We start from the raw sequence: 57671 nt of genomic DNA on the forward strand, positions 1-57671 counted from the left end.
TCGGCGCGTCGGCGCTGCTGCTCACGATCGGGCTGATCATGGTGCTGAGCGCGTCGAGCGTCTACTCCTACGAGCACAACGACGGCAACTCCTACGCCATCGTGACCCGCCAGCTGGTGTGGGTGGTGATCGCGATCCCGTGCGCCTTCGTCGCCTCCCGGATGCCGATCGGCGTGGTGCGCGGGCTGGCCTGGCCCGCACTGGTGGTCTCGATCGTGCTGCTCGCGCTGGTGCGGGTCCCCGGGCTGGGCCGTACCGTCAACGGCAACACGAACTGGCTCGGCGTCGGGCCGTTCACGATCCAGCCCGCCGAGATCGCCAAGCTCGCGATCGTGCTGTGGGCCGCCCACATCTATGCGCGCAAGGACAAGCGGCTCACGAACCTCCACCACGTGCTGATGCCCGTGCTGCCGGGCATCGGGGTCGTGATCGTGCTGGTCATGCTCGGCCGCGACCTCGGCACCGCGCTCGTGCTCTTCGCGATCCTGCTCGCGGTGCTGTGGGTCGTCGGCGCGCCCGGCCGGCTCTTCGCGATGATGCTCTCGACGATCGGCGTGCTGGCCTTCTACCTCGCCACCACCAGCCAGCACCGGCTCGACCGCCTGATGACGTTCACCGACCCGTTCAAGGACTACCACTACGCCGGATGGCAGCCGGCCCACGGCCTCTACGCGCTCGCCTCCGGCGGGATCTTCGGCCAGGGCATCGGCGCAAGCCGCGAGAAGTGGGGCACCCTCCCCGAGGCGCACACCGACTTCATCTTCGCCGTCCTGGGCGAGGAGCTCGGGCTGGTGGGCACGCTGCTGGTGATCGCGCTCTTCCTCACGATCGCGTACGCCGCGGTGCGTGTCGCGACCCGCACGACCGAGCCGTTCGTGCGCTACCTGACCTTCGGCATCGTCGTCTGGCTGCTCGGTCAGATGATCATCAACGTCGGCATGGTGCTCGCGCTGCTCCCGGTCATCGGCATCCCGCTGCCCCTGGTCTCCTACGGTGGCTCGGCCCTCGTGCCCTCGCTCGTCGCGCTCGGCCTGCTGATCGGCTTCGCGCGCCGCGAGCCGGAGGCGGCGCGGGCGCTCGCGCAGCGCAGGAGGCTCCGCTCGGCCGGCCTCTCCGCGGGCCCCCGTCCCAACTAGGGTTGTCGACGATGCGCGTTCTCCTCGCCGGCGGCGGCACCGCCGGACACACCTCGCCCCTGCTCGCCACCGCAGACGCGATCCGGCGGCTGGCCCCCGACCTCGGCATCGAGCCCGAGATCACCTGCCTCGGCACGCCCCGCGGCCTCGAGAACCGGGTGGTCCCCGAGGCCGGCTACCCGCTCGAGCTGATCCCGCCGGTCCCGCTGCCGCGCCGGCCCAACGCCGATCTCGTCAAGGTCCCGGCACGCCTGCGCGCGGCGGTGAAGGAGACGCTGGCGGTCCTCGACCGGGTGCGGCCCGACGTCGTCGTCGGCTACGGCGGCTACGTGTCGATGCCGGCCTACCTCGCGGCGCGCCGCCGCAAGCTGCCGCTGGTGCTGCACGAGCAGAACGCCGTGCCCGGCCTGGCCAACAAGGCCGGCGCGCGGGTCGCCCAGCGCGTCGCCGTGAGCTTCCCCGACACGCCGCTGCCCCGGGCGGAGTACGTCGGCCTGCCGATCCGTCCCATGATCTCGGGCCTCGACCGCGCGCGGCTGCGCGCGGAGGCGCGCTCCTTCTTCGGCCTCGACGCCGACCGGCCGACCCTGCTCGTGACGGGTGGCTCGCAGGGGGCGCGCCGTCTCAACCAGTCGGTCTCCGGCGCCGCTGGAGCCCTCGCGTCGGCCGGGGTCCAGGTGCTCCACGTGGTCGGCCCGCAGGGCGAGGCGTCGCCCGACGCCGGCGCGGACAGCGACGTGCCGTACGTCGTGGTCAACTTCGTCAACCGCATGGACCTCGCCTACGCCGCCGCCGACCTGGTGGTCAGTCGCGCCGGGGCCAGCAGCGTCACCGAGGCCGCGGCCGTCGGGCTGCCGGCGGTGTTCGTGCCGCTGCCGATCGGCAACGGCGAGCAGGAGCACAACGCCCGGCCCGTCGTCGACGCGGGCGGCGGCCTCCTGGTCGCCGACGCCGACCTCACCACCGAGTGGGTGCTCGGCACGATCCCGCACCTGGCCAACGACGCCGACAAGCTCGCCTCCATGGGCGCCGCCGCTGCTGCGCTGATCCCGCGCGACGCCGACGAGCGGCTCGCGCGCATCGTCTTCGAGGCGGCCCGCAGGTGAGGATCCCCGTCCCCGCCGAGATGCTCCCGGTCGAGCGCCTCGGCCACGTCCACTTCGTCGGCATCGGCGGCGCCGGACTCTCCGGCATCGCGCGCCTCATGCTGGCGCGCGGCACCAGCGTCAGCGGTAGCGACGGCGTCGACTCCCCGACGCTCGCCGCGCTGCGCGGTCTGGGCGCGACCGTGCACCTCGGCCACGCGGCCGAGCAGGTGGCGGACGCCGACACCCTCGTCGTCTCGACCGCCGTGCGCGAGGACAACCCCGAGTACGTCGAGGCGGTGCGCCGGGGGCTGCGCCTGCTGCCGCGGTCGGCCGCCCTCGCCGCGGTGATGGCCGACCGCCGGGTGGTCGCCGTCGCCGGCACCCACGGCAAGACGACGACGACGTCGCTCCTGACGACCGCGCTCCAGGCCGCAGGGGCGGACCCGACGTACGCCATCGGCGGCGAGCTCACCGCGACGGGCGTCAACGCGGCCGAGGGCTCGGGCGACCTCTTCGTGGCCGAGGCCGACGAGAGCGACGGCGCGTTCCTCCACTACGCGCCGCACGCGGCGATCGTCACCAACGTCGAGGCCGACCACCTCGACAACTGGGGCACGGAGGCGGCGTACGTCGCGGCCTTCGACGAGTTCGCCGACACCGTCGACCCCGACGGGTTCCTGGTCTGCTGCGTCGACGACCCCGGTGCGGAACGGCTCGCCGAGCGGGCGCGCGGGGCCGGGCGTCGTGTCGTCACCGTGTCGACCCGGGGCGCGGCGGACTTCGGGCCGGACGCCCTCGCGGGCGTCGCGCTCTGGTCGCCGGGGGAGCACTACCTCGCCGACGCGCTGGCGGCGCTGGCGGCGGGCGTGACGCTCGGCTTCGACGCGACCCAACTGGCGCGCGGCATCGCGTCGTACACCGGCACCAAGCGGCGCATGGAGCGCAAGGGCGAGGCCGGCGGGGTGCGGGTCTACGACAGCTACGCCCACCATCCGACGGAGATCGCGGGCGATCTCGAGGCCGCGCGGGTGGTCGCGGGGGAGGGACGCGTGGTCGTGGCCTTCCAGCCGCACCTCGTCTCCCGGACCCGGATCTTCGGCGAGGCGATGGGCGCCGCGCTCGGCGCCGCCGACGAGGTCGTGGTGCTCGACGTCCACCTCGCCCGCGAGGACGCCGACCCCGCGGTCACGGGTGCGCTCGTGGCGGGCGCCGTGCCGCTGCCGGCCGAGCGGGTGAGCTTCGTGCCCGACTTCGACGCCGTCGCGGCCGCGCTCGTCGAGCGCGCCCGGCCGGGCGACCTGGTGCTGACGCTCGGCGCCGGCACGGTCACCGAGGTCGGTCCCCGCGTCCTCGACCTGCTCTCGCGCGGGCCCGTCGATGGCTAGGCGCCGCGACCCCGACGAGACCCAGGGCTTCGACGCGCTCCGGGCGGCCCACGAGGACGGTCCGGAGCCGGCCGCCGACCCGGCGGTCGTGCGGAGCCGGCGCCGGTTCGCCCGCCGCCAGTGGGCGCGACGCTGGCTGACCTGGAAGCCGCTGCTCGCCGTCGTGCTGCTGCTCGCGCTGGCCGCGGGCGGGTTGTGGCTCGTCTACTTCTCCTCGTACCTGTCGGTCCAGGGGGTGTCGGTCGTGGGGGAGGACCAGCTCACCGCCGCCGAGGTCGAGCGCGCCGCCGCCGTACCGACCGGCGAGCCGCTCGCCACCGCGGACCTCGACCGGATCCGGACCCGTGTCGAGGCGCTCGCGCCGGTGAGGTCGGCCGACGTGACCCGGAAGTGGCCCGACGAGGTGCTGATCACCCTCACCGAGCGCCAGGCGGTCGCCGTGGTCAGCATCGGCGGCAAGCTGCGCGGCCTCGACGAGGAGGGCGTGGACTTCCGCGACTTCGCCCAGGCGCCGCCCGACCTGCCCCGCATCGAGAGCGCCGCCGACACCGGCACGGAGGCGCTCCGCGAGGGCGCGCTCGTGGTGGCCGCGCTGCCCGGCGACCTGGCCGCGAAGGTCGATCACGTGGACGTCGAGACCGTCGACGAGATCGCGCTCGCGCTCCGCGACGGCCGCGAGGTGGTGTGGGGGAGCGCGGCGGAGTCCGACGTCAAGGCGGCGGTGCTCGCCGACCTGCTCGCCGTCGCGCCCGACGCCCAGCGCTACGACGTGAGCGTCCCCGGGCAGCCCACGACCCGCGCGCAGTAGCGGGTCGTCCGCCTCTCGAGGGTGCAGCGCACCGCGTCGGGCGGACGACCCGGCGTGTCGCCACGAAATGCCCCGGCCCGCTGCCTACTGTCTTCAGCACGGCGAGGTTGACATAACTATAACCCTCAGGTTGAGGGTCAGGGTTGATGACACGCCGACCGGACCACATCGGAGCAGACCCGCACAGACCCCGCACAGACCCCGCACAGACCCCGCACAGACCGCAACAGACCGGCACGATCCGAACGAGCAGCGAGAGGCGAGATCGCCGTGGCAGCAGCACAGAACTACCTGGCCATCATCAAGGTCGTGGGCATCGGTGGTGGTGGTGTCAACGCCGTCAACCGGATGATCGAGGTCGGCCTCAAGGGCGTCGAGTTCATCGCGATCAACACCGATGCGCAGGCCCTCCTGATGAGCGACGCCGACGTCAAGCTCGACATCGGCCGCGAGCTCACCCGCGGGCTCGGCGCGGGTGCCAACCCCGAGGTGGGCGCGAAGGCGGCCGACGACCACGCCGACGAGATCGAAGAGGTGCTCAAGGGCGCCGACATGGTGTTCGTCACCGCGGGCGAGGGCGGCGGCACCGGCACGGGCGGCGCGCCCGTCGTCGCGCGGATCGCGCGCTCGCTCGGCGCGCTCACGATCGGCGTCGTGACCCGCCCGTTCGCCTTCGAGGGGCGCCGCCGCGCCAACTCCGCCGAGGAGGGCATCGCGCAGCTGCGCGACGAGGTCGACACCCTCATCGTGATCCCCAACGACCGACTGCTGTCGATCAGCGACCGCAACGTGTCGGTGCTCGACGCGTTCAAGCAGGCCGACCAGGTGCTGCTGCAGGGCGTCTCGGGCATCACCGACCTGATCACCACCCCGGGCCTGATCAACCTCGACTTCGCCGACGTGAAGTCGGTGATGTCCAACGCCGGCTCGGCCCTGATGGGCATCGGCTCGGCGCGCGGCGACGACCGCTCGGTCGCAGCGGCGGAGATGGCGGTGTCCAGCCCGCTGCTCGAGGCGAGCATCGACGGCGCGCACGGCGTGCTGCTCTCGATCGCCGGTGGCTCCGACCTCGGGCTGTTCGAGATCAACGAGGCCGCAGCGCTCGTCGCCGAGGCCGTGCACCCCGAGGCGAACATCATCTTCGGCGCGACCATCGACGACGCGCTCGGCGACGAGGTGCGGGTGACCGTGATCGCCGCCGGCTTCGACGGCGGTCAGCCGAAGCGCCGCGACGAGGGCGCGGTCCTGCGCCGCGACCCCCGCCCGCAGCAGACGCAGGCCGAGACGCGGGCTGCCGCCCAGGCGGTCGCGACCCGCCAGTCCGAGGCCGAGAAGCCGCGGGAGAAGGTCGACGCCGCACCGGCCCGGCCGGCCCAGGAGTCCCGCCCGACCCAGCCCGCGCCGCGGCAGGCACCGCCCCAGGTCCAGTTCGACGACGACGACCTGGACGTGCCCGACTTCCTCAAGTGACGTTCCGCTTCCACGACACCGTGCCGGTCGACACCGGCACGGTGTCGGTCGCGTTCACCGACCGGAGCCTCGACCTCGGCGACCTGGCGCCCGACGGGTTCCGCGGGGCCGCCTTGGCGGCGCTCGCCGAGGCCACCGGCGCGACGCCGTACCTCATGCACCAGGTCCACGGCTCTGACATCCACGTCGTCGACGACCCGGCCGAGCCGCGCCCGGACGCCGACGGCCTCGTCACCTCGCGGGCGGGCATCGCCCTGCTGGCCCGCGCCGCCGACTGCGTGCCGGTGCTGCTGGTCGCCCGGACCGGCGAGATCGGCGCCGTCCACGCCGGCCGCGAAGGGGTACGCCGGGGCGTGGTGTCCGCGGCCGTCGAGCGGCTGGTCACGCTCGGCGCCACCGATCTCCGCGCCTGGGTGGGGCCGCACATCTGCGGGAGCTGCTACGAGGTGCCCGACCGGATGCGCACCGACGTCGCGACGGCCGCGCCGGCGACCCATGCCACGACGAGCTGGGGCACGCCCGGGCTCGACCTCGGTGCCGGCGTCGTGGCCGAGCTGGGCGCGGCCGGGATCCCGGTCGTCGAGGTCGGCGGCTGCACGCGCGAGGACGACACGCTGCACTCCCACCGGCGCGACGGCGCAGCCGCCGGGCGGCTGGCGGGCGTCGTCTGGAGGACACCATGACCCGGCGCTGCCGGTCCGGCGGTGACTCCTCCACAATCTCGCCGGCCCAGAAGGTGGACCTCCCACCGCCACCCGGTGCAGCGCCGGGTGGGCGGTGGCCCCTCCACGCTTCCGCCGGCCGAGACGGTGGATCTCCCACCGCCACCTTGGAGGGCGCCGCGTGAGCCGCCGGGCCGAGATCGCCGCCAACCTCGCCGCGGTGCGCGAGCGGATCGCGGCGGCCTGCGCCGACGCGGGGCGCTCGCCCGACGACGTACGCCTGGTCGTCGTCACCAAGTACTTCCCCGCCGCCGACGTGCGGCTGCTCGCGGACCTCGGCGTCACCGACGTCGGCGAGAACCGGCACCAGGAGGCCGAGGCCAAGGCGGCCGAGTGCGGCGACCTCGGGCTGTGCTGGCACTTCATCGGCGGCCTGCAGAGCAACAAGGCCGCGGCGGTCGCGTCGTACGCCGACGTCGTCGAGTCGGTCGACCGGGTCAAGCTGGTGGGTCCGCTCGACCGCGGCGCACACCCGCGCCCGCACCCGGTCGACGTGCTGCTCCAGGTCAGCCTCGACCCGCCGGACCGCGACGGTCGCGCGGGCGCCGACGCGGGCGACCTGCCGGCGCTGGCCGCCGCGGTCGCGGAGGCGGGGATGCTGCGGCTGCGCGGGCTGATGGCCGTCGCCCCGCTCGGGGAGGACCCCCGAGCGGCCTTCGAACGGCTGGCGCGAATCCGCGAGGACTTCGTCGCCGAGCACCCCGACGCGACCTGGCTCTCGGCCGGGATGAGCAGTGATCTCGAGCACGCCGTGCGCGCCGGCGCGACACACGTGCGCATCGGGTCCGCGGTGCTCGGTTCGAGGCCTCGGCTCAAGTAGGGTCCCAATCACCACTAGTGCGTCCCCGCCGGGGGCGCGGAGTTCCGGAGGACGACAGTCATGAGCGGCGCGATGCGCAGGATCGGCGAGTACCTCGGCCTGCTCGAGGACACCGGACGGTACGACGACGAGTACGACTCCTACGACGAGTACGAGACCCAGGAGACCGCCCCGGTGGCCGCGCGCAAGCGCGAGACCCGCCCCGCGCCGGTGTCCGACCTGGCGGAGCGGCGCCGCGCGACCGCGCCGGCGGGTGGCCCGACCGGCGTCGTCGCCGAGCTGTCGCGCATCACGACACTCCACCCGCGCACCTACAACGAGGCCCGCACCGTCGGCGAGAACTTCCGCGACGGCACGCCGGTGATCATGAACCTCTCCGAGATGGACGACGCCGACGCCAAGCGCCTCGTGGACTTCGCGGCCGGGCTGGTCTTTGCGACCCGTGGCACCATCGAGCGCGTCACCAGCAAGGTGTTCCTGCTCTCGCCACCGAACGTCACGGTGGCCGCCGAGGACAAGCAACGGATCGTCGAGGGCGGCTTCTTCAACCAGAGCTAGGACGCGGCGTACGTGCAAACCGTTGGTCTGATCATCCAGGTAGTGCTGTGGGTCTTCATCGCACTCCTGTGGGTGCGCTTCGTCGTCGACTGGGTGCAGATCTTCGCGCGGCAGTGGACGCCGCGCGGAGCACTGCTGGTCGGCCTCGAGGGCGTCTACTCCGCCACCGACCCGCCGATCAAGGCGCTGCGCCGGGTGATCCCGCCGCTGCGGCTCGGGAGCATCTCGCTCGACCTGAGCTTCCTGATCGTGATGATCGGGGCATACATCCTGCTCTCGCTCAACGGGCGGATCCTGCTGAGCTGAGAGTGGGCGCCGTGCTGGATGGACCCGCTGGATGCTCCGGGGACCCGCACAGGCGCTATTGTTCGACGGACAGCAACTCTGACGAGAATGAATGGGTGAGGTCATGCCGCTGACGCCTGAGGACGTGAGTAACAAGCGCTTTACTCCCGTCCGGCTCCGCGAGGGCTACGACATGGGCGAGGTCGACCAGTTCCTCGACGAGGTGGAGGCGGAGCTGGCGCGGCTCACGAAGGAGAACGACGACCTCAGGTCGAAGCTGTCGGCCGCGCAGTCCGGCGCTCCGGTCCCGGCGCCCGCCCCGGTCGTCGAGGAGAAGAAGCCGGAGCCGACCCCGGCCCCCGCGCCGATCCCGGAGCCCGTGGTGGCCGCGAGCCCGGTCGAGACGCTTCGCGTGGAGACCGTCCCCGACGCCTCGAACGCCGCCGCGCGCCTGCTGGAGATCGCCACCCGCAACGCCGACGAGCTGGTCGAGGACGCCAAGAACGAGGCCGACAAGATCATCGCCGAGGCTCGGACCAAGTCCGAGCGGCTCGACGTCGAGTCCCGCACCAAGGCCGACCGCCTCGAGGCGGACGCCCGCACCCGGGCGCAGATGCTGGACTCCGAGACCGCCGAGCGCCGCCGCCAGATGTTCGGCGAGCTCGAGACGGAGCGCGACAAGCTCAACTCCGAGGTCGAGCGCCTGCGCTCGTTCGAGCGTGAGTACCGGTCCCGGCTCAAGAGCTACTTCAGCCAGCAGCTCGAGGCGCTCAACACCGGCTCCGAGGCGCCCACCTCGTCCGGTGAGGAGACGCCCGCTCCCAAGCGACTGCGCTCGATCCTCGGCGAGGACGACGGCTGACCGCTGCCGAACAGTCGACACCGGCCGGTCCCCGCGGGGACCGGCCGGTGTCGTGTTCCACGGTGAGTCGGGTTTGAGGGGGTCCCGGCGCTCGGCTACCCTCCCTGCACCCACTGTGGCACGACGCACAGGCGCCCCAACGGCCGAGGAGGCCCGCTGATGGCTCGCAGCACCAGGAAGTCGATCGCCGGAAAGGCGACGGCGGCAGCCCGGAAGGTGGTCGCGCGCAAGACCCCGGCCGCCAAGGCGACCACGGGCTCGGGCTCCTCGTCGAAGAAGGCAGCGGCGAAGAAGGCTCCCGCGAAGAAGGCTCCCGCCAAGAAGGCTCCGGCGAAGAAGGCTCCGGTCAAGAAGGCTGCGGCGAAGAAGGCTCCGGCGAAGGTGGCGGCCAAGAAGGCGGCGCCCGCCAAGAAGGCGCCCGCCAAGAAGACTGCGGTCAAGAAGTCGACGGCGACGAAGGCCGCTCCGGTCAAGAAGGCCCCGGCCAAGGTCGCCGCCAAGAAGGCGCCCGCCAAGAAGGCGCCCGCCAAGAAGGCTCCGGTCAAGAAGGCTCCGGTCAAGAAGGCTCCGGTCAAGAAGTCGACGGCGACGAAGGCCGCTCCGGTCAAGAAGGCTCCGGGCAAGGTCGCCGCCAAGAAGGCGGCGCCCGCCGAGAAGGCTCCGGCGAGGAAGGCCCCGGCCACACAGACGGCACCGAAGACGGCGCCGAAGACGGCCAAGAAGACAGCCAAGAAGACAGCCAAGAAGACAGCCAAGAGGACGGTCAAGAGGACGGTCGCGAAGACGACGGCGCCCCGCAAGAAGGCGGCCGTCAGCTCGCTCGTCGTCCAGGAAGGCGAGTCGGCCTGGACCAAGGCCGAGCTCAAGGAGGTGCTCGACGAGCTCCACGAGCAGCGAGCCCACAGCCTCGAGATCGTCGAGGGGCTCGACTCCGAGCTCAACGGCCTGATGCGCGACTCGGGCGACGGTGCCGGCCAGGACCAGGCCGACGTCGGCGCGAGCACGTTCGAGCGCGACCACGAGCTCACCGTCCTCAACAGCGAGCGCGACAAGCTGGCGCAGATCGAACGGGCCCTGACCCGCATCGACGACGGCACGTACGGCGTCTGCGAGTCGTGCGGGAACCCGATCGGCAAGATGCGGCTCATGGCCTTCCCGCGTGCCACACTGTGCATGACATGCAAGCAGCGCGAGGAGCGTCGCTGACCGGCGACCAAGAGGTGGACCCACCGGCTCGACCCCGCGCATCGCGAGCGCGGCTGCTCACGGTCTTCGGGCTGGTCGCGGCCACGGCGTACGCCGTCGACGTCGTCTCGAAGGTCCTGGCGGTCGACCGGCTGACCGACAGCGCCGACGTCGAGGTCGTCGGCGACTTCCTCGTGCTCCACCTGGTGCGCAACTCCGGCGCGGCGTTCAGCACCGGCACCGGCTTCACCGAGGTCTTCAGCGTGCTGGCCACGGTCGCGGTGGTGGCGATCCTCTGGTTCGTCCGCAAGGTCGGCAGCGTGGTGTGGGCGGTGGCGCTGGGCTTCCTGCTCGCCGGCGTCGCGGGCAACCTGACCGACCGCCTGCTGCGCGAGCCCGGTCCGCTGCGGGGGCACGTCATCGACTTCTTCATGCTGCCCAACTGGCCGGTCTTCAACGTCGCCGACATCTGCATCAACATCGCCGCCGGGCTGATCCTCGTGCAGGTCTTCCGGGGCGTGCACCTCGACGGACGCCGCGAGACGAAGGACCCCGCCGCGGACCCGTCCGAGGAGCCGGCGGAGTGAACGCCGAGCACCGGATCCTCCCGGTCCCCGAGGGACTCGCGGGGGAGCGGGTCGACGCCGCGATGGCACGCCTCTTCGGTCTGTCGCGCACCCGCGCGGCCGACCTGATCAACGCCGGGCAGGTCGAGCTCGACGGTGCGGCGGTCGCGAAGAGCGACCGGGTGCTGCCCGGCGCCATCCTCGACGTCACCATCCCGGTCGAGGCCGACCCGCTCGAGGTCGTGCCCGAGGTGGTCGAGGGGATCAAGATCATCCACGACGACGACGCGATCGTCGTGATCGACAAGCCGGTCGGCGTCGCCGTGCACCCCTCACCGGGCTGGACCGGACCCACCGTCGTCGGTCACCTCGCCGGGGCCGGCTTCAGGATCTCCACCAGCGGCGCGTCCGAGCGGCAGGGCATCGTGCAGCGCCTGGACGTCGGCACCTCCGGCGTCATGGTGATCTGCAAGTCCGAGCACGCCTACTCGGTGCTCAAGAACGCCTTCCGGCAGCGCACCGTCGACAAGACCTACCACGCCCTCGTGCAGGGACACCCCGACCCGCTCGAGGGGACGATCGACGCGCCGATCGGGCGGCACCCGAAGGCCGACTACAAGTTCGCGGTCATGGCCGACGGTCGCCACAGCGTCACCCACTACGAGACGCTCGAGGCACACCGGTTCGCCAGCCTGCTGGAGATCCACCTCGAGACCGGCCGGACCCACCAGATCCGGGTGCACATGGCCGCGCTCAAGCACCCCTGCGTCGGCGACCTCACCTACGGCGCCGACCCCACGCTCGCCAAGCGCTGCGGGCTGGAGCGGCAGTGGCTGCACGCCGTACGCCTCGGCTTCGAGCACCCGGACTCCGGCGAGTACGTCGAGTACGAGTCGAGCTACCCCGACGACCTCGCCCGGGCGCTCGAGGTGATCAGGGATGCCCACTGACGCCGTGACGGACCTCGTGCTCCGGCCCGCCGGTGCCGAGGACGCCGCCGCCATGGCCGACCTGTACTCCGCGGCCCGGGTCGCGGCGGTCCCGCAGATGCCGTCGGCGATGCACACCAACGCCGAGGACCGGCACTGGATGGCGGGCCAGCTCGCGCGGGACGACCACGAGGGGTGGGTGGCCGAGCGCGACGCAGCGATCGTCGGCTACGCACTGCTCTCGCCGACGTGGCTGGACCATCTCTTCGTGCACCCCGAGCACCTCGGCTCCGGCATCGGCTCGGTGCTCCTCGACGTGGTGAAGTCGGTGCGGCCCGACGGCTTCGCGCTGTGGGTGTTCGAGAGCAACGCCGGCGCCCGGCGCTTCTACCTCCGGCACGGGCTGGTCGAGCTCGAGCGCACCGACGGGTCCGGCAACGAGGAGAAGGCCCCCGACGTCCGGATGGCCTGGCCCGGCGCCGACCCACTCGCCTTCCTCCGCGGCCTGATCGACGACGTCGACGAACAGCTGGGCGACCTGCTCGCCCGCCGAGTCGCGCTGACCCGGGCCGTCCAGGGCATCAAGCCCGACACCTCCCGCGACCCGGTCCGCGAGCGCGAGATCGCGGCGACGCTCGCCCGGCGGGCCCCCGAGCTGGGCGAGGAGCGCCTGGCCCGCATCGTGCACACGATCATCACCGAGAGCCTCGACGCCGCTGCCGGCGGCGGTTGAGGGGTGGTTTCGAGACGGGACTTCGTGCCTCCTCAACCACCGGGCTGGCGCCTGTCTCGAAACCACCGCTGTCGGAGCGTCCTCCTAAGGTGAGCTCAGCGGTCACGTAGGCTGGCGTCCTTCCCCAACCCGGCGCCCCGGCCCTCTCCGTGGCTCTGGTCAGTCATGCCCGCACCACCCGAGATCGACACAGCCGAGGAGTGGCCGACGACGATGGCGAACGGCTCCCAGGACTCCTTCGTCCACCTCCACGTGCACACCGAGTACTCCATGCTCGACGGCGCCTCGCTGCTCGACGGACTGTTCGGCCGGGTCGCGGATCTCGAGATGCCGGCGATCGCGATGACCGACCACGGCAACCTGCACGGCGCGTTCGACTTCTACTCCAAGGCGCGCAAGCACGGCGTCAAGCCGATCATCGGCATCGAGGCCTACCTCACCCCCGGCACCCATCGCTCGGAGAAGCGCCGCGTCCGGTGGGGGAAGGGCGACGCGGCCGAGGAGGGCGGCAAGGACGTCGCCGGTGGTGGTGCCTACACCCACATGACGATGTGGGCCGAGAACACCGCCGGGATGCACAACCTGTTCCGGCTCGCGAGCCTCGCCAGTCTCGAGGGCTACTACTACAAGCCCCGCATGGACCGCGAGCTGCTGCAGCAGTACTCGACGGGGATCATCGCCAGCACCGGCTGCCTCTCCGGCGAGATCCAGACGCGCCTGACGCTCGGGCAGTACGACGAGGCGCTCAAGGCGGCCGGGGAGTTCCAGGACATCTTCGGCAAGGACAACTTCTACCTCGAGCTGATGGACCACGGCATCGCCGCCGAGCGCGCCACCCGTGAGGACCTGCTCCGGATCGCCAAGACGCTCGACCTGCCGACGATCGTCACCAACGACACGCACTACACCAACCCCGAGGACGCCGACGGCCAGGACGCCCTCATCTGCGTCGCCTCCGGCAAGCGGCTGGCCGACACCAACCGGCTCAAGTTCGACGGTGGTGGCTACTACATCAAGTCCGCGGCCGAGATGCGGGAGCTCTGGGCCGACTTCCCCGACGCGTGCGACAACACCCTCGCGATCGCCGAGCGCTGCGAGGTGGAGTTCGTCGAGTCCACCGGCGGCTACATGGCGCGCGCCGACGTGCCCGAGAGCGAGACCGAGGAGAGCTGGTTCCGCAAGGAGGTCTGGCGCGGCATCGAGGCCCGCTACCCGGGCGACCGGCTCGACCAGCGCGTCAAGGACCGCGTCGAGATGGAGCTCGCGGTCATCTCCCAGAAGGGCTACTGCGGCTACTACCTGGTGGTCGCCGACTTCATCCAGTGGTCCAAGCGCAACGGCATCCGGGTCGGTCCGGGCCGTGGCTCCGGCGCGGGCTCGATCGCGGCGTACGCCCTCAGCATCACCGACCTCTGCCCCCTCGAGCACGGACTGTTCTTCGAGCGCTTCCTCAACCCCGAGCGTCCGTCGATGCCCGACTTCGACATCGACTTCGACGACCACCGCCGCGGCGAGGTCATCAAGTACGTCACCGACAAGTACGGCGCCGACCGGGTCGCCCAGATCGCGACCTTCGGCCGGCTGAAGTCGAAGGCCGCGATCAAGGACGCCGCGCGCGTGCTCGACCACGGCTTCGCGATCTCCGACCGCATCACCAAGGCGCTGCCGCCCGACGTGATGGGCAAGGGCGTCCCGCTCAAGGACATCTTCAACGCCGAGCACAAGCGGTACGGCGAGGGCGGCGAGTTCCGCGCCCTCCACGACTCCGACCCCGACGTCCGCACGATCTTCAGCACCGCGCTCGGCCTCGAGGGCCAGATCCGCAACTGGGGCGTGCACGCCGCGGGCGTGATCATGTCGAGCGCTCCGCTCATCGACGTCGTCCCGATCATGGCGCGGCCGCAGGACGGCGCGATCATCACCCAGTTCGACTACCCGATGTGCGAGTCGCTCGGGCTGGTCAAGATGGACTTCCTCGGGCTGAGCAACCTGCACATCCTCGAGGACGCGCTCGCCAACATCGAGGCCAACAAGGACGAGCACGTCGTCCTCGAGGAGCTGCCGTTCGACGACCGGGCGACCTACGAGCTGATGGGCCGCGGCGACACGCTCGGCGTCTTCCAGCTCGACGGTGGTGGCATGCGCGCGCTGCTGCGCTCGATGCAGCCCGACCAGTTTGCCGACATCACCGCGGTCAGCGCGCTGTACCGTCCCGGCCCGATGGGCGCCGACTCGCACAACAAGTACGCCCGCCGCAAGAACGGGCGCGAGCCGATCGAGCCCATCCACCCGGCCCTCGCCGAGGCGCTCGAGCCGGTGCTGGGGGAGACCTACGGCCTGATCGTCTACCAGGAGCAGGTGATGGCGATCGCCCAGGTCCTGGCCGGCTTCACGCTGGGCGCCGCGGACAACCTGCGCCGGGCGATGGGCAAGAAGAAGAAGGAGGAGCTCGACAAGCAGTACGCCGGCTTCCAGGCCGGCATGCTCGAGCGCGGGTTCCCCCAGGCCGCGATCGACAAGCTCTGGGAGATCCTGCTCCCGTTCTCCGACTACGCGTTCAACAAGTCCCACTCGGCGGCGTACGGCGTCATCACCTACTGGACCGCCTACCTCAAGGCCAACTACCCGGCCGAGTACATGGCCGCCTTGCTGACGTCCGCCCGGGACGACAAGGACAAGATGGCGATCTACCTCAACGAGTGCCGGCGGATGAAGATCCAGGTGCTCCCGCCCGACGTCAACGAGTCGGCCCACAACTTCACGCCGGTCGGTCGCGACATCCGCTTCGGCCTCACCGCGATCCGCAACGTCGGCTCCAACGTGGTCGACGGGATCGTCGCCGCACGCGCCGAGCAGGGCCGCTACGACGACTTCAACGACTTCCTCAAGAAGGTCCCGGCCCAGGTCTGCAACAAGCGGGTGATCGAGTCGCTGGTCAAGGCCGGCGCCTTCGACGACATGAAGCACAAGCGGCGTGCGCTCGTGGCGATCCACGAGACCGCCGTGGACCAGTACGTCGACATCAAGCGCAACGAGGCGATCGGACAGGACTCCCTCTTCGGCGGTCTCGACGACGACGGGTCGGGCTTCGGCGTGTCCGTCTCGATCCCCGACATCGACGACTGGGACAAGATGACCCTGCTCGGGCACGAGCGGGAGATGCTCGGGCTCTACGTCTCCGACCACCCGCTGCTCGGCCTCGAGCACGTCCTCTCCCAGGGCACCGACTGCACCATCGGCCAGCTGATGCTCGACGAGGGCCGGCCCGACGGCAGCCCGATCACCGTGTCGGGCCTGGTCACCTCGGTGCAGCGCAAGATCACCAAGCGCGGTGACGCGTGGGCGTTGGTCACCCTCGAGGACCTCGACGGCTCCATCGAGGTGCTGCTCTTCCCGAGCTCGTGGCAGCTGTGCGGCCATCTGGTCACCGACGACGCGATCCTCACCGTGAGGGGCCGGCTGTCCCGGAGCAAGGACCAGCCCGAGATCATGGGCCAGGAGGTGACGCTGGTCGACACCACCCAGGGCCCGAGCGGGCCGGTCGTGATCAACCTGCCGCAGACCCGGGTCAACGGCAAGGTCGTCGACCACCTCAAGGAGGTCCTCGCCACCCACGCCGGCGCCACCGAGGTCCACCTGCGCCTGCGGATGCGCGAGAAGACGGTCGTCCTCAACCTCGAGCGACACCGGGTGACGCCGAGCCCGGCGCTCTTCGCGGACCTCAAGCAGCTCCTCGGACCGGGATGCCTCACCGGATGACGCGGCGGCTGGGGGTGCAGCTGGCGCTCGTCGTGGTCGTGCTGGCGCTGGCGGGTGCGCTGGCCGGCGTGGTCTGGGAGTGGGCGTGGAGCCCGACCATCGGCGTCGTGGTCGACCACCAGTGGACGGCCGGCGACGCCCTCGGCCTCCAGCACCAGTTCTCCGGCACCGGCTGGTACGTCGTGGTCGCCGTGGTCGCCGGCCTGGTCGCCGGCATCGCGGTCACGCTCCTGGCCGACCGGGTGCCGCTGCTGACCCTCGCCGCGGTCGTGATCGGCTCCGCTCTCGCCGCCTGGGTGATGCTGGTGGTCGGCTCGGCGCTCGGCCCACCGGACCCCGACACCGCGGCACGGACCGCCGACGACGGGACCCGCCTGCCGGACCACCTCGCCGTCTCCGGTCGCAGTCCGTTCATCGCGTTCCCGGTGGGGGCGCTGCTGGGCCTGGTGCTCGTGTTCATCGGACTGTCGTCCCGTGTTCCCACGTCCGGGGCTGTGGACAGCGCACCGAGCGCCGAGCCGACTGGCTAGTCTGCAGGCACCTCGACGGCACCCGCCGCCGACCGAGCGCGAAGGGTGTGCCGATGTCCTACGACCCGCCGTCCGGCCCCCCGCCGTCGGGCCCGCCGTCGGGTGGGGCGGCCGAGACCCTCGACAGCGGCGACGGCGCACCACGACCCTCCGGGCGCGGCCGGCGTACGACCGTGCTCGCGGCGGTCGGCGCCGCGGCTGTCGTGGTCGCCGGCGGCGCGGCCTGGGCCGCGTGGTCGTTCTTCGCGACGGGTGCTCAGCCGGCCGAGGCGCTGCCGGACTCGACGATCGCCTACGCCAGCGTCGACCTCGACCCGAGCGGCGGCCAGAAGATCGCCGCGTTGCGCACCCTCTCGAGGTTCCCGGCGTTCGACGACGTCGTCGGCCTGGACGCCGACGACGACGTACGCCGGTGGATCTTCGACCAGATGCGCGACGTGGTCGCGTGCGAGGGTCTCGACTACGACGAGGACGTCGAGCCGTGGCTGGGAGACCGGTTCGCCGTGGCCGCCGTCGACACGGGCGGTGAGGAGCCGACACCGGTCTTCGTCCTGCAGGTGACCGACGAGGACCGTGCCGAGACCGGGCTGTCGGCGATCCGCGAGTGCGCTGGCAGCGAGGACAACGGGGCCTGGGTGATCCGCGACGGCTGGGCGCTGCTCGCCGAGGACCAGGACGTCGTCGACGGCGTCGCCGACGACGCGGCCGACGCCGCGCTGGCGGACGACGACGACTTCCGGCACTGGACGGACGAGGCCGGAGACGGCGGCATCGTCGCGCTCTACGCCGCGCCCGAGGTCGGGGCGGTCCTCGCCGAGGAGCTGACGAGCCTCGACGACCTCACGACGGGCGGGGAGATCGTGCCCGAGGAGATCGTGCCCGAAAAGAGTGCGCAGGTCCTGGAGGACTTCGGCGGCGCGGCGGCGACGCTGCGCTTCGACGACGGCGGCGTGGAGCTCGAGGTGGCCGCCGACGCCGGTGCCACCGGCTCGGTCGCGCGCGGCGACGCCGCAGGCGACGCGGTGGCGTCGCTGCCCGAGGGCACGGTCGCGGCGCTCGGGCTCAGCCTGGGCGACGGCTGGTTCGACGACCTTCTCTCGCAGGCGGCCGCGCTGAGCGGACGGTCCGCTGACGAGCTGGTCGCGCGGGCGAACGAGGAGCTGGGGATCGACCTGCCCGACGACGTCGAGACGCTCGCCGGCGAGGCGATCGCCCTGGCGGTCGACGCCGACTTCGACCCGGCGACCCTGTCCCTGGGTCTCGGGGAGCCCGGCCCGGAGGCCTCGCTCGGGGTCGGGGTGAAGGTCCTCGGCGACCCCGACGGCATCGACGGCGTCCTCGACAAGGTCCGGGCCGTGGCGTCGGGCGCGGACGGCGGGCTCCTCGACAGCGATGCGGGTGACGACGCGGTCGCGATCGGTCCGGACCCCGACTACCGCACCCGGCTCCTCGGCGACGAGGGACTCGGCAGCACCGACGCCTTCGAGCACGTCGTGGAGCACCGCGACGACGCCACCGCCGTGCTCTTCCTCGACGTCGACGGCGCCGACTGGCTGTCCGGGCTCTTCGGTGACGACGCCGAGGTGCGCGACAACCTCGAGCCGCTCGAGGCCCTGGGTCTGAACGCCTGGCTGGACGGCGACACGACCCACGCCATCCTCGAGATCACCTCCGACTGACCGGGGCCACCACGGCGTCGACGATCGCCACGAGGTCGGCCGGCGCGATCTCGAGGTCGAGCCCCCGCCGGCCGGCGGAGACGAAGATCGTCTCGAAGGCCTCGGCGGACTCGTCGAGCACGGTCGGGTGCCGCCGCTTCTGCCCGATCGGGGAGATGCCGCCCGCGACGTACCCCGTCGCCCGCTCGGCCGCCGCGAGGTCGGCCATCGCGGCCCTGCTGCCCCCCAGTGCGCGGGCCAGCGCCTTGAGATCGAGCTGCCCGGAGACGGGGACGACCCCGACCGAGAGCGCTGCGTCGACGCACGCCAGGAGCGTCTTGAAGACCCGCGCCGGGTCCAGCCCGAGTGCCTCCGCGGCCTCGAGCCCGTAGGAGCTCGCGCGCGGGTCGTGGGCGTACTCGTGCAGCGTGTACGCGATGCCGGCCTGCGTGAGCGCGACGGTGGCGGGGGTGCCGCCGGGGGACTTCCTCTTCGCCACGGGTGGTCTCCTCGGTCGGCGCCGACTCTCGTCTCACCGGAATTCGACGCGCTCTCGCGCGTTCCTCGCCGGCGCTGTGGCCTTCAGTTCGGGGACCACCGGGTGCGGGCGACCTCGGTGGCCGGCAGGGACGGGATCACGTTCATCGCGCGCAGCTCGGTGCGCAGCAGGTCGGTGAGCAGCACCAGCCGATCGGTCGCGTCCTCCGCCTCCAGCAGCGACTGCCGCTCGGACATCGGCAGCGGGGCGAGAGCGGCCAGGGTCCAGGAGAGGTACGTCGGGTCGCGGGGAAGCGTGCCCTCGTACGGGTCGCTGCGCAGCTCGGTCAGCGCCGCCCGGTAGGCCACGAACGCCGCGCGGGCCCGCTCCAGCACCTCGTCCGGCACCGCCTGCGTGGCGTCCGGCCGGTCGACGACGTGCCCGACCGGGAACGCGCCTCCGGTCTCGAGCCGGTGCAGCTCGATCCGCTCCATCCCGACGGCCACGACGTCGAAGGTGCCGTCGGGGTTGCTCTCGACGTCGGTGAGCTGGAGCCGGCAGCCGACCCGGTAGAGCGACTGCGCGCCGTGGTCGCCGACCTCGTAGCCCTCGCGGATGCCGACCGACCCGAACACCCGCTCCGCCGGGTCGTCGACGCGGAGCAGGTGGTGCACCAGCGCCCGGTAGCGGTCCTCGAACACGTGCAACGGCACGCTGAGACCCGGGAAGAGCACCGCGTTCAACGGGAACATCGGCAGCGTGTCGGGCACGGGACCAACGTAGCCCCGCGCAGCGGGGACCGTGCGACGGGACGCGCTGAGCACCCTCCACCAGTCCCGGTTGCTCCGACCACCGGCTTCCGCGACTACAGCGCGGAGCTCCTCGATCCGCAGCTGATCATCACCGTCGCCCTCGACGACTGCACAGGACTGCACCGACGGCAACGCCGACGAGCTCGCCGCGGGGGAGTCCACCGGTCGTCGCGGTTCGGGTCGAGCGGTCTCGCGCTCGTAGAATCGAGGCATGATCCAGCGCATCGACCTGCGGGAGGTCGACCGTTCCGGAGTCGACTACCGCGCAGCCGTGCCCCGCGCCGACTTCGACGTCGAGGCCGCGGTGCCGGCGGTGCATGCGATCTGCGAGGAGGTCCGCACCCGCGGGCTGGCCGCGATCCGGGAGTACGCCGAGCGGTTCGACGGCGTGGTCGTCGACGACATCCGCGTCGCGCCCGAGACGATCCGGCAGGCGCTGGCCGACGTCGACCCGGCCATCCGCGCCGGCCTCGAGGAGTCGATCCGTCGGCTGCGCGCGACCTGCGCCAACGAGCTGGAGCAGGACGCCGTCACCGAGCTCGGTCCCGGCGCCCGGGTGACCCACCGCAAGGTGCCGGTCGACCGGGTCGGTCTCTACGTGCCCGGCGGCCTCGCGCCGCTGGTCTCGAGCGTGCTGATGAACGTCGTCCCGGCCCAGACCGCGGGCGTCGGCTCGATCGCACTGTCGAGCCCGCCCCAGAAGGAGTTCGGCGGCTCGGTGCACCCGACGATCCTGGCCGCGTGCGCGCTGCTCGGCGTCGAGGAGGTCTACGCCGTCGGAGGCGCCCAGGCGATCGCGATGTTCGCCTACGGCGTCGGCCCGTGCGCCAAGGTCGACCTGGTCACCGGCCCCGGCAACATCTACACGGTCACGGCCAAGCGACTGCTCAAGGGGCAGGTCGGCATCGACTCCGAGGCCGGCCCGACCGAGATCGCGATCCTGGCCGACGACACCGCGGACGCGGCGTACGTCGCCGCCGACCTGATCAGCCAGGCCGAGCACGACCCGCTGGCGGCGTCGGTGCTGGTCACCTCCAGCGAGCGGCTCGCCGCCGACGTCGAGGCCGAGCTCGACAAGCAGGTGTCGGTGACCAGGCACGTCGAGCGGATCCGCACCAGCCTCTCCGGGCCGCAGTCGGGCATCGTCATGGTCGCCGACCTCGAGCAGGGCCTCGACGTCGTCAACGCCTACGCCGCCGAGCACCTCGAGATCCACACCGAGGACGCCCCGGCCCGGGCCGCGAGGGTGCGCAACGCCGGCGCGATCTTCGTCGGCCCGTACGCGCCCGTCAGCCTGGGCGACTACTGCGCCGGCTCCAACCACGTGCTGCCTACCGGCGGCTGCGCCTGCCACAGCAGCGGGCTGTCGGTGCGCGCCTTCACGAAGTCGGTGCACGTCGTCGACTACTCGCGTGACGCGCTCGCCGAGGTCGCCGACCACGTCGTCACGCTGGCCGAGGCGGAGGACCTGCCGGGCCACGGCGCCGCGGTCCGGGTGCGGTTCCGGTCATGAGCTTCCCCCCGATCCGGGAGGAGCTGCGGGGTCTCGAGCCGTACGGCGCGCCACAGCTCGACGTCCCGGTCCGGCTCAACACCAACGAGAACCCCTACGGCCCGAGCGAGGCCTGCGCCGACGACATCGCGGCCGCCGTGCGTGCCGCCGCGCTGACGCTCAACCGCTACCCCGACCGCGAGCACGTCGCGCTGCGCACCGCGCTCGCGGCGTACCTCTCCCGCGACACGCCGCACGGCGTCTCCGTCGAGCAGGTGTGGGCGGCCAACGGCTCCAACGAGGTGATGCTGCAGCTGCTGCAGGCCTTCGGCGGCCCGGGGCGGACGGCGATGAGCTTCGCGCCGACGTACTCGATGTATCCCGAGTACGCCCGTGACACCTCCACCGCCTGGGTCCAGGGTCGGCGGGCCGAGGACTTCGGCCTCGACCTCGATGCCGCCCGCGAGGCGGTCGAGCGCGAGCGGCCGAGCGTCGTGCTGCTGCCGAGTCCCAACAACCCGACCGGCACCGCGCTGCCGCCCGAGGCGGTCGGCCTGCTGTGCAAGGCCGCAGGCGATGGTCTGGTGGTGGTCGACGAGGCGTACGGCGAGTTCCGCCGCGAAGGCGTCCCGAGCGCGGTCGAGCTGCTGCCGGCGCACCGCAACCTGGTCGTCACCCGCACGATGAGCAAGGCGTTCGCGGCCGCCGGGCTGCGACTTGGCTACCTCGCTGCGGACCCGGCGATCTGCGACGCGATCCGCGTCGTGCGCCTGCCCTACCACCTCTCCGCGGTCACCCAGGCGACCGCGCTGGCGGCGCTGGAGCACGCCCCCGAGCTGCTCGGGAAGGTCGACGAGCTGCGCGCCGGGCGGGACCGCACCGTCGACTGGCTGCGCGCGCAGGGCCTGACCGTTGCGGAGAGCGACGCGAACTTCGCGTTGTTCGGCACGTTCGCCGACCGGCATGCTGTGTGGCAGGGGCTGCTCGACCGGGGCGTGCTGATCCGGGAGGTCGGTCCCGACGGGTGGCTCCGGGTGTCGATCGGGACGCCGGAGGAGATGCAGGCTTTCGAGGACGCGACGTCCGCAGTCATGGAGGAGATGTCATGAGCAGGACCGGACGCATCGAGCGGCAGACCAGCGAGTCGAAGGTGCTCGTCGAGGTCGACCTCGACGGCTCGGGCCGCCACGACGTCTCCACCGGCATCGGCTTCTACGACCACATGCTGACGGCCTTCGCGCGGCACAGCCTGGTCGACCTGACCGTGCAGTCCGAGGGCGACCACTGGATCGACGCGCACCACACCACCGAGGACACCGCGATCGCCCTCGGGCAGGCGCTGCGCCAGGCGCTCGGCGACAAGCAGGGCATCCGGCGCTTCGGCGACGCGACCGTGCCGCTCGACGAGGCACTCGTGCAGGCGGTCGTCGACGTGTCCGGGCGGCCCTACTGCGTGCACAGCGGCGAGCCCGAGGGGCAGCAGTACGTCCAGCTGGGGGGCTCGACGCCGGCCTACCTCGGCTCGCTGACCCAGCACGTCTTCGAGTCGATCGCCTTCCACGGCCACCTCGCGCTGCACGTGCGGGTGCTGGCCGGCCGCGAGCCGCACCACATCGTGGAGACCCAGTTCAAGGCGTTCGCCCGGGCGTTCCGCGACGCCGTCGCGCTCGACCCGCGCGAGACCGGCATCCCCTCGACCAAGGGCGCGCTCTGAGCATCCAGCCCCGCGTCGTGGTCCTCGACTACGGGTCGGGGAACCTCCGCTCCGCCGTGCGCGCGGTCGAGCGTGCCGGTGCCGAGGTCACGCTCACGAGCGACTTCGACACGGCGCTGGCGGCCGACGGCCTCGTCGTACCCGGCGTCGGAGCCTTCGCCGCCTGCATGCGGGGCCTGCGCGCCATCAAGGGCGAGCGGATCATCGGGCGCCGGCTCGCCGGTGGCCGGCCGGTGCTCGGCATCTGCGTCGGCATGCAGATCCTCTTCGCGCGCGGTGTGGAGCACGGCGTGGAGACCGAGGGCTGCGACGAGTGGCCGGGCGTCGTCGAGCGGCTCCAGTCGCCGGTCGTGCCGCACATGGGCTGGAACACCGTCGAGGCGCCGTCCGGCACGACGCTCTTCGCCGGCCTCGAGCACGAGCGGTTCTACTTCGTGCACTCGTACGCCGTGCGCGACTGGACCCTCGTCACCAACGACCGCACCCGCGCGCCGCTGGTGACCTGGGCCGAGCACGGCGGCGACCGGTTCGTGGCGGCCGTGGAGAACGGCCCGCTGAGCGCGACCCAGTTCCACCCCGAGAAGTCGGGCGACGCCGGCGCGGCCCTCTTCCACAACTGGGTGACGTCACTGTGAGCAAGGAGCGGGCCCGCCGTCGCGCCGAGCGCGAGGCCGCGGCGGCCGCCCTGGCCACGGCTCGGGCCGCCGAGGCCGAGCGCAAGCGGCGCCGCGACGCCCGTGTGCGGGCGCTGACCAGGTGGGTGCCGCGGGGGACCGGTCGCCAGACGGGCATGCTCGCCGAGCGGCGGCGCACCCGCACCCGCCTGCTGATCGTCGCCGTCGTCGCGGTGAACGTGCTCGTCTGGCTCGCCTCCGGCGACTGGGCCCTGCGGGCCGTCGCCCTGCTGCTGAGCGTGCTCGTCGCGCCCCTCCTGCACATCCTGCTGACCAGTGGAAAGTGAAGTCCATGTCTGACCACCTCGAGCTGCTCCCCGCCGTCGACATCACCGAGGGCCGTGCGGTCCAGCTCGCCCAGGGCGTCGCCGGCTCCGAGCGCGTGTACGGCGACCCGGTGGCCGCCGCGATGCGCTGGCAGGACGCCGGCGCGGAGTGGATCCACCTGGTCGACCTCGACGCGGCCTTCGGGCGCGGCTCCAACCGCGAGCTCCAGGCGCGGATCGTCGGCGCGCTCGACGTCCAGGTCGAGATGAGCGGCGGGATCCGCGACGACGAGTCGCTGACGGCCGCGCTGGCGACCGGCTGCCGGCGGGTCAACATCGGCACCGCGGCGCTCGAGCAGCCCGAGTGGTGCGCCCGGGTCATCGCCGAGCACGGCGACCGGGTCGCGATCGGCCTCGACGTACGCGGCCGCACGCTCGCCGCACGCGGCTGGACGCAGGACGGCGGCGACCTCTACGAGACGCTCGCCCGGCTCGACTCCGAGGGCTGCGCGCGGTACGTCGTCACCGACGTCAACAAGGACGGCATGCTCGCCGGGCCCAACCTGCAGCTGCTGCGCGAGGTCTGCGCCGCCACCTCCGCGCCGGTGGTCGCGTCGGGCGGCGTGACCACGCTCGACGACATCCGCGCCCTGATGGCCCTCGTCCCCGAGGGCGTCGAGGGCGCGATCGCGGGCACGGCCCTCTACGAGGGCCGGTTCACCCTCGAGGACGCGCTGGCGCTCACGAGGGGCAGGCAGTGAGCCTCGCCGTACGCGTCATCCCCTGCCTCGACGTCGACGGCGGACGGGTGGTCAAGGGCATCAACTTCCTCGACCTCCGCGACGCGGGCGACCCCGTCGAGCTCGCGCGCACCTACGACGCCGAGGGCGCCGACGAGCTGACGTTCCTCGACATCTCGGCCTCCCACGAGGGCCGCGCGACCACGATGGAGATCGTGTCGCGGACCGCAGAGGAGGTGTTCATCCCGCTCACCGTCGGCGGGGGAGTCTCGTCGGTCGACGACGTCGACCGCCTGCTGCGCGCCGGCGCCGACAAGGTCGCGGTCAACACCGCCGCGATCAAACGGCCCGAGCTGGTGGCCGAGATCGCGGACCGGTTCGGCAACCAGGTGCTCGTGCTGTCGGTGGACGCGCGCCGCGCGGCCCGCACCGACTCGGGGTTCGAGGTCACCACGCACGGCGGCCGGAGGTCGGCCGGCCTCGACGCGCTCGAGTGGGCGGTCCGCGCGACCGAGCTGGGCGCGGGGGAGATCCTGCTCAACGCGATGGACGCCGACGGCACCCGGGACGGCTTCGACGTGGACCTCATCCGGGCCGTGCGGCGCGAGGTGACCATCCCCGTCATCGCCTCCGGCGGCGCGGGCGCGACCGAGCACTTCCCGCCCGCGGTGGAGGCCGGGGCGGACGCGGTGCTCGCCGCGACGGTCTTCCACTTCGGCACGCTGCGCATCGCCGACGTCAAGCGGGCCCTCTCCGACGCCGGCCGACCAGTGCGCTGACCCTCAGAACGGGCCGCCGAAGTTCGGCCCCGACGGGTTGTTGTAGTTCTCCGCGCTGCCCTTGTCGGCCAGCCGCGACCGGCGTACCTCGCCGTCCACGACGCCGCGCCGGCGCGGCCAGAACGCCCAGCCCGCGACCGCCAGCGCGGCGATCCCGATGATGATCCACAGCAGCACGACTGCCTCCCCCGAGCTCCATGGTCCGCGCATCCCAGCCCGATGGGGTCCGTGGCGGTGGCAAGGTGCGATAGTCCGTCACGTCTGGTTGCCCCGACCGGGGTGTCGACAACCAGAACGTGACGGACTATCGCGAAGGCGCGGCTGCCCCCAGCCTCAACCGGCTCGCCGATAGCGGAGCAGGCGGGCCCGCTGGACCTCATCGAGCTCTCGGCGCTGGTCGACCGTGAACGTGGGGATCCACCTGGCGGGCGGCTCCAGGGTCCAGCGACGAACCGCCTCGGCCTCGAACCGGGCACGGCTGTAGGTGTCGTTGAGCCGCTCGATGAAGGAACTGTGGTCACGGCGGTCCTGGGTGACCATCGTGACGTACTCCAAGCCGACTGAACGGAAGTCCGACTCACGCTCCAGGTCGCGCGCCCGCCGCTTCCCGGCGAGGTGCAACGACCCTTCGTACTCGCCGACGACCCCGGCCACCGGGTCGATGAGGTCCGGGGTGCCGAGGTGCCGCCCCGCACGGTCGAAGACGGGGCGGTTGCACAGCGGTCGCGAGAATCCGGCCTCGACGGTCCAGATCCAGCGCATCTCGACCTCGGTCGGCGACCACGCGTTCTCCTCGGCGTACGGGATCGCGTCGCGACACCGAGGGATGCCGGTCCATCCTGGGTGGGCCAGCGCGTACGCCGTCAGCTCCTCGACCGACACCAGGTCGGCGTACGCCGCCATGTCGAGGACGGTGACGGCGGCGAGCAGCGAGGGCGCGTACCTCATCTCGAAGCAGACGGACCGGACGGCTGTGGTGACCCGCAACCCGTCGATCTCGGTCAGGTCGGCCGGCTCGAGCCGCTCCTTGCTCACGGAGACGCCCGGCCGCTCCCGGACGTTGAGGCCCGCAATGGCGAGAGTGACGTCGCGCAGCACGCCCGAGCCGTGCCGTCCTTCGAACCATCGGTCCCCGGCCCACCCCAGCATCGCCCACCCCGTCACCCCGCCGTACCCGGGCAGGATGACCGCGGCCTCGACGATCCGCTGCTCGACCCGATCGGCGTCCGCCCAGCTCGGAAGGTAGAACCCGCGTGAGCTCCGGCGCCACTCCCGCCCTCGAGCCTGGGCCTGGGTCGGCCCCTCCAAGCCGCGCCGGTCCACCCGGACCGGGGAGACGATCCCCTGCCGGCTCGGGTGGAACTCGGGCGGTACGAACACCCGAGCATCGTCCGCCGGATCGGGTCGTCGCCGCGTCCGTCGTCCACAGGCCCGAAACGGGGGATACTCCGTCACGTTCTGGTTGCCCCGACCGGCGTGTCGGCAACCAGAACGTGACGGACTATCCCGGAGCGGCGCCTCAGGCCCCGAGGTCGGCCGCCCGCAGCGCCGCCACCGACTCCTCCGGTCCGTCGAGGTCGATCCCGACGACGGCCGAGCGGCCGAAGAGGAAGAGGATCACCTCGACGACGTCGCCGGAGATCGTCACCGGGTCGTCGCCCTTGCGCGCGACGATCGTGGCGCCGGTCTCGGTGTCGGCGCGTCGGAGCACGGTCGGCACGGGGAGCCTGCGGCCGAGGAAGGACGCCGAGCGGGCGAGCCGGCCCCACAGCGCGTCGGCGTCGGCGGCGGGCAGCGCCCGGGGCTGCCAGTCGGGGCGGCCGCGACGCAGGTCCTCGTGGTGCACGAGGTACTCGAGGGTGTTGGCGGCGTCGTCGACGGCGGGTACGACGAACAGGCCGCCGGGCGAGCGCAGCCGCGCCACGAGGTCGGCGTACGGCCGTCTCCCGAGCGACCGCGACGCGCGCTCGGTGAGACCCGCGAGCGGGGACAGCACGATGCCGGCCGCCGCGAGCGGCCTGCGCTCGCGCACGAGGAGATGGACGACCAGGTCCTCGGCGGCCCAGCCGGCGCACAGCGTGGGCGCGTCGGGACCGACCTCGAGCGCGAGGTCACAGAGGGCGGCGCGCTCGCGGCGCGCGAGCGAGTCGGTCATGGCCTCGACACTATGGGACGGCCGATGTCGGCGACCGGGAATAGCCTGTGCGGACGGCGGGGTTGCCCGCGAGCAGACGCACCGGACAGGGACGAGCAGGTAGTGAGCGACGGACGCAGCAGGCGCGGGACCACGATGGAGGGGTTCCGCGTCCTCTCGGTGGCGGTCCGCCGCGAGCCGTGGATCTTCACGCTGTCGACGATCGGCAGCCTGCTCTTCGGCGCCCTGACCGTCGCCGACGCGTGGGTGCTCGGCTGGTCGACGGACCACGTCGTGCTGCCGGCGTTCGACGAGGGCGAGATCGGCACCGACCTCCTCGTCGCGGTGTTCGCGCTGTTCCTCGGCGTGGCGCTGCTGCGCGCGGTCGGCATCGTCGCGCGCCGCCTGGGCGCCGGCCTGATGCAGTACCGCATGCAGGCGCACACGCGGCGGGCGGTGACCCGGCAGTACCTCGCGCTCCCGATGTCGTGGCACCAGCGGCACCCGACCGGCGAGCTGCTGTCCAACGCCAACTCCGACGTCGAGGCCGCGTGGGGACCGATCGCGCCGTTGCCGATGGCGGTCGGCACGTTGGCGATGATGGTGATCGCGGTCGTCCAGATGTTCGCCGCCGACGTCGTGATGGCCCTGGTCGGCCTGATGGTCTTCCCGGCGGTCGTCGTCGCCAACCTGGCCTACCAGCGCCTCGCGTCACCGCTGATGACCAAGGCCCAGCAGCTGCGCGCGGAGCTGAGCGAGGTCGCCCACGAGTCCTTCGACGGGGCGATGGTCGTCAAGACGCTCGGCCGCGAGGGCGAGGAGACCTCGCGGTTCGCCGCGAAGGCCCACGAGCTGCGCGACGTCAACATCCGGGCCGGCCGGATCCGCGCGGCCTTCGACCCGACGCTCGCCGCCCTGCCGAACCTCGGGGTCCTGGTGGTGCTGGCGGTCGGCGTCCAGCGCGTGATCTCGGGCGCCACCGACCCGGGCGACGTCGTCACGGTGTCCTACCTGCTCACGGTCGTCTCGTTTCCGATCCGGTCGATCGGCTGGCTGCTCGGCGAGTTCCCGCGCAGCGTGGTCGGCTACCACCGGGTGCGCACGGTGCTGCGCGCGACCGGCGAGATGCCGTACGGCGACCGCGCCGTCGACCGGTCCGCGCGCGAGGGCGCGCGGCTCGAGGTCGTCGGCCTGGGCTTCCGCTACGCCGCCGCACAGCCGCTCCTCGAGGACGTGTCGTTCACCGTTGAGCCCGGGCGGACGGTCGCGCTCGTCGGCGCGACGGCGTCGGGCAAGACCACCCTGACGACGCTGATGGCCCGGCTCGTCGACCCCGACGACGGGCGCCTGCTGCTCGACGGCACCGACCTGCGCTACCTCGCGAAGGGCGAGCTCGCCCGGGGCGTGGCGGTCGTGCCGCAGACCGCGTTCCTCTTCGACGACACCGTCCGCGACAACGTCACGCTGGGCGCCGACGTCTCCGACGACGACGTCTGGGCGGCCCTGCGGGCAGCACAGGCCGACGGGTTCGTCGCGGCGCTCCCCGACGGCCTCGACTCCAGGCTCGGTGAGCGCGGCACCTCGCTCTCGGGCGGGCAGCGGCAGCGGATCTCCCTGGCCCGCGCGCTGGCGCGTCGTCCGCGCCTGCTGATCCTCGACGACGCCACGTCCGCCGTCGACCCCGAGGTCGAGGCGCGGATCCTCGCGGCTCTGCGCTCCGACGAGCGGGGCGCCAGCCTGGTGGTGGTCGCCTACCGCAAGGCGACGATCGGGCTGGCCGACGAGGTCGTCCATCTCGTCGACGGGCGGATCGCAGACCGCGGCACGCACGCCGAGCTCCTCGACCGCAGCCCCGCGTACGCGCGGCTGGTCAACGCCTACGAGCATGGCAACGAGCTGGTGGAGGACCGAGCATGAGCACCCCAGGAAATCGCGGGCTTCCCCCGCTTCGCTCCTCCAGCCCACGATTCCCCGGGGACCCCGAATGAGCACCACGTTCGACACCGGCGAGCAGATCGGGGCGTTCGACACCGTCCGCCGCGGCGTGCACGCGTCGCCGGAGCTCAAGGACGGCCTCGGCTGGACGATCGTGCTGGCCTTCGTCGCCGCGATCGGCCAGGTGGTGGTGCCGATCGCGGTCCAGCAGACCCTCGACCACGGGCTCAACGGCCCCGACGGACCCGACGTCTCCTTCACGGTGGCGATGGGGGTCGGTGCCGCGGCGGCGATCGTGGTGACCGGGTGGGCGTCCTACCTGATGACCGCGCGCCTCTTCACCGTCTCCGAGCGCGGCCTGGCCACGCTGCGGGTCAAGGCGTTCCGGCACGTGCACGACCTGCCGCTCCTGACCCAGAACACCGAGCGCCGCGGGGCCCTCGTCTCGCGGGTCACCAGCGACGTCGACCAGGTCAGCCAGTTCCTGGTCTTCGGCGGCCTGCTGCTGATCGTCAGCTTCTGCCAGGTGGTCATCGCGACGATCGTGATGCTGGTCTACAGCTGGCAGCTGGCGATCGTCGTGTGGGTCTGCTTCGCCCCGCTCTTCCTCTCGATCCGCTACTTCCAGCGCAAGCTCTCGCAGGCGTACGGCGTGGTCCGGCGCCAGGTCGCCGTCATGCTCTCGGCGATCTCCGAGCCGGTCGTCGGCGCGGGCGTCGTGAAGTCCTACGCGATCGAGGACCGCACCCAGGCGCGGATCGACGACGCCATCGACGCCTTCAAGGTCGCGAGCACGCGCGCGCAGAAGTTCACGGTCGTGTCGTTCTCGCTGGGTGGCATCTCCGCCGGGCTGGCCAACGCCGGGGTGCTCATCGTGGGCATCCAGCTCGGCCTCGCCGACGACATCACGGCCGGCAAGGTGCTGGCGTTCGCGTTCCTCGTGACGCTCTTCGTCGGACCCGTGCAGATGGGCACCCAGATCCTCACCGACGCCCAGAACGCCCTGGTCAGCTGGCGCCGGGTGATCGGCATCCTCGAGACGCCGGCCGACCTCGTCGACCCGGGCGAGGCGGGGCGGGTCCTGCCGCGCGGGCCGATCGACGTGTCCTTCCGCGACGTGACGTTCGCCTATCCGGGCGGCCCACCGGTGCTGCGCGACATCGACCTCGACATCCCGGGCGGCACGCGGGTCGCGGTCGTCGGCGAGACCGGCTCGGGCAAGTCCACGATCGCCAAGCTGCTGACCCGGCTGATGGACGCCGGCGAGGGTGCCGTCGTGCTCGACGGCATCGACGTCCGCGAGATCGCCCAGTCCTCGCTGCGCCGCAGCGTCGTCCTGGTGCCTCAGGAGGGCTTCCTCTTCGACGACACGCTCGCCAGCAACGTCCGCTACGGCCGGCTCGACGCCACCGACGAGGAGATCGTCGCGGCGGCGGAGCGGCTCGGCCTCGGCGACTGGCTGGGCGGCCTGCCCGCGGGGCTCGAGACCCGCGTCGGGCAGCGCGGCGAGTCGCTCTCCGCGGGGGAGCGGCAGCTCGTGGCGCTGCTGCGCGCCCAGCTCGCCGACCCCGACCTGCTGGTCCTCGACGAGGCGACCAGCGCGGTCGACCCGGCCCTGGAGATGCGGATCGGCCGCGCGCTCGAGCGGCTGATGCAGGACCGCACCAGCGTCACGATCGCGCACCGGCTCTCGACGGCCGAGGCCGCCGACGAGGTGGTCGTCGTCGACCGGGGCCGGATCGTCCAGCGCGGCCCCCACGCCGCCCTCGTCGCCGAGGAGGGCTCGGTCTACGCCGGGCTCCACGCCAGCTGGGTCGCGCAACATGGCTCGTGAGCGTGGCGGTGGTGTCGAGACGGTTGCCAGGGCAACCTCCTCAACTACCGTGGCGGTGGTTGAGGAAGACGCGCCAGCGCCTGTCTCGAAACCACGACCCGTCTCGAGCTCAGGTGAGGGGATAATCGAGGAGTGACCTACCAGCTCGACCCCGCCATCGCCGACCGGCTCAAGCGCACCGCGGAGGGCCTCGTGCCCGCGGTGGCGCAGCAGCACGACACGGGCGAGGTGCTGATGCTCGGCTGGATGGACGACGAGTCGCTGGCCCGGACCATCGAGACCGGGCGCGCGACCTACTGGAGCCGCTCGCGCCAGGAGTACTGGGTGAAGGGCGACACCTCCGGCCACGTCCAGTGGGTCAAGGAGATCCGTCTCGACTGCGACGGCGACACCCTGCTGGTCAAGGTCGACCAGGTCGGCGCGGCCTGCCACACCGGAGACCGCACCTGCTTCGACGCGGCGGTGCTCCACGAGGTCGCCGATGACTGACCGCGAGACCGCCGGGCGGCGCCGGACCTTCGGCCCGGTGGTGCTGCTCGGGCTGGCGGCGGGAGGCCTCACGGCCGTCGCCGGCTCGAAGCCCGCCGTCGAGGGCGACGGCGAGGCCGCGCGGGCGATCAGCAGCCGACTGGTGTCCTTCGACGCGCAGCTGCCGCTGGTGACCGCGCTCGGCCTGGTCGTGCTCGCGTGCTGGGGGGTGCTGCTGGTGACCCGGGGCCGGGTACGCCGTGCGGTCGCCGCCCTCGGAACCCTGGCCGGCCTCGGCGCGCTGGCGGCCGCGATCGCGGCGTACGCGCAGGTCTCCGACCAGCTCCGCGACGAGCTCGCGCTCGTCGGGATCGCCGACCCGGAGCTGTCCCACACCGCGTGGTACTGGGCGGCGGTCGCCGGCGCGGTGCTCGCGACGGCCGCCGGCGTGCTCGCGGTCCTGTGGGCGCCGGCGTGGCCGGAGATGGGCCGCCGGTACGACGCCCCTGGTGCCGCCGAACCCGCCCCGACGGCGCCTCCCGAGGAGCAGAGCAGCCTCGACCTCTGGAAGGCCATGGACGACGGGCGCGACCCCACCGCCTGACCACCCGGCGACCGCACCGGACGGCACCTGAATAGACTGTGCCCGCACCGCTGTCCGCCCCGTTCGAGGAGCCCTGCATGTCTGCAAACCACGGCAACACCCCTGCGGCCTGGACGTTCGTCACCGTCGCCATGCTCGGGTTCGTGGTCGGCGCCGCCGGCATGCTGTTCGACCCGATCAACTGGACGATCTTCTGGGTCGGCGCCGCCCTCGCCGTCGCCTCGCTGGTGGTCTTCGCCGTCATGGCGAAGCTGGGCTACCACGAGTCGGGTCACTGACGGCCCCATGAGGTGCTGAGCCCATGACCGCCACCGCGCCGGCCTCGTCGCCCGCGGGGGCGGCGTACGCCGCGGGCCGGTGGCGGAGGGTCCGCGGGCCCGCCGTGATGCTGGGCGGCCTCGGGCTCGCCACGCTCGCGCTGCACCTGCGCGACCCCCACGAGCCCGGGTCGTGGGGCTACTGCCCGAGCGCCGCTCTCGGCGTCTACTGCCCCGGCTGTGGCGGCCTGCGCGCGGTCAACGACCTCACCCACGGTCAGGTCGGCGCGGCGGCCTCGAGCAACCTCGCGTTCCTCGTGGTGGTGCCGTTCGTCGTCGCCGGCCTGGGCTGGTGGGTCGTCTCCCGCTGGCGCGGCACGCCGGTGGTGCTGCCGGCGAGGGCGGTCGCACCCGCGGCGTACGCCGGCCTCGCGCTGCTCGTGGCCTTCACCGTGCTGCGCAACCTCGCCGTCGGCGACTGGCTCGCGCCGTAGCCCTCGTCAGTTGATCTCGCCGCTGTAGTCGAGGTCGATCACGCCGGTGCCCGTGAGGATCCACCAGACGACGCCGAGGGCGATGCCGACGACACCGAGGATGAAGCCCCACTTGGCCAGGCCCTCGCCGGTCTTGGCACCCGCGGACTCCCGGATGTCCTTCTTGCCGAGCTGGCCGAAGACGACTCCGAGGATCGAGAAGATGAAGCAACCCCAGAAGCACGGGATGACGCCGATGATGCCGAGCACGAGGGACGCCACGGCCATGCCGGAGCGCTTCGGCGGCGTCCCGCCGTACTGCGGCGGGGGCGCGCCGTACTGCGGCGGCGGGGGAGGCGGGTCGGAGTAGCTCACGGCGATTCCTCTCTCGTCGGCCCGTCGCGTCTGCCGGGTCCGTGTTCAGCGGACACTACCCACGCCCGGGTCCTTCATGCAGCGTGAAACACTGGGCCCGCAAGACCCGCAGTCCGTGGCCGTCCGGTGGGAGAGACCAGCATGTCCGTGCTCGACGACATCGTCGCCGGCGTGCGCGCCGACCTCGCCGAGCGCGAGTCGCGGATCAGCCTCGCCGACCTGCGCGCCGCGCTGGCCGACGTCGACGCGCCCCGCGACCCGATGCCGCACTTCCGGGGCGCCGGCTCGAGCGTGATCGCGGAGGTGAAGCGGCGCAGCCCCAGCAAGGGCGAGCTCGCCGACATCCCCGACCCGGCCGACCTCGCGCAGCAGTACGCCGCCGGCGGCGCGGCCGCGATCAGCGTGCTCACCGAGCAGCGCCGGTTCGGCGGCAGCCTCGACGACCTGCGCGCCGTGCGGGCCGCCGTCGACGTCCCGATCCTGCGCAAGGACTTCATCGTGACCACCTACCAGCTCGTCGAGGCGCGCGCCGCGGGGGCCGACCTGGCGCTGCTGATCGTGGCCGCGCTGAGCGACGACGCGCTGCGTCGTCTCCACGACGAGGCGCGCGAGCTCGGGCTGACGGTGCTGGTCGAGGTGCACGACGAGGCCGAGACCGAGCGCGCCGTCGCGCTCGGCGCCGAGCTGGTCGGCGTCAACGCGCGCAACCTCAAGACGCTCGAGATCGACGCCGACACGTTCGGCCGGCTGGCGCCGCTGGTGCCCGACGACCGGGTCAAGGTGGCCGAGAGCGGCATCTTCGGCCCGACCGACGTGAAGCGCTTCGTGGGCGAGGGTGCCCGGGTCTTGCTCGTCGGCGAGGCGCTGGTGAGGGACGGCGACCCGCAGTCGGCGGTCGCCGCGATGACAGGAGTGACGCCGTGACCTTTGACGCCGACGAGCGGGGGTGGTTCGGCCCGCCGACGACGGGGTTCGGCGGCCGGTACATGCCGGAGGCCCTGGTCGCCGCGCTGGACGAGCTGACCGCGGCGTGGCTGGACGCGATGGCGGACCCGTCGTTCGTCGCGGAGTTCGAGCAGATCCTGCGCGAGTACGCCGGCGTGCCCAGCCCGCTCTACCTGGCCGAGCGCCTGAGCGACCGGGTCGGGGCGCGGATCCTGCTCAAGCGCGAGGACCTCAACCACACCGGGGCCCACAAGATCCGCAACGTGCTCGGCCAGGCGCTGCTCACCAGGCGGATGGGCAAGACGCGCGTCATCGCGGAGACCGGCGCCGGCCAGCACGGCGTCGCGAGCGCCACCGCGGCGGCGTACTTCGGCCTCGACTGCACGGTCTACATGGGCTCCGTCGACACCAAGCGCCAGGCGCTCAACGTCGCCCGGATGAACCTCCTCGGCGCCAAGGTGGTCGCGGTGGACTCCGGCAGTGCGACGCTCAAGGACGCCATCAACGAGGCACTGCGCGACTGGGTCGCGACCGTCGACCACACGGCGTACCTCTTCGGCACCGCCGCCGGGCCGCACCCGTTCCCGAGCATGGTCCGTGAGTTCTGCCGCGGGATCGGCGACGAGGCGCGCGCCCAGTGCCTCGAGCAGTACGGCGCCCTGCCCGACGCGGTCGCCGCGTGCGTCGGCGGCGGATCCAACGCGATCGGGCTGTTCACGGCGTTCCTCGACGACGCGGACGTCGAGATCTTCGGATTCGAGGCCGGCGGCGACGGCGTCGAGACCGGCCGACACGCGGCCACGATCCACGCCGGCGACCGCGGAGTCCTGCACGGCGCGCGCACGTTCGTGCTCCAGGACGAGGACGGCCAGACGATCGAGTCGCACTCGATCTCCGCCGGACTGGACTACCCGGGTGTCGGCCCGCAGCACGCCCACCTCGCCGACGCGGGCCGCGCGACGTACCTCCCGGTGACCGACGCCGAGGCCATGGACGCGATGGCGCTGCTCGCCCGCACCGAGGGCATCATCCCGGCGATCGAGTCCGCCCACGCGCTCGCCGGTGCGCTGCGCCTTGCCGAGGAGCGCCAGGGCCAGACCATCCTGGTCAACCTCTCCGGCCGCGGCGACAAGGACATGGGCACGGCGCTGGAGTACTTCGGCCTCGGGCAGGCCGACGCCGAGACGGGAGACGTCGAGTGACCGGCGGCGTGAGCGCGGCCACCGCCTTCGCCGCGGCCAGGGCCGAGGGCCGCGCCGCCCTGATGGGCTACCTGCCCGCCGGGTTCCCCGACGTCGCCGGCGGCATCGAGGCGTTGCGCACCATGGTCGACGCCGGCTGCGACGTGATCGAGATCGGCCTGCCCTACAGCGACCCGGTGATGGACGGTCCGACCATCCAGGCCGCGGCCCAGCAGGCGCTCGACGGAGGCGTCCGCACCAAGGACGTGCTCCGCACCGTCGAGGCGGTCGCCGCCACCGGCACGCCGACCCTGGTGATGACCTACTGGAACCCGATCGACCGGTACGGCGTCTCGCGGTTCGCCGCCGACCTCGCCAACGCCGGGGGAGCGGGCCTGATCACGCCCGACCTGACCCCCGACGCCGACCCGTCGTGGAGCCAGGCCGCCGACGAGCACGGCCTCGACAAGGTCTACCTCGTCGCACCGTCCTCGACCGACGAGCGGATCTCGATGACCACGGCGGCCTCCCGCGGCTTCGTCTACGCCGCCGCCGTCATGGGCGTGACCGGTGCCCGCGCGACGACCTCCGAGCTCGCCGGCCCCCTCGTCGCGCGCACCAAGGCCGCCATCGCGACACAGGGCACCGGCCTGCCCGTCGGCGTCGGCATCGGCGTCAGCAACGGCGACCAGGCGGCCGAGGTGGCGGCCCGGGACGGGATCGGCGCCGACGGGGTGATCGTCGGGTCCGCCTTCGTCCGCACGCTGCTTGACCACCCCGGCGACACCGGCGAGGGACTGCGGGCGCTGGGCCGACTGACCGAGGACCTGGCCCGGGGGGTACGGCGTGCGCAGTAGCCGCCTCGCGGCCGCCCTCGTCGCCCTGCTCGTCCCGCTCGCCGCCTGCGGCGGCGGCGACGAGGGCGGCGCGCTGCACGGCACCGAGCTCGACCCGCCGTTCGAGGTCTCCGCGACGGCGCTGACCGACACCGACGGCCAGCCCTACTCGCTCACGGACGACACCGACAAGCCGTTGACGCTGGTGTTCTTCGGCTATACCCACTGCCCGGACATCTGCCAGACCGTGATGTCCAACCTCGCGACCGCGGTCAACCGCCTCGACGAGCAGGACCGCGACCGGGTCGACGTGGTGTTCGTGACGACCGACCCCGCCCGCGACACCTCGGACGTGCTCGATCGCTACCTCGAGCACTTCGACCCGTCGTTCATCGGGCTCACCGGCGCGCTGGACACGATCGTCGGCGTCGCCAAGCCGATGGGCGTCGGCGTCACCCAGGGCGACAAGCTGCCCTCGGGTGGCTACGACGTCACGCACGGCACGACGATCACGGGCGTCGACGGCGACGACGACGGCACGATCTACTGGAGCGAGGCGACGTCCTCCGCCGACTTCGCGAACGACATCCACACGCTCCTGAACTGAGGCCCCATGCTCGCACCCGCCGTCGCGCTCTCGATCCCCAGTCCGTCGTCGGGTGTCTGGCACCTGGGTCCGCTCCCGCTGCGCGGCTACGCCCTCGCGATCATCCTCGGCATCGTCGCCGCGATCTGGATCGGCGAGAAGCGCTGGGTGGCCCGGGGTGGCCAGCCCGGAGACATCCAGGACATCGCGATCTGGGCCGTCCCGTTCGGGCTCGTCGGCGGCCGGCTCTACCACGTGCTCACCGACCAGGATCTCTACTTCGGCGCCGGCGAGCACCCGATCGAGGCGCTCTACGTGTGGCGCGGCGGGCTCGGCGTCTGGGGCGCGATCGCCCTCGGCGCCCTCGGCGCGGTCATCGCGGCGAGGCGCAAGGGCATCAAGCTGCTGCCGGTCCTCGACGCGATGGCACCCGGCGTGCTCGTCGCGCAGGCCCTCGGCCGCTGGGGGAACTGGTTCAACCAGGAGCTCTTCGGCAAGCCGACCGACCTGCCGTGGGGCCTCGAGGTCAGCGACGACGTCGCGCTGCGCGCCGGCTACGAGGCCGGCACGACCTTCCACCCGACGTTCCTCTACGAGAGCCTGTGGTGCCTCGCGGGCTTCGCCCTGCTGCTCTGGGCCGATCGCCGCTTCCGGCTCGGCCACGGCCGGGTCGTGGCGCTCTACATCATGATCTACACCGTCGGCCGCGGCTGGATCGAGATGCTCCGCATCGACAACGTCGAGCTCGACGACGTCGGCGGCCTCCGGTTCAACGTGTGGACCTCGCTCGCGCTCTTCGTCGCCGCCCTGGTGTGGTTCGTCGTGAGCACGCGGCGCCAGCCCGGCCGCGAGGAGCGGGTGTACGACGAGGGACGCGGCCCCGACGCGCCCGGCGTCGATCAGGAGACCGAGGTCACGACTCGCGGGCGGGCGGACGGCGACGTACGCTCGACGGAGGCCGACGCCGACCGCGGCGGCCCGTCCGGGACGGACTGACCGACGCTCACCCGCAGGTGTCCGTGGCCGGACTTCCGGGAATGACCAGTCCCGCGCAGGTGATAATCTGGCTCTTCCGCTAGGGCCAATGTCGTCCCCTGCCCACCGAATCTGCTTCAGCCGATCCGCCGGCGCCGGCCCCACAGCGTTGTAGGTCCTGCGCGGCACTGAGACGACGGGAGAATGCCCGGTGCCGTACTCGCACGCATTCCCGCCGCCCGAAGGGCTCTACGACCCGCGCTTCGAGAAGGACGCGTGTGGCGTCGCGTTCGTGGCGACCCTCACGGGGGAGGCCACCCACGAGATCGTGAAGCAGGGCATCCAGGCCCTGCGCAACCTCGACCACCGCGGCGCCGCCGGCGCCGAGCAGAACACCGGCGACGGCGCCGGCATCCTGCTGCAGATCCCGGACGCGTTCCTGCGCGCGGTGGTCACCGAGTCGGGGTTCGAGCTCCCCCCGCAGCACTCGTACGCCGTGGGCACGGCGTTCCTGCCCGGTGACGCCGAGCAGGTCGCCAAGACCCGCCGCCGCATCGAGGAGATCGCGACCGAGGAGGGGCTGACCGTCCTCGGCTGGCGGGAGGTGCCGACCGACCCCGCGGAGCTCGGCGGCATGGCGCTCGGCGTGATGCCGGACTTCCAGCAGCTCTTCGTCGCGGGCGCGGGCTCGCGCGTGACCGGCATGGCGCTGGAGCGCCTGGCCTTCTGCCTGCGCAAGCGAGCCGAGCGCGAGACGGACGTCTACTTCCCGTCGCTCTCCTCGCGCACCCTGATCTACAAGGGGATGCTCACCACCGACCAGCTCGACAAGTTCTTCCCCGACCTGCTCGACGAGCGCGTCACGTCGGCGCTCGCGGTGGTGCACTCGCGGTTCTCGACCAACACGTTCCCGAGCTGGCCGCTGGCGCACCCCTTCCGGTTCATCGCCCACAACGGCGAGATCAACACCGTGATGGGCAACCGCAACTGGATGCGGGCTCGTGAGGCGCTGCTGGCCTCCGACGTCATCCCGGGCGATCTCGACCGGCTGTTCCCGATCACCACCCCCGGCGCGTCGGACTCGGCGTCGTTCGACGAGGTGCTCGAGCTGCTGCACATGGGTGGCCGCTCGCTGCCCCACTCCGTGCTGATGATGATCCCGGAGGCGTGGGAGAACCACGGCGAGATGGACGAGAAGCGTCGCGCGTTCTACGAGTTCCACTCCACGCTGATGGAGCCCTGGGACGGCCCGGCCTGCGTCGTCTTCACCGACGGCTCCCAGATCGGCGCGGTCCTCGACCGCAACGGCCTGCGGCCGTCGCGCTACTGGGTGACCGACGACGGCCTCGTCGTGCTGGCGTCCGAGGTCGGCGTGCTCGACATCGCGCCGGAGAAGGTGGTCCGCAAGGGCCGTCTCCAGCCGGGGCGGATGTTCCTCGTCGACACCGACGAGCACCGGATCATCGAGGACGAGGAGATCAAGGCCGAGCTCGCGGCGGAGCACCCGTACGACGAGTGGCTGCACGCCGGCCTCATCCACCTCGACGACATCCCCGAGCGCGAGCACATCGTGCACACCCACGCCTCGGTCACCCGGCGCCAGCAGGTGTTCGGCTACACCGAGGAGGAGCTGCGGGTCCTGCTCACGCCGATGGCCAACACCGGCGCCGAGCCGATCGGCTCGATGGGCACCGACACCCCCGTCGCCGCGCTGAGCGACAAGCCGCGGCTGCTCTTCGACTACTTCAGCCAGCTCTTCGCCCAGGTCACCAACCCCCCGCTCGACGCGATCCGCGAGGAGCTCGTGACCTCGCTGGCCGGCACCATCGGCCCGGAGGCCAACCTGCTCGAGCCGGCGCCGGCGTCGTGCCGCATGGTCGTGCTGCCGTTCCCGGTCATCTCCAACGACGACCTGGCCAAGATCCGCCACATCAACCGCGACGGCGACATGCCGGGCTTCATCACCCACGTGGCGCGGGGGCTCTACCCCGTCGAGGGCGGCGGCGCGGCGATGGCGCGGCGGATCGACGAGATCTGCCAGGAGGTGTCCGCGGCGATCGCCGACGGCGCCCGCATCATCGTGCTCTCCGACCGGCACTCGACGGCCGAGCACGCACCGATCCCGTCGCTGCTGCTCACCGGCGCCGTCCACCACCACCTGGTGCGCGAGAAGACCCGCACCCAGGTCGGGCTGCTCGTCGAGGCCGGCGACGTCCGCGAGGTCCACCACGTCGCCCTGCTCGTCGGGTACGGCGCGGCCGCGGTCAACCCCTACCTCGCGATGGAGTCCGTCGAGGACCTCGCCCGCGAGGGCTACTACGTCGGCAACGAGCCCGAGCAGGCCGTCAAGAACCTCGTCAAGGCGCTCGGCAAGGGCGTGCTGAAGGTGATGTCGAAGATGGGCGTCTCGACGGTCGCGTCCTACACCGGCGCCCAGATCTTCGAGGCGGTCGGGCTCTCGCAGGCGGTCGTCGACCGGTACTTCACCGGCACGGTCTCCAAGCTAGGCGGCGTCGAGCTCGACACGATCGCCGAGGAGGTCGCGCGCCGCCACGCCACGGCGTACCCACGCGGTGGCATCTCCCCGGCGCACCGCGAGCTCGAGGTCGGCGGCGAGTACCAGTGGCGCCGCGAGGGAGAGCCGCACCTCTTCGACCCGGAGACGGTCTTCCGGCTGCAGCACTCCACCCGCACCGGCCGCTACGACATCTTCAAGCAGTACACCTCCCGCGTCGACCAGCAGTCCGAGCGGCTGATGACGATGCGCGGGCTCTTCCGGTTCAAGGACGGCGAGGAGTCCGGCCGCGGCCCGATCCCGATCGAGGAGGTCGAGCCGGTCTCCGAGATCGTGAAGCGCTTCTCGACCGGTGCGATGTCCTACGGCTCGATCAGCATGGAGGCGCACGAGACCCTCGCGATCGCGATGAACCGGCTGGGCGCGAAGTCCAACACCGGTGAGGGCGGCGAGGACCCCGAGCGCCTGTACGACCCCGAGCGGCGCAGCGCGATCAAGCAGGTCGCGTCGGGCCGGTTCGGCGTCACCTCGGAGTACCTCACGAACGCCGACGACATCCAGATCAAGATGGCCCAGGGCGCCAAGCCCGGCGAGGGCGGCCAGCTGCCCGGCAACAAGGTCTACCCGTGGGTCGCGAAGACCCGGCACTCCACGCCGGGGGTGGGCCTGATCTCGCCGCCGCCGCACCACGACATCTACTCGATCGAGGACCTGGCCCAGCTGATCCACGACCTCAAGAACGCCAACCCGCAGGCCCGCGTCCACGTGAAGCTGGTCTCCGAGGTCGGCGTCGGCACGGTCGCGGCCGGCGTGTCCAAGGCGCACGCCGACGTCGTGCTGATCTCCGGCCACGACGGCGGCACCGGCGCGGCGCCGCTGACCTCGCTCAAGCACGCGGGAGGGCCGTGGGAGCTCGGCCTCGCCGAGACCCAGCAGACCCTGCTGCTCAACGGCCTGCGCGACCGGATCGTCGTGCAGACCGACGGACAGCTGAAGACCGGTCGCGACGTCGTGATCGCGGCGCTGCTCGGCGCGGAGGAGTACGGCTTCGCGTCGGCGCCGCTGGTGGTCTCCGGCTGCATCATGATGCGGGTCTGCCACCTCGACACCTGCCCCGTGGGAGTCGCGACGCAGAACCCGGTGCTGCGCGAGCGCTACACCGGCAAGCCGGAGTTCGTCGTCAACTTCTTCGAGTTCATCGCCGAGGAGGTTCGCGAACTGCTCGCCGAGCTGGGCTTCCGCTCGCTCGACGAGGCGATCGGCCAGGTCGGCAGCCTCGACGTCGAGCGCGCGGTCGACCACTGGAAGGCCGCCGGCCTGGACCTGAGCCCGGTGCTCCACCAGCCCGACCGCTCGGCGTTCCCCGAGCAGGACCTGCACTGCACCCGGTCGCAGGACCACGCCCTCGACAGGTCGCTGGACCGCACCGAGCTGGTCCCGCTGGCGCAGGCCGCGCTCGAGCGGGGCGAACCGGTGCGCGCGCAGGTGAGGATCCGCAACGTCAACCGCACCGTCGGCACGATCCTCGGCCACGAGGTCACGAAGAAGTACGGCGGGGACGGGCTGCCCGACGGCACGATCGACCTCACCTTCACGGGCTCGGCAGGTCAGTCGTTCGGCGCGTTCGTGCCGCGGGGCATGACCCTGCGGCTCGAGGGTGACGCCAACGACTACGTCGGCAAGGGCCTGTCGGGCGGCCGGATCGTCGTACGCCCCGATCGCGCCGCGACGTTCGACGCCGACGAGCAGATCATCGCCGGCAACGTGATCGCCTACGGCGCGACCTCGGGCGAGATCTTCATCCGCGGCGGCGTCGGCGAGCGGTTCTGCGTGCGCAACTCCGGCGTCCGCGCGGTCACCGAGGGCGTGGGCGACCACGGCTGCGAGTACATGACCGGCGGCCGGGTGGCCGTGCTGGGCCGGACCGGCCGCAACTTCGCGGCCGGCATGTCCGGCGGCGTGGCCTGGGTCCTCGACCTCGAGCCGCAGCGGGTCAACGCCGAGCTGGTCGAGCTCGGCCCGGTCGCCGGCGACGCGGCCGTCGAGCTCGAGCAGATGGTGCGCCGGCACCTCGAGGAGACCGGGTCGACGGTCGCCGAGGGCCTGCTCGCCGACTGGGAGACCTCACTGACGCGGTTCACCGAGATCATGCCCACCGACTACCGCAAGTCCCTGGAGGCCAAGGCCAAGGCCGAGGCCGACGGCCTCGACGAGAACGAGACCGCCCACGCGATGATGGAGGCGCTCCATGGATGAGTCGCTCGGCTTCCCACCTCACCGCGAGCACGTGGCCACGACCGATACCGGCGTCCAGGCGCCGACGAACGCTTCGACGATGATGGAGGGCTCTGTCTGATGGCTGACCCCCGTGGCTTCTTGAAGAGCGGCCGTGAGGTCGCGCAGCGACGTCCGGTCGACGAGCGGGTGCAGGACTGGAACGAGGTCTACCCGGGCTCGGCCGGCCGCGCGCTGCTGCCGATCATCACCGAGCAGGCGGGCCGCTGCATGGACTGCGGCATCCCGTTCTGCCACCAGGGCTGCCCGCTCGGCAACATCATCCCCGAGTGGAACGACCTGGTCTGGCGTGACGACTGGGAGGGCGCGATCGAGCGCCTGCACGCGACCAACAACTTCCCGGAGTTCACCGGGCGCCTGTGCCCGGCGCCCTGCGAGACCGCCTGCGTGCTGGGCATCAACCAGGACCCGGTCACGATCAAGAACGTCGAGGTCGCGATCGCCGACAAGGCATGGGAGTCCGGCTTCGTGCGGCCTCAGCCGCCGGAGTGGCTCTCGGGCCGCACGGTCGCGGTGGTCGGGTCCGGGCCGGCCGGCCTGGCCGCGGCGCAGCAGCTCACCCGGGCCGGCCACACGGTCGCGGTCTACGAGCGCGCCGACAGGATCGGCGGGCTGATGCGCTACGGCATCCCCGAGTTCAAGATGGAGAAGAAGCACCTCGACCGGCGCCTGGAGCAGATGCGCCGCGAGGGCACCGTCTTCCGGGCCGGCGTCGACGTCGGCTCGGCGCTCGGGGCCGACGCGCTGCGTGAGCGGTACGACGCCGTCGTACTCGCCGTCGGCGCCACCGAGCCCCGCGACCTGACCGTCCCGGGGCGCGAGCTCGGCGGCATCCACCAGGCGATGGAGTTCCTGCCCCAGGCCAACCGGGTGTCGCTCGGGGAGACGGTCGACGACCAGATCACAGCCGAGGGCAAGCACGTCGTGATCATCGGCGGCGGCGACACCGGCGCGGACTGCCTCGGCACGTCGACCCGCCAGGGCGCGGCGTCGATCACGCAGCTCGAGATCATGCCGGAGCCGCCCGAGGCCCGGCCCGCGGGCCAGCCGTGGCCGACGTACCCGATGATCTTCCGGATCTCCTCGGCGCACGAGGAGGCCGGAGACCGGGTCTACGCCGTGTCGACCAAGGAGTTCCTCGGCGACGAGGACGGCAACGTGCGTGCGCTGCGCCTGGTCGACGTGGTCTTCGAGGACGGGAGGCTGACCGAGATCGAGGGCACCGAGCGCGAGATCCCGGCCGGGCTGGTGCTCTTCGCGATGGGCTTCGTCGGCCCCGAGCGACCCGGGCTGGTGGAGCAGCTCGGCGTGGACCTCGACGAGCGCGGCAACGTCAAGCGCGACGCGTCGTACCAGTCGTCGGTGCCGGGCGTCTTCGTCGCCGGCGACGCGGGTCGCGGCCAGTCGCTCATCGTCTGGGCGATCGCCGAGGGACGGGCCGCGGCGGCCGCGGTCGACCGACACCTCACCGGCTCGACCACCCTCCCGGCCCCGATCAAGCCCACCGAGCGCCCGCTGGTCGTCTGACCCGACGCTGACCCGCCCGAAACTTTCGGGCGGGTCGGCGTCATTTCGGGCCCGCGACGGGAGTTAGGTCTTTGAACGATCAAAGTCGCGGTAGGGTGAGGTACGTGCGTAGAGCCAAGATCGTCTGCACCCTGGGGCCTGCAACGTCCTCACCCCGACGGATCCGGGAGCTCGTGTACGCCGGCATGGACGTCGCCCGGCTCAACATGAGCCACGGGTCGCACGACGACCACGCCGAGGCGTACCGCCTGGTCCGCGAGGCCTCGGACGCGAGCGGCCACGGCGTGGGCATCTTCGCCGACCTCCAGGGGCCGAAGATCCGCCTCGAGACCTTCGCCGACGGCCCGGTCGTGCTGCAGCGGGGGCAGGAGTGGGTCATCACCACCCGGGACGTCCCCGGCGACGACCGGGCGTGCGGCACGACGTACAAGGGCCTGCCCGGCGACGTCAACGTCGGCGACCCGATCCTCATCGACGACGGCAAGATCCGGCTGCGGGTCACCGAGGTCGTCGACGGCACCGACGTCCACACCGAGGTGCTGGTGGGCGGGAAGGTGTCCAACAACAAGGGCATCAACCTGCCCGGCGTGGCGGTCTCGGTGCCGGCGCTCTCGGAGAAGGACATCGAGGACCTGCGCTTCGCGCTGCACCTCACCGTCGACTTCATCGCGCTCAGCTTCGTGCGCGACGCCAAGGACGCCGACGACGTCCGCAAGATCATGGACGAGGAGGGCATCCACGTCCCCGTCATCGCGAAGATCGAGAAGCCCCAGGCGATCGACAACCTCGACCAGGTGATCGCGGCGTTCGACGGCTTCATGGTCGCGCGCGGCGACCTCGGCGTGGAGTGCCCCCTGGAGGACGTGCCGTTCCTGCAGAAGCGGATCATCGAGAAGGCGCGCCTGAACGCGAAGCCCGTCATCGTCGCCACCCAGATGCTCGAGTCGATGATCACCAACCCCGCGCCGACCCGCGCCGAGGCCTCCGACGTCGCCAACGCGGTGCTGGACGGCGCGGACGCGGTGATGCTCTCCGGGGAGACCAGCGTGGGGGAGTACCCCGTGCACACTGTCGAGACGATGGCGCGGATCATCACCGCGACCGGCCAGCACGCCCGCGAGGAGGACTCGCGGATGGCGGAGATCGACTGGGACCCCCACACCCGCGGCGGCGTGATCGCCAAGGCCGCGCAGGAGGTGGCCGAGCGGGTCGGCGCGAAGTACCTCGTCGCCTTCACCCAGAGCGGTGACTCCGCCCGACGACTCTCCCGGCTCCGCGGACCGGTACCGATCCTCGCCTTCACCCCCGAGGCCCCCGTCCGCTCCCAGCTGTCGCTCAGCTGGGGCGTCGAGACGTTCAAGACCCACGCCGTCGAGCACACCGACGAGATGGTGCGCCAGGTCGACGACCAGCTGCTCCAGATCGGGCGGGTCGTCGAGGGAGACCTCGTCGTGATCATCGCCGGCAGCCCGCCCGGCATCCCCGGCTCCACCAACGCGCTGCGGATCCACCGCATGGGCGACGCCATCAACGAGGTCGCCCCGGCGTACAAGCGCGCTTCGCGCTGACTCGACACTGTGGTGGTGTCGCGAGTGCCCCGGGTGGGATTCGAACCCACACTGAATGGTGTTTGAGACCATCGCCTCTGCCGTTGGGCTACCGGGGCCAGCAGCGCCAGAACCCTAGCCGACACCACTCTGTTCCTCGCTCTTGACGAGCAACGAGGGTCCGGCGTCGAGCACCGCGCAACCGGCGTGACGCGGTATCGGTGCGGCCGGTTACCCTTCTGCCCGTGAATCAGCCGACCGACCCGCCGACGCCGGGGAGCGCCGCTCGCCGGGTCGTGATCGCCGAGGACGAGGTCCTCATCCGCATGGACCTCGCGGAGATGCTCTCCGAGGAGGGGTACGACGTCGTCGGCCAGGCCGGCGACGGTGCCGCGGCGGTCGAGCTGGCCGAGGAGCTGCGCCCCGACCTGGTGATCCTCGACGTCAAGATGCCCGTGCTCGACGGCATCGCGGCCGCCGAGCGGATCGCGGGCGAGCGGATCGCGCCGGTCGTGATCCTGACGGCGTTCTCGCAGCGTGACCTGGTCGAGCGCGCCCGTGACGCGGGGGCGATGGCCTATCTGGTCAAGCCGTTCGGCCAGTCCGACCTGGTGCCGGCGATAGAGATGGCCGTCAGCCGGTTCACCGAGCTGTCGATGCTCGAGGCGGAGGTCGCCGACCTCACCGAGCGGCTCGAGACCCGCAAGGCCGTCGACCGGGCCAAGAACGTGCTCCAGGAGCAGCTGAGCCTGACCGAGCCGGAGGCGTTCCGCTGGATCCAGAAGACCGCGATGGACCTGCGCCTGTCGATGCGACAGGTGGCCGAGGGCGTCATCACCCACGGCCCCGGGATCGCCGGCTGAGTCCCCGGACCGTCCGAGGCGGGCGCGGCGCACCGCGGCCGGATCACGCTTCGGTAACGCCCTGGCGTGCTGCGGACGACGCGCGAGGGGAAGTGGCGCGCACCACATCGTTGACCCCTAGACTGCCGTGCGAACCCGGCCGGGTTCTGGATGGGAGGACCGAGTTGAAGTCTCGACACATCGTCCGTGAGCGGGCGATGGTCCGGGGGGCAGCGGGACTGATCCTCGCGCTGCTGCTCGCGCCCTTGCTCGCGCTGATCCCCACGGGGGCGGCACATGCCGTGGACACCCTGTGCCTACCAGGACCGGAGGCGGCCTGCATCGCGGGCACCATCCGCACCGAGGACGGGCCGCTGGCCGACGTCACGCTGACGGTCACGGACGAGGCCGGCACCGAGCAGGAGGTCACGACCGGCGAGACCGGCAAGTGGAACCTCCAGCTCGACCAGGAGGGGCCCTACGTCGTCAAGATCGACACCGACTCGCTGCCGGACGACGTGGTCGTCACCGAGGACGAGGTCACCGTCAAGGCGACGTTCGGTGCCACCAGGCCCGCGCTCTTCGAGGTCCGCACCGAGTCCTACAGCGCCGAGACCAGCAAGTTCGACGAGCTCGTGCAGAGCACGGTGAACGGGATCCGGCTCGGCCTGCTGCTCGCGCTCGCGTCGGTCGGACTCTCCCTGATCTACGGCACCACCGGCCTGTCGAACTTCGCGCACGCCGAGCAGGTGACCCTGGGCGGGCTGCTCGGCTACTTCTTCGTCAACCAACAGGGCCTGAGCCTGGTGGTGGGCGGGGTGCTGGTGGTGATCGTCTGTGCGTTCACCGGCTGGTTCCAGGACCGCGTGCTCTGGCAGCCGTTGCGCCGTCGCGGTCTGGGCCTGATCCAGATGATGATCGTGACGATCGGCCTCTCGCTGGCGCTCCAGTACGTCTTCCAGTACGCCGTGGGCGCGCGGACGGTCCGCGTCGAGCAGGCCAACCCGGAGGTCAGCACGTTCGGGCCGGTCACGATCACGAACCAGTCGATCGTGGCGATGGCCATCTCGGTGGTCGTCCTCGCGCTCGTCGGCTACGCGCTGCTGCGCACCCGCGTCGGCCGCGCCACCCGCGCCGTGTCCGACAACCCGGCCCTGGCGGCCGCGTCGGGCATCGACACCGACCGGGTGATCCGCCTCGTGTGGACGGTCGCGATGGGGCTCGCCGGCCTCTCCGGCCTCCTCTACGCGCTGGTCACCAACGGCATCAAGTGGGACTCCGGCATGCAGATCCTGCTGCTGCTCTTCGCAGCGGTCACGCTCGGTGGCCTCGGTACGGCGTTCGGCGCGCTCCTCGGCTCGCTGATCATCGGCCTGGTCGTCGAGCTCTCGCCGGTGCTGGGCATGCCCGGTGACTTCAAGTACGCGACCGCGATGTTGATCCTGATCCTGCTCCTGCTCGTGCGGCCGCAAGGCCTGCTCGGCAAGCCGCAGCGGGTCGGGTAAGGGAGGGACTGACGACCATGGACGACATCCAGTTCATCCTCAACGGCATGATGCGCGAGGCGCTCTCGCCGCAGACGGCCGCCGTCGCCATCGCGGTGATCGGCCTGAACATCCACTTCGGCTTCACCGGCCTGATCAACATCGGCCAGTCGGCCTTCATGCTGCTCGGCGCCTACGGTTTCGCCATCTCGATCTGGCACGGCCTGCCGATGGTGGTCGGCCTGCTGTTCGGCTTCGGCGCGGCGTTCGTGTTCGCGCTCGTGCTGGGCGCTCCGACCCTGAAGCTGCGAGGTGACTATCTCGCGATCGTCACGATCTCGGCGGCGGAGATCATCAGGTACGTCGGCAGGTCGGCGCTGCTGACCGACTTCACCGGCTCCGCCCAGGGCATCCCGGGCAGCCAGTTCCGCGACCCGTTCACGAACCTGTCCTTCTTCGGCGGCGGGCAGTTCACGCTGCTGCCGTTCAACTACACCGACGTCGCCGACGGGGCGGCGTGGTTGCGGATCATCGGCTGGGTGCTCGTCGTCGCGGTGATCGTGCTCGTCGTCCAGCGCCTCCGCAAGGGCCATGCCTTCGCGGGCATCGGGCAGGCGGCGCTGATGCTGGGCCTGATCGTCGTCGGCCTGTTCCTGCTGTTCTTCCTCTTCCCGGTGCCCAACCAGCGCACCGGTGTCAACGGCTGGTGGGTCCGCTTCATCGCGTGGGGCCTGGTGCTCGTGTGCACCCTGCTGGTCTACCTGCTGGTCCGCAGCCCGTGGGGCCGCCTGCTCCGCGGCATCCGCGAGGACGAGGACGCGATCCGGTCGCTCGGCAAGAACGTCTTCGCGATCAAGATGCAGGCGCTGATCATCGGCGGCCTGTTCGGCGCGCTGGGCGGCATGGTCTACGTGCTGCCGGCGAGCGTGCAACCGGACTCGATGGGACGCTCGCTGACGTTCTTCTGCTACACCGCGCTGCTGCTCGGTGGCGCCGCGACGATCTTCGGGCCGGTGCTCGGCGCGATCATCTTCTTCGCGGCCCGCATCGGCATCAAGTACACCTCCGCGGCGTACGTGCCGGACAGCATCATGAACGGCCAGCAGACCGAGCAGTTCTCCTACATCGTCGTCGGTGTGGCGTTGATGCTGATCGTGATCTTCAGACCACAGGGCATCCTGGGCAACAAGAGGGAGCTGCGTTTCAATGTCTGACCAGATGTCATCCCCGACCGTGGCGCCGGGCGGCCTCGCGGACCCGGAGGCCCGCCGGGCGCTGGTCGCGGGCTTCGAGGCCGCACCGGGCGCGAGCAAGCCGGACCCGATCCTGGAGGTCGACGCCATCGTCCGTCAGTTCGGCGGCATGACGGCCGTCGACGTCCAGCACCTCGAGGTGCAGCGCGGCCTGATCACGGCGCTGATCGGTCCCAACGGCGCCGGCAAGACGACGTTCTTCAACCTGATCACCGGCTTCGACCGGCCGACCTCGGCCGGCGCGGGTGCCCACTGGGCGTTCGACGGCCAGAAGCTCGACAAGACCTCGGCCTCGAGCGTCGCGCGGGCCGGCATGGTCCGGACCTTCCAGCTCACGAAGGCGCTCAGCGCCATGACGGTGATCGAGAACATGATGCTCGGCGCCCAGAACCAGGCGGGCGAGAACCTCGTCAAGTCGATCTTCCGCGGCACCTGGCGCAAGCAGGAGCAGGAGATCGAGGCGAAGGCCGACGAGCTGCTCCAGCGGTTCAAGCTCTACGAGAAGAAGCACGACTACGCCGGCAGCCTCTCGGGTGGCCAGCGCAAGCTCCTCGAGATGGCGCGGGCGCTGATGAGCGACCCGAAGATGATCATGCTCGACGAGCCGATGGCGGGCGTGAACCCCGCGCTCACCCAGTCGCTGCTCGGCCACATCCAGAGCCTGCGCGACGAAGGCATGACCGTGCTCTTCGTCGAGCACGACATGCACGTCGTACGCCACATCTCGGACTGGGTGGCGGTGATGGCGGAGGGCAGGTTGGTCGCCGAGGGCCCGGCCGACTCGGTGATGTCGGACCCGGCCGTGATCGACGCCTACCTCGGCGCCCACCACGACACCGACCTCGGCGACGACGCCCTTCTCTCCGACCAGACGATGGACGAGCTGGCCGAGGAGGTCGCGGTCGAGGATGCCGAGCGCGAGGCCGAGGAAGAGGCGGAGGGACTGCGATGACCGAGCACCAGACGGGTGGCACCGCCACCGAGACCCGGACCCCGGTGGTGGAGGCCCGCGACATCGTCGCCGGCTACCTCCCGGGTGTGAACATCCTCAACGGCTGCAGCCTGGTCGCCTACCCGGGCGAGATGATCGGCATCATCGGCCCGAACGGCGCCGGCAAGTCGACCCTGCTCAAGGCAATGTTCGGTCTCGTCAAGGTCCACTCCGGCTCCGTGATGCTCGGCGACCGCGACATCACCAACCTGCGCACCAACCAGCTGGTGGAGATGGGCGTGGGCTTCGTGCCGCAGACCAACAACGTCTTCCCCTCGCTGAGCATCGAGGAGAACCTGCGGATGGGGCTCTTCCTGCGCCCCAAGAAGGTGCGCGAGCGCCTGGACGCCATGTGGGACCTCTTCCCGGTGCTGCACGACCGGCGCAACCAGAGCGCGGGCGCGCTCTCCGGTGGTGAGCGCCAGTCGCTGGCGATGGCCCGGGCGCTGATGATGGAGCCGTCGGTGCTGCTGCTCGACGAGCCCTCCGCGGGCCTCTCGCCGGTGCGCCAGGACGAGACGTTCCTGCGCACCCGCCGCATCAACAAGACCGGCGTCTGCGTGGTGATGGTCGAGCAGAACGCCCGCCGCTGCCTGCAGATCTGCGACCGCGGCTACGTGCTCGACCAGGGCCGGGACGCCTACACCGGCACCGGCCGCGAGCTCGCCAACGACCCCAAGGTCATCGAGCTCTACCTCGGCACCCTCGCCAAGGACGTCGACGAGCAGCGCGACGGCGGCCACCCCGAGTAGTCGACCCGCCCGAAACTGCACGGCGACCCGCCCGAAACTTTCGGGCGGGTCGACGTCATTTGCAGGCGAGGGGCCCCGGACCGAAGTCCGGGGCCCCTCGTTGAGCTCAGCGGGTGATCGTCAGATCACTTGCTGCCCTCCACGGTGCTGGTGAGCTCGTTCTTGTTGTCGGCGTTGTAGGTGTAGATGCCGACGAACGCCGAGGACGGGTCGTTCTGCTTGTCGATCGGACCGATGCCCGAGGGTCCGGCGTACCGGATCTCGCTGCCCTCGTCGAGCAGCGCGACGCAGTCGGCGTACGACTTGCACTCCTCGCCGTCGGTCGCGCCGGAGACGGCCGCGAGGTTGTCGCGGATCGTCTTCGGGTCGGTCGCCCCGCCCTTCACCGCGGCGAGCGCGGCGAGGATCGTGGCGTCGTAGGACTCAGCGCCGTACGCGAAGTCCGTGAGCTTCTGACCCTCGGCGGCGTCGTACCAGGCGACGAGGCGGTCCTTGAAGCCCTGCTCCGGGTCGGCGCCGGGGATCGTGCCCTGAGCGCCCTCGAGGGTGCCGGGCTCGAAGTCCTTGGTGTAGTCGGCGGTGTTGCCGTCGGTGTAGTAGGTCTTCGCCATGTCCCAGCCCTGGGCCTTGAGCTCGGGGACGATCGACTTGGTCTCGTCGAACGCGAGCACCACGATCGCGTCGGGCTTCGCGGCGAGGACGCCGCTGACCTCGGCGGAGAACGTCGTCTGGCCGGCCGGGAACTCGTCGCCGTCACCCTTGCAGCCGTAGACGCAGGAGCCGCCCGCGCCCTCGACGGTCGCCTGGACGGCGTTGCGCAGACCGGTGCCGTAGGTGTCGTTGAACACCAGGAAGCCGACCTTCGTGTAGCCGTCGGTCGAGATCAGGGTGCCGAGCGCGTTGCCCTGGATGCCGTCCGGCGGCGCGGTGCGGAAGTACCACGGCGAGTAGCCGGACAGGTCGACCGCGGTGTTCGCCGGCGAGATCTCGACGATCTTGTTGTCGGCGAAGGTGTCGACGACGTTCAGCGAGACGCTGGACGACGCGGCGCCGATGACGACCGACGGCTTGCTGGCCACGAGCGTGCCGGCCGAGGCCGTCGAGACCGACATGTCGGTCGAGTCGCCGGAGTCCTGGATGTCGTGGCAGGCCTGGGCGCCGCCGACGCCACCAGCGGCGTTGATGTCCGAGACCGCCAGGCCGACGCCCGAGATCTCCGGCGGGCCGAGGTATGCCAGGTTGCCGGTGAGCGGCAGGATGCCGCCCGCCCGGAACGTGTCGGCGCTGGTCTGGTTACCGGCGCACTTGTCGTTCGTGAGCGAGTCCGCCGCGGGGGCAGACTCGGAGGCCGTCGGGGTGTCGTCGGCCGCGGGCTCGTCGCCGCCGTCGGAGTCGTCTCCGCAGGCGGTCAGGGCGAAGCTGAGGGCGGCAGTGCCCGCCATCAACCGCACCCACGTGGCGGTTCTGGATCGATTCACGGGGTGAACCTTTCTGTCGCGTTGATGCACTACACCGCGCCCGTCCTCGGGAGAGACCGGGCATAGCCCTGTCACCGTAGGTCCGGCCACCGGGCGCAGTGACGTACGGCACCCTGTCGTTAGCGAACCGTTACGTCAATGCAGTACGGCGACGATCTCCACGAGTGCCGGTGCCACGAGCAGCGCCGGGAGCAGGTCGGCGACCGGGATCTCCCGCACGCGGAGCAGGCGCAGGGCGACCCCGACGAGCAGGAGACCACCGGTCGCCGTGATCGCGGCGAGGTGGGCGTCGGGCAGGACGTCGCCGAGCCCGAGGCCCAGGAGTGTCAGGCTGCCCTGGATGCCGATGATGGTGACCACGCTCGCCGCGACCCCCCACCCGAAGGACGCCGCGAACGCGATCGCCGCGAACCCGTCGAGCGCGGCCTTCAGGAACAGCTGGTCCGCGCCGTTGCCGAGCCCGTCGTTGAGCGACCCCAGGATCGTCAGCGGCCCGGTGCAGAAGACGAGCGAGGAGACCACGAAGCCCTCGATGAAGCGGTGTCGGTCCGCCGAGGTCGTCCCGCCCGCGAGGCGGCGCTGCAGCCAGCCGCCGAAGGACTCGACCCGCGACTCGAGCCGCAGCAGGGAGCCCGCGATCCCGCCGACCAGCAGGGCGCCGAGCACGATCAGCATCGGTGCGCTCTGCCCGACCAGGTCGGAGAGGTCGTCGTCGAGCACCGCCATCGCCGACGTACCGGCGATCAGGAGCGTGACGAGGCCCAGGGAGTCGGTCACGACCTCGCGGGTGCGGACGGGGAGCCGGTTGCCCAGAAGCACGCCGATCGTGCTCCCGATCAGCACCGTGGCGACGTTCACGAGGGTGCCGATACCGGGGATCACGGGACTCCTCTGACAGGTCGGGGAGGCTGAGCGTAGTCTCTACCGTTGGAGGAGCCGCGTACGGGGGACGGGAGACGTGGCCGACCTGAGAGGTCCGGGAAAAGGCATGGCTCGATGAGTCGCTCGCTGGTGTCGCTTCGCGCGGTGACCCCCGAGGACGCGTCCCACCTGGCCGAGGTGTGGGCCGACGTCATCCGCAGGATCGGCCCCGAGGACCAGGTCGTCGACATGGCGACCGTGATCGCCGGCGTCCTGGGGTCCGAGGACCAGCGCATCGTGGTCGCGGAGTACGACGGCCACTTCGCCGGCGCCGTCCATCTCGAGCGCACGACGATGTCGGCGCTCAACCTCGAGCCGGTCGTCCGGGCGCTGTCGCCGCACGTGCTCGCGCCGTTCCGGCGACACGGCGTGGGGACCGCGCTGATGGACGCCGCGGTCACGTGGGCCGAGGAGCTCGGCATCACGCACGTCGCGACCGCGGCCGTCGCGGGCTCGCGCGACGCCAACCGGTTCATGGCCCGGATCGCGCTCGGCCCGTACGCCGTGCTGCGCGTCGCCACGACCCACGCGGTCCGCAGCCGGCTGAGCGCCCACCGCCGACCCGTCGCCGCCGGGGGAGGCCGCCAGCTCACCCAGGTCCTCGCCGCCCGCCGCTCGCTGCGCCGCAGTCGCGCCGGCGTGGAGGGCTGAGCTAGCTAGGCGTCCGTGGAGAACCAGGGCACCTCGCTGTAGGGGATCGTGACGTTGGCGATGCCGGGGCCGGCGGCGGCCTTGGGGGCCGGGACCGGGAAGAACTGGCCGATGACGGCCGTGTCGGCCTGGGGCAGGCCCACCGGTCCGGCGGCGCCCGCGGCCGGAGCGGCGCCGGCCTTGGTCAGGTAGTTGACCGCCACGTAGACGGTGTCGGTCCTGGCGCCGTCGGTGTCTCCGGCCTGGACGCTGTAGCCGACGATGTTCTTGGTGAAGGTGATGGAGAAGGCTGCGTTCTGGACGCCCGGGTTGCCGTGCTTGGGGATCGGGCCGGCCCCTCCGGCAACCGGCCAGGTGAAGTTGCCGGGCACGGTCGGAGCGACCTGCTTGACGAACTCACGCTTGGCGACGTTGAGCGCGTACATGTGCCAGGCCGGGGTGGCGAAGCGGCTGCTGACCTTGTACGACGGGATGTCCTGGAGCCCGGTGAGCAGGTTCGTCATGCCGCTCTTCTTCCCGACCTTCGCGGTGCGTTGCTCCATGTTCTGCAGGGTGTTCTCCGCACCGTGACGGGAGGTGGAGTGGTAGCCCGGCAGCGTCGCCTCGGCGCTGCGCTCCCCGGTGTTGTGCTGCTGCCAGTAGGGGTTCGACTTCGAGCGGCGGGGGTCGATCCTCTCCTTGACCCACTCGGGTGCCGCAGGGACATAGGAGAAGAGGTCGGTGAAGTCGCGGCGGATGACCGGCCCCGAGGCCGGCCCGGCGACCGGGCCGGTGACCAGGCCCGCGATCGGAACGGCGGCGGCCGACTGCGGGCCCCATCCGTCGGCCCGCTCCGCCACGCGCCCAGGCTGGGCCGGCGTCGCCGCGTCGACCTGCTGGTCGTGCTTCTTCTTGCGCTCGAGGTCTCCCTCGCGCCGGGTCGTGCCGCTCATTGCGACCTCCCTCGTCCCCGCCCGGATGTGCGCCGCGTCGGCCCGCTGGTGCTCCGCACCGCAGGTCTGTCAATATCGTTGACCAGGTGACCCGCAACCGCAAGGGAACGACGGGGGAAGATGGCTGAAGCCGCATCGGGGCACGACGACGCGCTCGACTACCGCTCGGCGATGACGTCGCCGTGCGACACCTGTGCCACGAGCCCGTGCTGTACCTACCTGCCGCTCGACAACTTCGAGGTGCACACGCTCGTCGACCTCGACTACGCGGTCTTCTTGTTGAACTTCGAGGACATCGAGCTGGGCGTGAACCGGGCGGGGGAGTGGACGTCGTTCTACGTCCGATCCTGCCGACACCTCACGGCCGAGGGCCGCTGCGGCGTACACGGGACCGACGAGCAGCCGCACGTGTGCCAGCAGTACAGCGCGTTCAACTGCTGGTACCGGCCGGCGCTGGTCGCCGAGCGCGGTGACCACGTGCGGGTCGATCGCGCGCGCCTGCAGTGGATCCTGGACCGCATCGAGTTCGGGCCCGACCGCGAGATCCGGGCACTGCCGACCTGGGAGGAGCTCAGCGCGCATGTCGCCGCGGAGCCGCTGCCGCGCGTCGGTCCGACCGGTGCCCCGCACGACTCGCCGAAGCCCTTCGCCGAGGCGCCCGGCCCGTCGGACGTCGTGGCGCCGCCGGGCTCGCCGGGACTGGCCATCCTCACCGCGCACGAGCCGTGCGACGGGTGTGCCGCCTATTGCTGCACGACGCTGCTGTTCCCGATCAGCCCGCCGGACTCGATGAGCCATCTCGACTACCTGCGCTTCGTCCTCGGCTTCCCGAACGTGACGATCAACGTCGTCGACCGGGTGTGGCGTCTGGCCGTCCGCACCCGGTGCCGGCACCTCGACGGGAACCGGTGCGGGGTCTTCGGCGAGTGGGACCGTCCGCTGCGGTGCAGCGGCTACGACGCCTGGCAGTGCAGCTACGTGCCTTCGCTCGGTCCGCAGGCGGTCGAGCGACCACCTCGCGGTGTCACCCTCACGGCCGACGACTTCCCGCTGCTGGCCGACTGCCTCGGCTACGACGTCGAGACCGGCGAGGTCGTCGACGTTCCCGACCTGGAGGGCCTCGCCGCCGCGCTCTACGTGCTGCGCGCCGAGCGGGACGCCCTCGCCGCGGGGCGACGTCAGCTGCCGATCACGCCCGTGGGCTGATCTCGAGCGCCGGGGGTCGGCGACCGAGCTTCTGGAACTCGCGCAGCGTCGCCGCCCACACGTGGTGCATGCCCACGGTCCGGCGCTCCGTCGCGGCGTCGTAGGCGGCGCCGAGGACGATGTTGCGGATCTCGCCGCCGGTGAGCTCCACCTGCTCGGCCAGCCTCACGACGTCCACCGGGTCGTCCGCATCGAGATCGCCGGCGTTCTGCAGGTGCCGCTCCCACAGCCGTCGTCGGGTGTGCGGGTCCGGTTCGGGGAAGTGGATGACGAAGTGCAGCCGACGGGAGAAGGCGGGGTCGACGTTGCCGTGCAGGTTCGTCGCCAACAGCGTCACCCCGTCGAAGTTCTCCATCCGCTGCAGCAGGAAGGAGATCTCCTGGTTGGCGTAGCGGTCGTGGGCGTCGCGCACCGCCGAGCGTTGGCCGAAGAGCGCGTCGGCCTCGTCGAAGAAGAGGACGACGTGGGCCGACTCGGCGTCGGCGAAGATGCGGTCGAGGTGCTTCGAGGTCTCGCCGACGTACTTGTCGACCACGGCGGAGAGGTCGATCTGGCGCAGCTCGCGGCCGAGCTCCGCGGCCACCACCTGAGCGGCGAGGGTCTTTCCGGTGCCGGGCGGGCCGGTCAGCAGCGCGGTCAGACCGGTGCCCTTGCCGCCCAGCCCGTGGATCGGCCCGCGGACGAGCACCTCGTCGCGGGCCTCGACCCAGCGAACCAGACGGCGCAGCTCGTCCAGGGGAGCCTGAGGCAGCACGAGGTCGTCGAAGACCGCGACCGGCAGATCGTCCGACGACGGCCGCGGCGCAGGCACGTCGACCACGGCGGCGACCCCCGGCTCGAGGAAGCGCGGAACCGTCGTGACGATCACCGCGACCTGCGCCGGTGCGCGAGTGAGAGTGTCGACCCACGCCGGCCCCAGCTCGGTGGGGTCGTCGATGCCGGCGACGACCAGCGCCGAGTGGTAGAGGGCGGCTTCCAGGGTGGCCTCGGCCAGGAGCGCGCCGGGGTCGGAGGTACGGCGCAGGTCGACGACCAGGGTGCTGAGACCGACCTGTCCGAACCCGGCGACGGCCGATCCGGCGGCATCGAGGCCGGCCGAGGATCGCAGCCACACCAGGCCCACGCCACCCTCGGTGAGCTCGGCGAGCCGGTCGGCCGGGGGGCCGGACGCCGGCCCCACCACGTCGCTGGCCCGCGTCAGCGTCGCCGAGGGGGTCGCCACCTC

55 protein-coding genes and 1 tRNA gene (2 of these 56 only partly in view) are annotated in these 57671 nt (G+C 71.8%); 45 read left to right on the forward strand and 11 right to left on the reverse strand.

Translation table 11 applies throughout. The features are described from left to right. The 17 genes from ftsW to PZ894_RS05900 form a co-directional block, all read left to right on the forward strand. A protein-coding gene (gene ftsW / locus PZ894_RS05820) for a putative lipid II flippase FtsW (RefSeq protein WP_275743350.1) crosses the window boundary here: on the forward strand, positions 1-1136 show its 3' portion. The gene continues 112 nt to the left of window position 1, outside the view; 1136 of the gene's 1248 nt are visible here — the last part of the coding sequence; its start codon lies beyond the left edge, outside the window; the stop codon is at positions 1134-1136. 11 nt (positions 1137-1147) lie between these two features. Continuing rightward, entirely contained in the window at positions 1148-2242 is a 1095-nt protein-coding gene (gene murG / locus PZ894_RS05825; RefSeq protein ID WP_275743352.1) for an undecaprenyldiphospho-muramoylpentapeptide beta-N-acetylglucosaminyltransferase, read from the forward strand. Further along, positions 2239-3609 (forward strand): UDP-N-acetylmuramate--L-alanine ligase, encoded by a 1371-nt coding sequence (gene murC, locus PZ894_RS05830; RefSeq protein WP_345799137.1) that lies wholly within the window; start codon positions 2239-2241, stop codon positions 3607-3609. Before murG ends, murC begins: the two co-directional genes overlap by 4 nt. After that, complete coding sequence (locus PZ894_RS05835) at positions 3602-4417, forward strand: FtsQ-type POTRA domain-containing protein (RefSeq protein ID WP_275743354.1); 816 nt, start codon at positions 3602-3604, stop codon at positions 4415-4417. The genes murC and PZ894_RS05835 overlap by 8 nt, the downstream gene beginning before the upstream one ends. Before the next feature lie 270 nt (positions 4418-4687). Further along, a complete protein-coding gene (gene ftsZ / locus PZ894_RS05840; protein WP_275743356.1) occupies positions 4688-5887 on the forward strand; it encodes a cell division protein FtsZ in 1200 nt (399 codons plus the stop codon). Further along, positions 5884-6570: a polyphenol oxidase family protein gene (locus PZ894_RS05845; protein WP_275743358.1), complete on the forward strand. Its 687-nt coding sequence runs from the start codon at positions 5884-5886 to the stop codon at positions 6568-6570. Before ftsZ ends, PZ894_RS05845 begins: the two co-directional genes overlap by 4 nt. A 160-nt stretch (positions 6571-6730) precedes the next feature. Further along, positions 6731-7429: a YggS family pyridoxal phosphate-dependent enzyme gene (locus PZ894_RS05850; RefSeq protein WP_275743360.1), complete on the forward strand. Its 699-nt coding sequence runs from the start codon at positions 6731-6733 to the stop codon at positions 7427-7429. Positions 7430-7489: 60 nt separating this feature from the next. Then, positions 7490-7987 carry a cell division protein SepF gene (locus PZ894_RS05855; RefSeq protein ID WP_275743362.1) on the forward strand — a complete coding sequence of 166 codons (498 nt, stop codon included), beginning with the start codon at positions 7490-7492 and terminating at the stop codon, positions 7985-7987. Between the two features lie 12 nt (positions 7988-7999). After that, positions 8000-8293 carry a YggT family protein gene (locus tag PZ894_RS05860; protein ID WP_275743364.1) on the forward strand — a complete coding sequence of 98 codons (294 nt, stop codon included), beginning with the start codon at positions 8000-8002 and terminating at the stop codon, positions 8291-8293. A 103-nt stretch (positions 8294-8396) separates the two neighbouring features. Continuing rightward, entirely contained in the window at positions 8397-9134 is a 738-nt protein-coding gene (locus tag PZ894_RS05865; RefSeq protein WP_275743366.1) for a DivIVA domain-containing protein, read from the forward strand. 159 nt (positions 9135-9293) lie between these two features. Beyond that, on the forward strand, positions 9294-10340 hold the full coding sequence (locus PZ894_RS05870; RefSeq protein WP_275743368.1) for a TraR/DksA family transcriptional regulator: 1047 nt from the start codon (positions 9294-9296) through the stop codon (positions 10338-10340). After that, entirely contained in the window at positions 10313-10906 is a 594-nt protein-coding gene (lspA, locus tag PZ894_RS05875; protein ID WP_275743370.1) for a signal peptidase II, read from the forward strand. Before PZ894_RS05870 ends, lspA begins: the two co-directional genes overlap by 28 nt. Then, positions 10903-11835 carry an RluA family pseudouridine synthase gene (locus tag PZ894_RS05880; RefSeq protein ID WP_275743372.1) on the forward strand — a complete coding sequence of 311 codons (933 nt, stop codon included), beginning with the start codon at positions 10903-10905 and terminating at the stop codon, positions 11833-11835. Before lspA ends, PZ894_RS05880 begins: the two co-directional genes overlap by 4 nt. After that, the gene (locus tag PZ894_RS05885; RefSeq protein WP_275743374.1) at positions 11825-12547 is read left to right on the forward strand and encodes a GNAT family N-acetyltransferase; all 723 of its coding nucleotides are present in this window, start codon (positions 11825-11827) and stop codon (positions 12545-12547) included. The genes PZ894_RS05880 and PZ894_RS05885 overlap by 11 nt, the downstream gene beginning before the upstream one ends. Positions 12548-12760: 213 nt before the next feature. Continuing rightward, entirely contained in the window at positions 12761-16306 is a 3546-nt protein-coding gene (gene dnaE, locus PZ894_RS05890; protein ID WP_275743688.1) for a DNA polymerase III subunit alpha, read from the forward strand. After that, entirely contained in the window at positions 16303-16836 is a 534-nt protein-coding gene (locus PZ894_RS05895) for a hypothetical protein (RefSeq protein WP_275743376.1), read from the forward strand. The genes dnaE and PZ894_RS05895 overlap by 4 nt, the downstream gene beginning before the upstream one ends. A gap of 53 nt (positions 16837-16889) precedes the next feature. Continuing rightward, the gene (locus PZ894_RS05900; protein ID WP_275743378.1) at positions 16890-18515 is read left to right on the forward strand and encodes a DUF3352 domain-containing protein; all 1626 of its coding nucleotides are present in this window, start codon (positions 16890-16892) and stop codon (positions 18513-18515) included. On the opposite strand, the gene ybaK is transcribed toward PZ894_RS05900, so the two are convergent. Together ybaK and PZ894_RS05910 are read right to left on the reverse strand one after the other, a co-directional pair. Next, positions 18502-18993, reverse strand: coding sequence for a Cys-tRNA(Pro) deacylase (gene ybaK, locus PZ894_RS05905; RefSeq protein WP_275743380.1), 492 nt, complete (start codon positions 18991-18993; stop codon positions 18502-18504). The genes PZ894_RS05900 and ybaK overlap by 14 nt on opposite strands. A gap of 83 nt (positions 18994-19076) precedes the next feature. Next, entirely contained in the window at positions 19077-19742 is a 666-nt protein-coding gene (locus PZ894_RS05910) for an LON peptidase substrate-binding domain-containing protein (protein ID WP_275743382.1), read from the reverse strand. Positions 19743-19995: 253 nt separating this feature from the next. Between PZ894_RS05910 and hisD the strand changes: the two genes are divergently transcribed. Genes hisD through hisF form a run of 7 tightly spaced genes read left to right on the forward strand, consistent with a single transcriptional unit; the run spans position 19996 to position 25449 of the window. Continuing rightward, positions 19996-21297 carry a histidinol dehydrogenase gene (hisD, locus tag PZ894_RS05915; protein WP_275743383.1) on the forward strand — a complete coding sequence of 434 codons (1302 nt, stop codon included), beginning with the start codon at positions 19996-19998 and terminating at the stop codon, positions 21295-21297. Next, positions 21294-22385, forward strand: a complete 1092-nt coding sequence (locus tag PZ894_RS05920; RefSeq protein ID WP_275743385.1) for a histidinol-phosphate transaminase — start codon at positions 21294-21296, stop codon at positions 22383-22385. The genes hisD and PZ894_RS05920 overlap by 4 nt, the downstream gene beginning before the upstream one ends. Beyond that, positions 22382-22990 carry an imidazoleglycerol-phosphate dehydratase HisB gene (gene hisB / locus PZ894_RS05925; protein ID WP_275743387.1) on the forward strand — a complete coding sequence of 203 codons (609 nt, stop codon included), beginning with the start codon at positions 22382-22384 and terminating at the stop codon, positions 22988-22990. Before PZ894_RS05920 ends, hisB begins: the two co-directional genes overlap by 4 nt. Before the next feature lie 2 nt (positions 22991-22992). After that, positions 22993-23625 carry an imidazole glycerol phosphate synthase subunit HisH gene (gene hisH / locus PZ894_RS05930; protein WP_275743689.1) on the forward strand — a complete coding sequence of 211 codons (633 nt, stop codon included), beginning with the start codon at positions 22993-22995 and terminating at the stop codon, positions 23623-23625. Beyond that, the gene (locus tag PZ894_RS05935) at positions 23622-23951 is read left to right on the forward strand and encodes a hypothetical protein (RefSeq protein ID WP_275743388.1); all 330 of its coding nucleotides are present in this window, start codon (positions 23622-23624) and stop codon (positions 23949-23951) included. Before hisH ends, PZ894_RS05935 begins: the two co-directional genes overlap by 4 nt. Before the next feature lie 5 nt (positions 23952-23956). Continuing rightward, positions 23957-24691, forward strand: a complete 735-nt coding sequence (gene priA / locus PZ894_RS05940) for a bifunctional 1-(5-phosphoribosyl)-5-((5-phosphoribosylamino)methylideneamino)imidazole-4-carboxamide isomerase/phosphoribosylanthranilate isomerase PriA (RefSeq protein ID WP_275743390.1) — start codon at positions 23957-23959, stop codon at positions 24689-24691. Continuing rightward, entirely contained in the window at positions 24688-25449 is a 762-nt protein-coding gene (gene hisF, locus PZ894_RS05945; RefSeq protein ID WP_275743392.1) for an imidazole glycerol phosphate synthase subunit HisF, read from the forward strand. The genes priA and hisF overlap by 4 nt, the downstream gene beginning before the upstream one ends. A gap of 3 nt (positions 25450-25452) precedes the next feature. On the opposite strand, the gene PZ894_RS05950 is transcribed toward hisF, so the two are convergent. From PZ894_RS05950 to PZ894_RS05960, 3 genes are all read right to left on the reverse strand, one after another. Further along, the gene (locus tag PZ894_RS05950) at positions 25453-25626 is read right to left on the reverse strand and encodes a hypothetical protein (protein WP_275743394.1); all 174 of its coding nucleotides are present in this window, start codon (positions 25624-25626) and stop codon (positions 25453-25455) included. A gap of 156 nt (positions 25627-25782) precedes the next feature. Then, positions 25783-26829 (reverse strand): hypothetical protein, encoded by a 1047-nt coding sequence (locus tag PZ894_RS05955; protein ID WP_275743396.1) that lies wholly within the window; start codon positions 26827-26829, stop codon positions 25783-25785. Positions 26830-26968: 139 nt separating this feature from the next. Next, positions 26969-27604: a TIGR03085 family metal-binding protein gene (locus PZ894_RS05960; protein ID WP_275743398.1), complete on the reverse strand. Its 636-nt coding sequence runs from the start codon at positions 27602-27604 to the stop codon at positions 26969-26971. Between the two features lie 102 nt (positions 27605-27706). On the opposite strand from PZ894_RS05960, the gene PZ894_RS05965 reads away from it, so the two are divergent. From PZ894_RS05965 to PZ894_RS05990, 6 genes are all read left to right on the forward strand, one after another. After that, a complete protein-coding gene (locus PZ894_RS05965) occupies positions 27707-29500 on the forward strand; it encodes an ABC transporter ATP-binding protein (protein WP_345799138.1) in 1794 nt (597 codons plus the stop codon). 67 nt (positions 29501-29567) lie between these two features. Continuing rightward, complete coding sequence (locus tag PZ894_RS05970; RefSeq protein ID WP_275743400.1) at positions 29568-31352, forward strand: ABC transporter ATP-binding protein; 1785 nt, start codon at positions 29568-29570, stop codon at positions 31350-31352. Positions 31353-31484: 132 nt separating this feature from the next. Next, positions 31485-31841, forward strand: a complete 357-nt coding sequence (gene hisI, locus PZ894_RS05975; protein ID WP_275743402.1) for a phosphoribosyl-AMP cyclohydrolase — start codon at positions 31485-31487, stop codon at positions 31839-31841. After that, positions 31834-32424, forward strand: a complete 591-nt coding sequence (locus PZ894_RS05980) for a Trp biosynthesis-associated membrane protein (protein ID WP_275743404.1) — start codon at positions 31834-31836, stop codon at positions 32422-32424. Before hisI ends, PZ894_RS05980 begins: the two co-directional genes overlap by 8 nt. Positions 32425-32501: 77 nt before the next feature. Beyond that, positions 32502-32702, forward strand: a complete 201-nt coding sequence (locus tag PZ894_RS05985) for an HGxxPAAW family protein (protein WP_275743406.1) — start codon at positions 32502-32504, stop codon at positions 32700-32702. A 23-nt stretch (positions 32703-32725) separates the two neighbouring features. Next, positions 32726-33175 carry a DUF2752 domain-containing protein gene (locus PZ894_RS05990; protein ID WP_275743408.1) on the forward strand — a complete coding sequence of 150 codons (450 nt, stop codon included), beginning with the start codon at positions 32726-32728 and terminating at the stop codon, positions 33173-33175. Positions 33176-33181: 6 nt separating this feature from the next. Here PZ894_RS05990 and PZ894_RS05995 read toward each other — a convergent pair whose 3' ends face one another. After that, complete coding sequence (locus tag PZ894_RS05995) at positions 33182-33529, reverse strand: DUF4190 domain-containing protein (protein ID WP_275743410.1); 348 nt, start codon at positions 33527-33529, stop codon at positions 33182-33184. A gap of 141 nt (positions 33530-33670) precedes the next feature. Here PZ894_RS05995 and trpC point away from each other — a divergent pair, with 141 nt between their 5' ends. From trpC to pyk, 8 genes are all read left to right on the forward strand, one after another. Further along, on the forward strand, positions 33671-34453 hold the full coding sequence (trpC, locus tag PZ894_RS06000) for an indole-3-glycerol phosphate synthase TrpC (RefSeq protein ID WP_275743412.1): 783 nt from the start codon (positions 33671-33673) through the stop codon (positions 34451-34453). After that, positions 34450-35676 carry a tryptophan synthase subunit beta gene (gene trpB / locus PZ894_RS06005; RefSeq protein ID WP_275743414.1) on the forward strand — a complete coding sequence of 409 codons (1227 nt, stop codon included), beginning with the start codon at positions 34450-34452 and terminating at the stop codon, positions 35674-35676. The genes trpC and trpB overlap by 4 nt, the downstream gene beginning before the upstream one ends. Positions 35677-35684: 8 nt before the next feature. Next, positions 35685-36512: a tryptophan synthase subunit alpha gene (gene trpA, locus PZ894_RS06010; RefSeq protein ID WP_275743417.1), complete on the forward strand. Its 828-nt coding sequence runs from the start codon at positions 35685-35687 to the stop codon at positions 36510-36512. Beyond that, positions 36502-37098, forward strand: a complete 597-nt coding sequence (locus tag PZ894_RS06015; protein WP_275743419.1) for an SCO family protein — start codon at positions 36502-36504, stop codon at positions 37096-37098. Before trpA ends, PZ894_RS06015 begins: the two co-directional genes overlap by 11 nt. Before the next feature lie 6 nt (positions 37099-37104). Next, complete coding sequence (gene lgt / locus PZ894_RS06020; protein WP_275743421.1) at positions 37105-38073, forward strand: prolipoprotein diacylglyceryl transferase; 969 nt, start codon at positions 37105-37107, stop codon at positions 38071-38073. Positions 38074-38263: 190 nt separating this feature from the next. Then, positions 38264-42823, forward strand: coding sequence for a glutamate synthase large subunit (gene gltB, locus PZ894_RS06025; protein ID WP_275743423.1), 4560 nt, complete (start codon positions 38264-38266; stop codon positions 42821-42823). Positions 42824-42922: 99 nt separating this feature from the next. Next, positions 42923-44389 (forward strand): glutamate synthase subunit beta, encoded by a 1467-nt coding sequence (locus PZ894_RS06030; protein WP_275743425.1) that lies wholly within the window; start codon positions 42923-42925, stop codon positions 44387-44389. 104 nt (positions 44390-44493) lie between these two features. Then, the gene (pyk, locus tag PZ894_RS06035) at positions 44494-45957 is read left to right on the forward strand and encodes a pyruvate kinase (protein WP_275743427.1); all 1464 of its coding nucleotides are present in this window, start codon (positions 44494-44496) and stop codon (positions 45955-45957) included. A 25-nt stretch (positions 45958-45982) separates the two neighbouring features. Here pyk and PZ894_RS06040 read toward each other — a convergent pair. Further along, a tRNA-Leu gene (locus tag PZ894_RS06040) sits at positions 45983-46055 on the reverse strand. Positions 46056-46181: 126 nt separating this feature from the next. Here PZ894_RS06040 and PZ894_RS06045 point away from each other — a divergent pair. From PZ894_RS06045 to PZ894_RS06065, 5 genes are all read left to right on the forward strand, one after another. Continuing rightward, positions 46182-46799: a response regulator gene (locus PZ894_RS06045; protein WP_275743429.1), complete on the forward strand. Its 618-nt coding sequence runs from the start codon at positions 46182-46184 to the stop codon at positions 46797-46799. 164 nt (positions 46800-46963) lie between these two features. Continuing rightward, the gene (locus PZ894_RS06050; protein ID WP_275743431.1) at positions 46964-48283 is read left to right on the forward strand and encodes a hypothetical protein; all 1320 of its coding nucleotides are present in this window, start codon (positions 46964-46966) and stop codon (positions 48281-48283) included. Between the two features lie 17 nt (positions 48284-48300). Further along, a complete protein-coding gene (locus PZ894_RS06055; protein WP_275743433.1) occupies positions 48301-49476 on the forward strand; it encodes a branched-chain amino acid ABC transporter permease in 1176 nt (391 codons plus the stop codon). Positions 49477-49480: 4 nt separating this feature from the next. Further along, entirely contained in the window at positions 49481-50467 is a 987-nt protein-coding gene (locus tag PZ894_RS06060; RefSeq protein ID WP_275743435.1) for an ABC transporter ATP-binding protein, read from the forward strand. Beyond that, positions 50464-51258: an ABC transporter ATP-binding protein gene (locus PZ894_RS06065; RefSeq protein ID WP_275743470.1), complete on the forward strand. Its 795-nt coding sequence runs from the start codon at positions 50464-50466 to the stop codon at positions 51256-51258. Before PZ894_RS06060 ends, PZ894_RS06065 begins: the two co-directional genes overlap by 4 nt. 125 nt (positions 51259-51383) lie before the next feature. Here the strand turns inward: PZ894_RS06065 and PZ894_RS06070 are convergent, their stop codons facing one another. Together PZ894_RS06070 and PZ894_RS06075 are read right to left on the reverse strand one after the other, a co-directional pair. Then, a complete protein-coding gene (locus tag PZ894_RS06070; RefSeq protein WP_275743472.1) occupies positions 51384-52736 on the reverse strand; it encodes an ABC transporter substrate-binding protein in 1353 nt (450 codons plus the stop codon). Positions 52737-52871: 135 nt separating this feature from the next. Then, positions 52872-53618 (reverse strand): DUF554 domain-containing protein, encoded by a 747-nt coding sequence (locus PZ894_RS06075; RefSeq protein ID WP_275743474.1) that lies wholly within the window; start codon positions 53616-53618, stop codon positions 52872-52874. 114 nt (positions 53619-53732) lie between these two features. On the opposite strand from PZ894_RS06075, the gene PZ894_RS06080 reads away from it, so the two are divergent. Continuing rightward, positions 53733-54308, forward strand: coding sequence for a GNAT family N-acetyltransferase (locus PZ894_RS06080; protein ID WP_275743476.1), 576 nt, complete (start codon positions 53733-53735; stop codon positions 54306-54308). Between the two features lie 5 nt (positions 54309-54313). On the opposite strand, the gene PZ894_RS06085 is transcribed toward PZ894_RS06080, so the two are convergent. Beyond that, a complete protein-coding gene (locus PZ894_RS06085) occupies positions 54314-55240 on the reverse strand; it encodes a hypothetical protein (protein ID WP_275743478.1) in 927 nt (308 codons plus the stop codon). 120 nt (positions 55241-55360) lie between these two features. On the opposite strand from PZ894_RS06085, the gene PZ894_RS06090 reads away from it, so the two are divergent. Further along, positions 55361-56446, forward strand: a complete 1086-nt coding sequence (locus tag PZ894_RS06090; RefSeq protein ID WP_275743480.1) for a hypothetical protein — start codon at positions 55361-55363, stop codon at positions 56444-56446. Here the strand turns inward: PZ894_RS06090 and PZ894_RS06095 are convergent. Beyond that, positions 56430-57671, reverse strand: partial view of an ATP-binding protein gene (locus tag PZ894_RS06095; protein ID WP_275743482.1) — the 3' portion only. 501 nt of this gene lie beyond the right edge of the window; the window shows 1242 of its 1743 coding nt (coding positions 502-1743); the start codon falls outside the window, past its right edge — the gene reads right to left on this strand; its stop codon occupies positions 56430-56432. The two genes, PZ894_RS06090 and PZ894_RS06095, sit on opposite strands and share 17 nt — an antisense overlap.

The sequence above is a fragment of the Nocardioides sp. YIM 152315 genome (genome assembly GCF_029210375.1).
Taxonomy (GTDB): Bacteria; Actinomycetota; Actinomycetes; order Propionibacteriales; family Nocardioidaceae; genus Nocardioides.

What these genes read in the sequence shown, in the direction of transcription:
- murG (WP_275743352.1), top strand. Translation starts at nt 1,148, where the DNA reads ATGCGCGTTCTCCTCGCCGGCGGCGGCACCGCCGGACACACCTCGCCC.
- PZ894_RS05835 (WP_275743354.1), top strand. Translation starts at nt 3,602, where the DNA reads ATGGCTAGGCGCCGCGACCCCGACGAGACCCAGGGCTTCGACGCGCTC.
- PZ894_RS05855 (WP_275743362.1), top strand. Translation starts at nt 7,490, where the DNA reads ATGAGCGGCGCGATGCGCAGGATCGGCGAGTACCTCGGCCTGCTCGAG.
- PZ894_RS05865 (WP_275743366.1), top strand. Translation starts at nt 8,397, where the DNA reads ATGCCGCTGACGCCTGAGGACGTGAGTAACAAGCGCTTTACTCCCGTC.
- PZ894_RS05870 (WP_275743368.1), top strand. Translation starts at nt 9,294, where the DNA reads ATGGCTCGCAGCACCAGGAAGTCGATCGCCGGAAAGGCGACGGCGGCA.
- lspA (WP_275743370.1), top strand. Translation starts at nt 10,313, where the DNA reads ATGCAAGCAGCGCGAGGAGCGTCGCTGACCGGCGACCAAGAGGTGGAC.
- PZ894_RS05885 (WP_275743374.1), top strand. Translation starts at nt 11,825, where the DNA reads ATGCCCACTGACGCCGTGACGGACCTCGTGCTCCGGCCCGCCGGTGCC.
- dnaE (WP_275743688.1), top strand. Translation starts at nt 12,761, where the DNA reads ATGGCGAACGGCTCCCAGGACTCCTTCGTCCACCTCCACGTGCACACC.
- PZ894_RS05895 (WP_275743376.1), top strand. Translation starts at nt 16,303, where the DNA reads ATGACGCGGCGGCTGGGGGTGCAGCTGGCGCTCGTCGTGGTCGTGCTG.
- PZ894_RS05900 (WP_275743378.1), top strand. Translation starts at nt 16,890, where the DNA reads ATGTCCTACGACCCGCCGTCCGGCCCCCCGCCGTCGGGCCCGCCGTCG.
- hisD (WP_275743383.1), top strand. Translation starts at nt 19,996, where the DNA reads ATGATCCAGCGCATCGACCTGCGGGAGGTCGACCGTTCCGGAGTCGAC.
- PZ894_RS05920 (WP_275743385.1), top strand. Translation starts at nt 21,294, where the DNA reads ATGAGCTTCCCCCCGATCCGGGAGGAGCTGCGGGGTCTCGAGCCGTAC.
- hisB (WP_275743387.1), top strand. Translation starts at nt 22,382, where the DNA reads ATGAGCAGGACCGGACGCATCGAGCGGCAGACCAGCGAGTCGAAGGTG.
- priA (WP_275743390.1), top strand. Translation starts at nt 23,957, where the DNA reads ATGTCTGACCACCTCGAGCTGCTCCCCGCCGTCGACATCACCGAGGGC.
- PZ894_RS05960 (WP_275743398.1), bottom strand. Translation starts at nt 27,604, where the DNA reads ATGACCGACTCGCTCGCGCGCCGCGAGCGCGCCGCCCTCTGTGACCTC.
- PZ894_RS05970 (WP_275743400.1), top strand. Translation starts at nt 29,568, where the DNA reads ATGAGCACCACGTTCGACACCGGCGAGCAGATCGGGGCGTTCGACACC.
- PZ894_RS05980 (WP_275743404.1), top strand. Translation starts at nt 31,834, where the DNA reads ATGACTGACCGCGAGACCGCCGGGCGGCGCCGGACCTTCGGCCCGGTG.
- PZ894_RS05985 (WP_275743406.1), top strand. Translation starts at nt 32,502, where the DNA reads ATGTCTGCAAACCACGGCAACACCCCTGCGGCCTGGACGTTCGTCACC.
- PZ894_RS05990 (WP_275743408.1), top strand. Translation starts at nt 32,726, where the DNA reads ATGACCGCCACCGCGCCGGCCTCGTCGCCCGCGGGGGCGGCGTACGCC.
- trpC (WP_275743412.1), top strand. Translation starts at nt 33,671, where the DNA reads ATGTCCGTGCTCGACGACATCGTCGCCGGCGTGCGCGCCGACCTCGCC.
- lgt (WP_275743421.1), top strand. Translation starts at nt 37,105, where the DNA reads ATGCTCGCACCCGCCGTCGCGCTCTCGATCCCCAGTCCGTCGTCGGGT.
- PZ894_RS06030 (WP_275743425.1), top strand. Translation starts at nt 42,923, where the DNA reads ATGGCTGACCCCCGTGGCTTCTTGAAGAGCGGCCGTGAGGTCGCGCAG.
- PZ894_RS06055 (WP_275743433.1), top strand. Translation starts at nt 48,301, where the DNA reads ATGGACGACATCCAGTTCATCCTCAACGGCATGATGCGCGAGGCGCTC.
- PZ894_RS06060 (WP_275743435.1), top strand. Translation starts at nt 49,481, where the DNA reads ATGTCATCCCCGACCGTGGCGCCGGGCGGCCTCGCGGACCCGGAGGCC.
- PZ894_RS06065 (WP_275743470.1), top strand. Translation starts at nt 50,464, where the DNA reads ATGACCGAGCACCAGACGGGTGGCACCGCCACCGAGACCCGGACCCCG.
- PZ894_RS06080 (WP_275743476.1), top strand. Translation starts at nt 53,733, where the DNA reads ATGAGTCGCTCGCTGGTGTCGCTTCGCGCGGTGACCCCCGAGGACGCG.
- PZ894_RS06085 (WP_275743478.1), bottom strand. Translation starts at nt 55,240, where the DNA reads ATGAGCGGCACGACCCGGCGCGAGGGAGACCTCGAGCGCAAGAAGAAG.
- PZ894_RS06090 (WP_275743480.1), top strand. Translation starts at nt 55,361, where the DNA reads ATGGCTGAAGCCGCATCGGGGCACGACGACGCGCTCGACTACCGCTCG.